The sequence below is a fragment of the Burkholderia sp. BCC1993 genome, from assembly GCF_905339865.1.
Classification (GTDB): domain Bacteria; phylum Pseudomonadota; class Gammaproteobacteria; order Burkholderiales; family Burkholderiaceae; genus Burkholderia.
Genome location: NZ_CAJPGZ010000004.1, coordinates 280303 through 335750 on the forward strand (window position 1 = coordinate 280303; position 55448 = coordinate 335750).

General features: G+C 66.7%; 54 protein-coding genes, 1 tRNA gene and 1 pseudogene (2 of these 56 only partly in view). 33 read left to right on the top strand and 23 right to left on the bottom strand.

Annotated elements, in window-relative coordinates; all coding sequences use genetic code 11:
• A protein-coding gene (gene icd, locus U4Y91_RS08365) for an NADP-dependent isocitrate dehydrogenase (RefSeq protein ID WP_044845581.1) crosses the window boundary here: on the top strand, positions 1–372 show its final stretch. 885 nt of this gene lie to the left of the window's left edge; only the last 372 of its 1257 coding nucleotides appear in the window; its start codon lies off the left edge, out of view; it ends in the stop codon at positions 370–372.
• A gap of 280 nt (positions 373–652) precedes the next feature.
• Positions 653–2881, top strand: a complete 2229-nt coding sequence (locus U4Y91_RS08370) for an NADP-dependent isocitrate dehydrogenase (RefSeq protein WP_321804687.1) — start codon at positions 653–655, stop codon at positions 2879–2881.
• Positions 2882–3010: 129 nt separating this feature from the next.
• On the opposite strand, the gene U4Y91_RS08375 is transcribed toward U4Y91_RS08370, so the two are convergent.
• Positions 3011–3235, bottom strand: coding sequence for a hypothetical protein (locus U4Y91_RS08375; protein WP_321804688.1), 225 nt, complete (start codon positions 3233–3235; stop codon positions 3011–3013).
• Between the two features lie 122 nt (positions 3236–3357).
• Between U4Y91_RS08375 and U4Y91_RS08380 the strand changes: the two genes are divergently transcribed.
• The gene (locus tag U4Y91_RS08380) at positions 3358–3597 is read left to right on the top strand and encodes a hypothetical protein (protein ID WP_321804689.1); all 240 of its coding nucleotides are present in this window, start codon (positions 3358–3360) and stop codon (positions 3595–3597) included.
• 329 nt (positions 3598–3926) lie between these two features.
• A complete protein-coding gene (locus U4Y91_RS08385) occupies positions 3927–5525 on the top strand; it encodes a multicopper oxidase family protein (protein WP_321804690.1) in 1599 nt (532 codons plus the stop codon).
• Positions 5526–5703: 178 nt separating this feature from the next.
• Here U4Y91_RS08385 and U4Y91_RS08390 read toward each other — a convergent pair whose 3' ends face one another.
• Entirely contained in the window at positions 5704–5907 is a 204-nt protein-coding gene (locus U4Y91_RS08390) for a cold-shock protein (protein ID WP_004196460.1), read from the bottom strand.
• 546 nt (positions 5908–6453) lie between these two features.
• On the opposite strand from U4Y91_RS08390, the gene clpS reads away from it, so the two are divergent.
• The 4 genes from clpS (at position 6454) to U4Y91_RS08410 (ending at position 11472) form a co-directional block, all read left to right on the top strand.
• The gene (gene clpS / locus U4Y91_RS08395; protein ID WP_321804691.1) at positions 6454–6768 is read left to right on the top strand and encodes an ATP-dependent Clp protease adapter ClpS; all 315 of its coding nucleotides are present in this window, start codon (positions 6454–6456) and stop codon (positions 6766–6768) included.
• Positions 6765–9065, top strand: coding sequence for an ATP-dependent Clp protease ATP-binding subunit ClpA (clpA, locus tag U4Y91_RS08400; RefSeq protein ID WP_321804692.1), 2301 nt, complete (start codon positions 6765–6767; stop codon positions 9063–9065). Before clpS ends, clpA begins: the two co-directional genes overlap by 4 nt.
• Positions 9066–9168: 103 nt before the next feature.
• Positions 9169–10548 carry an amino acid permease gene (locus U4Y91_RS08405; RefSeq protein ID WP_321804693.1) on the top strand — a complete coding sequence of 460 codons (1380 nt, stop codon included), beginning with the start codon at positions 9169–9171 and terminating at the stop codon, positions 10546–10548.
• 153 nt (positions 10549–10701) lie between these two features.
• A complete protein-coding gene (locus U4Y91_RS08410) occupies positions 10702–11472 on the top strand; it encodes a membrane protein (RefSeq protein WP_044845586.1) in 771 nt (256 codons plus the stop codon).
• Positions 11473–11535: 63 nt separating this feature from the next.
• On the opposite strand, the gene dut is transcribed toward U4Y91_RS08410, so the two are convergent.
• From dut to U4Y91_RS08435, 5 genes are all read right to left on the bottom strand, one after another.
• On the bottom strand, positions 11536–11982 hold the full coding sequence (gene dut / locus U4Y91_RS08415; protein ID WP_124486989.1) for a dUTP diphosphatase: 447 nt from the start codon (positions 11980–11982) through the stop codon (positions 11536–11538).
• A 55-nt stretch (positions 11983–12037) separates the two neighbouring features.
• Entirely contained in the window at positions 12038–13249 is a 1212-nt protein-coding gene (gene coaBC / locus U4Y91_RS08420; protein ID WP_321804694.1) for a bifunctional phosphopantothenoylcysteine decarboxylase/phosphopantothenate--cysteine ligase CoaBC, read from the bottom strand.
• 67 nt (positions 13250–13316) lie between these two features.
• Positions 13317–13817 carry a signal peptidase II gene (gene lspA / locus U4Y91_RS08425; RefSeq protein ID WP_321804695.1) on the bottom strand — a complete coding sequence of 167 codons (501 nt, stop codon included), beginning with the start codon at positions 13815–13817 and terminating at the stop codon, positions 13317–13319.
• Positions 13818–13819: 2 nt separating this feature from the next.
• Positions 13820–16657, bottom strand: coding sequence for an isoleucine--tRNA ligase (ileS, locus tag U4Y91_RS08430; RefSeq protein WP_321804696.1), 2838 nt, complete (start codon positions 16655–16657; stop codon positions 13820–13822).
• A 102-nt stretch (positions 16658–16759) separates the two neighbouring features.
• Complete coding sequence (locus U4Y91_RS08435; protein WP_321804697.1) at positions 16760–17752, bottom strand: bifunctional riboflavin kinase/FAD synthetase; 993 nt, start codon at positions 17750–17752, stop codon at positions 16760–16762.
• Positions 17753–17874: 122 nt separating this feature from the next.
• Between U4Y91_RS08435 and purN the strand changes: the two genes are divergently transcribed.
• The 6 genes from purN (at position 17875) to nadC (ending at position 24987) form a co-directional block, all read left to right on the top strand.
• The gene (purN, locus tag U4Y91_RS08440) at positions 17875–18537 is read left to right on the top strand and encodes a phosphoribosylglycinamide formyltransferase (protein WP_257773006.1); all 663 of its coding nucleotides are present in this window, start codon (positions 17875–17877) and stop codon (positions 18535–18537) included.
• Positions 18534–19799 (top strand): RsmB/NOP family class I SAM-dependent RNA methyltransferase, encoded by a 1266-nt coding sequence (locus U4Y91_RS08445; RefSeq protein WP_321804698.1) that lies wholly within the window; start codon positions 18534–18536, stop codon positions 19797–19799. The genes purN and U4Y91_RS08445 overlap by 4 nt, the downstream gene beginning before the upstream one ends.
• Before the next feature lie 18 nt (positions 19800–19817).
• Positions 19818–21200 carry a mechanosensitive ion channel family protein gene (locus U4Y91_RS08450; protein WP_321804699.1) on the top strand — a complete coding sequence of 461 codons (1383 nt, stop codon included), beginning with the start codon at positions 19818–19820 and terminating at the stop codon, positions 21198–21200.
• Positions 21201–21423: 223 nt separating this feature from the next.
• The gene (locus tag U4Y91_RS08455) at positions 21424–22620 is read left to right on the top strand and encodes an acyl-CoA desaturase (RefSeq protein ID WP_321804700.1); all 1197 of its coding nucleotides are present in this window, start codon (positions 21424–21426) and stop codon (positions 22618–22620) included.
• A gap of 352 nt (positions 22621–22972) precedes the next feature.
• The gene (gene nadA, locus U4Y91_RS08460) at positions 22973–24109 is read left to right on the top strand and encodes a quinolinate synthase NadA (RefSeq protein WP_044845643.1); all 1137 of its coding nucleotides are present in this window, start codon (positions 22973–22975) and stop codon (positions 24107–24109) included.
• Positions 24106–24987, top strand: a complete 882-nt coding sequence (gene nadC, locus U4Y91_RS08465) for a carboxylating nicotinate-nucleotide diphosphorylase (protein ID WP_321804701.1) — start codon at positions 24106–24108, stop codon at positions 24985–24987. The genes nadA and nadC overlap by 4 nt, the downstream gene beginning before the upstream one ends.
• A 92-nt stretch (positions 24988–25079) precedes the next feature.
• Here nadC and nadB read toward each other — a convergent pair whose 3' ends face one another.
• The 4 genes from nadB to radC form a co-directional block, all read right to left on the bottom strand.
• Positions 25080–26666: an L-aspartate oxidase gene (gene nadB, locus U4Y91_RS08470; RefSeq protein WP_044845597.1), complete on the bottom strand. Its 1587-nt coding sequence runs from the start codon at positions 26664–26666 to the stop codon at positions 25080–25082.
• Between the two features lie 170 nt (positions 26667–26836).
• A complete protein-coding gene (gene rpmG, locus U4Y91_RS08475) occupies positions 26837–27004 on the bottom strand; it encodes a 50S ribosomal protein L33 (RefSeq protein WP_006478046.1) in 168 nt (55 codons plus the stop codon).
• Between the two features lie 17 nt (positions 27005–27021).
• Positions 27022–27255, bottom strand: a complete 234-nt coding sequence (rpmB, locus tag U4Y91_RS08480) for a 50S ribosomal protein L28 (RefSeq protein ID WP_004186391.1) — start codon at positions 27253–27255, stop codon at positions 27022–27024.
• Between the two features lie 238 nt (positions 27256–27493).
• Positions 27494–28267: a RadC family protein gene (gene radC, locus U4Y91_RS08485; protein WP_321804702.1), complete on the bottom strand. Its 774-nt coding sequence runs from the start codon at positions 28265–28267 to the stop codon at positions 27494–27496.
• A gap of 135 nt (positions 28268–28402) precedes the next feature.
• Between radC and U4Y91_RS08490 the strand changes: the two genes are divergently transcribed.
• The 8 genes and pseudogenes from U4Y91_RS08490 to U4Y91_RS08525 all read left to right on the top strand — a co-directional run bounded on the left by U4Y91_RS08490 (position 28403) and on the right by U4Y91_RS08525 (position 35757).
• On the top strand, positions 28403–28858 hold the full coding sequence (locus tag U4Y91_RS08490) for a peptidylprolyl isomerase (RefSeq protein WP_321804788.1): 456 nt from the start codon (positions 28403–28405) through the stop codon (positions 28856–28858).
• A gap of 2 nt (positions 28859–28860) precedes the next feature.
• A complete protein-coding gene (gene ispH, locus U4Y91_RS08495) occupies positions 28861–29841 on the top strand; it encodes a 4-hydroxy-3-methylbut-2-enyl diphosphate reductase (protein WP_321804703.1) in 981 nt (326 codons plus the stop codon).
• A 271-nt stretch (positions 29842–30112) separates the two neighbouring features.
• Positions 30113–30948, top strand: a pseudogene (locus U4Y91_RS08500) (branched-chain amino acid ABC transporter).
• Between the two features lie 211 nt (positions 30949–31159).
• Positions 31160–32110 carry a branched-chain amino acid ABC transporter permease gene (locus U4Y91_RS08505; RefSeq protein WP_321804704.1) on the top strand — a complete coding sequence of 317 codons (951 nt, stop codon included), beginning with the start codon at positions 31160–31162 and terminating at the stop codon, positions 32108–32110.
• 19 nt (positions 32111–32129) lie between these two features.
• Complete coding sequence (locus tag U4Y91_RS08510) at positions 32130–33299, top strand: ABC transporter permease subunit (protein ID WP_321804705.1); 1170 nt, start codon at positions 32130–32132, stop codon at positions 33297–33299.
• Between the two features lie 23 nt (positions 33300–33322).
• Positions 33323–34099, top strand: coding sequence for an ABC transporter ATP-binding protein (locus U4Y91_RS08515; protein ID WP_044845603.1), 777 nt, complete (start codon positions 33323–33325; stop codon positions 34097–34099).
• Entirely contained in the window at positions 34099–34815 is a 717-nt protein-coding gene (locus U4Y91_RS08520) for an ABC transporter ATP-binding protein (RefSeq protein ID WP_321804706.1), read from the top strand. The genes U4Y91_RS08515 and U4Y91_RS08520 overlap by 1 nt, the downstream gene beginning before the upstream one ends.
• 270 nt (positions 34816–35085) lie before the next feature.
• Positions 35086–35757, top strand: coding sequence for a DUF2278 family protein (locus U4Y91_RS08525; protein ID WP_321804707.1), 672 nt, complete (start codon positions 35086–35088; stop codon positions 35755–35757).
• A 21-nt stretch (positions 35758–35778) separates the two neighbouring features.
• Here the strand turns inward: U4Y91_RS08525 and U4Y91_RS08530 are convergent, their stop codons facing one another.
• From U4Y91_RS08530 to U4Y91_RS08540, 3 genes are all read right to left on the bottom strand, one after another.
• Positions 35779–36234 (bottom strand): GNAT family acetyltransferase, encoded by a 456-nt coding sequence (locus tag U4Y91_RS08530; RefSeq protein ID WP_321804708.1) that lies wholly within the window; start codon positions 36232–36234, stop codon positions 35779–35781.
• Positions 36235–36247: 13 nt separating this feature from the next.
• Positions 36248–37432, bottom strand: a complete 1185-nt coding sequence (locus tag U4Y91_RS08535; protein ID WP_257772997.1) for an acetylornithine transaminase — start codon at positions 37430–37432, stop codon at positions 36248–36250.
• 295 nt (positions 37433–37727) lie between these two features.
• The gene (locus U4Y91_RS08540; RefSeq protein WP_257772996.1) at positions 37728–38759 is read right to left on the bottom strand and encodes a CDP-6-deoxy-delta-3,4-glucoseen reductase; all 1032 of its coding nucleotides are present in this window, start codon (positions 38757–38759) and stop codon (positions 37728–37730) included.
• Positions 38760–38865: 106 nt separating this feature from the next.
• Here U4Y91_RS08540 and U4Y91_RS08545 point away from each other — a divergent pair, with 106 nt between their 5' ends.
• Entirely contained in the window at positions 38866–39903 is a 1038-nt protein-coding gene (locus U4Y91_RS08545) for an NAD-dependent epimerase/dehydratase family protein (protein WP_321804789.1), read from the top strand.
• Here U4Y91_RS08545 and U4Y91_RS08550 read toward each other — a convergent pair.
• Positions 39886–40074, bottom strand: coding sequence for a hypothetical protein (locus U4Y91_RS08550; protein WP_044845610.1), 189 nt, complete (start codon positions 40072–40074; stop codon positions 39886–39888). The two genes, U4Y91_RS08545 and U4Y91_RS08550, sit on opposite strands and share 18 nt — an antisense overlap.
• A 105-nt stretch (positions 40075–40179) precedes the next feature.
• Complete coding sequence (locus tag U4Y91_RS08555; RefSeq protein WP_321804709.1) at positions 40180–40896, bottom strand: 16S rRNA pseudouridine(516) synthase; 717 nt, start codon at positions 40894–40896, stop codon at positions 40180–40182.
• A gap of 219 nt (positions 40897–41115) precedes the next feature.
• Between U4Y91_RS08555 and U4Y91_RS08560 the strand changes: the two genes are divergently transcribed.
• The 3 genes from U4Y91_RS08560 to U4Y91_RS08570 all read left to right on the top strand — a co-directional run bounded on the left by U4Y91_RS08560 (position 41116) and on the right by U4Y91_RS08570 (position 43701).
• The gene (locus U4Y91_RS08560; RefSeq protein WP_321804710.1) at positions 41116–41616 is read left to right on the top strand and encodes a DinB family protein; all 501 of its coding nucleotides are present in this window, start codon (positions 41116–41118) and stop codon (positions 41614–41616) included.
• A gap of 192 nt (positions 41617–41808) precedes the next feature.
• Complete coding sequence (locus U4Y91_RS08565; RefSeq protein ID WP_044845613.1) at positions 41809–42582, top strand: SDR family oxidoreductase; 774 nt, start codon at positions 41809–41811, stop codon at positions 42580–42582.
• 189 nt (positions 42583–42771) lie between these two features.
• Positions 42772–43701: a LysR family transcriptional regulator gene (locus tag U4Y91_RS08570; RefSeq protein ID WP_321804711.1), complete on the top strand. Its 930-nt coding sequence runs from the start codon at positions 42772–42774 to the stop codon at positions 43699–43701.
• A gap of 126 nt (positions 43702–43827) precedes the next feature.
• Here the strand turns inward: U4Y91_RS08570 and U4Y91_RS08575 are convergent, their stop codons facing one another.
• Positions 43828–44715, bottom strand: a complete 888-nt coding sequence (locus tag U4Y91_RS08575; protein ID WP_321804712.1) for a LysR family transcriptional regulator — start codon at positions 44713–44715, stop codon at positions 43828–43830.
• 105 nt (positions 44716–44820) lie between these two features.
• On the opposite strand from U4Y91_RS08575, the gene U4Y91_RS08580 reads away from it, so the two are divergent.
• Positions 44821–45711 (top strand): alpha/beta hydrolase, encoded by an 891-nt coding sequence (locus tag U4Y91_RS08580; protein ID WP_321804713.1) that lies wholly within the window; start codon positions 44821–44823, stop codon positions 45709–45711.
• Positions 45712–45742: 31 nt separating this feature from the next.
• On the opposite strand, the gene U4Y91_RS08585 is transcribed toward U4Y91_RS08580, so the two are convergent.
• Positions 45743–46642: an SDR family oxidoreductase gene (locus U4Y91_RS08585; protein WP_321804714.1), complete on the bottom strand. Its 900-nt coding sequence runs from the start codon at positions 46640–46642 to the stop codon at positions 45743–45745.
• A 43-nt stretch (positions 46643–46685) separates the two neighbouring features.
• Positions 46686–47423: an SDR family oxidoreductase gene (locus tag U4Y91_RS08590; protein ID WP_321804715.1), complete on the bottom strand. Its 738-nt coding sequence runs from the start codon at positions 47421–47423 to the stop codon at positions 46686–46688.
• Positions 47424–47542: 119 nt separating this feature from the next.
• Here U4Y91_RS08590 and U4Y91_RS08595 point away from each other — a divergent pair, with 119 nt between their 5' ends.
• Positions 47543–48445: a LysR family transcriptional regulator gene (locus U4Y91_RS08595; RefSeq protein ID WP_321804716.1), complete on the top strand. Its 903-nt coding sequence runs from the start codon at positions 47543–47545 to the stop codon at positions 48443–48445.
• Positions 48446–48473: 28 nt separating this feature from the next.
• Here U4Y91_RS08595 and U4Y91_RS08600 read toward each other — a convergent pair whose 3' ends face one another.
• From U4Y91_RS08600 to U4Y91_RS08615, 4 genes are all read right to left on the bottom strand, one after another.
• Positions 48474–48641: a hypothetical protein gene (locus tag U4Y91_RS08600; protein WP_321804717.1), complete on the bottom strand. Its 168-nt coding sequence runs from the start codon at positions 48639–48641 to the stop codon at positions 48474–48476.
• Between the two features lie 151 nt (positions 48642–48792).
• Positions 48793–48877 (bottom strand) — tRNA-Leu (locus U4Y91_RS08605).
• A gap of 105 nt (positions 48878–48982) precedes the next feature.
• Positions 48983–50140 (bottom strand): ABC transporter substrate-binding protein, encoded by a 1158-nt coding sequence (locus U4Y91_RS08610; protein WP_321804718.1) that lies wholly within the window; start codon positions 50138–50140, stop codon positions 48983–48985.
• 64 nt (positions 50141–50204) lie between these two features.
• Positions 50205–51146, bottom strand: a complete 942-nt coding sequence (locus U4Y91_RS08615; protein WP_321804719.1) for a CysB family HTH-type transcriptional regulator — start codon at positions 51144–51146, stop codon at positions 50205–50207.
• A gap of 217 nt (positions 51147–51363) precedes the next feature.
• On the opposite strand from U4Y91_RS08615, the gene U4Y91_RS08620 reads away from it, so the two are divergent.
• The 5 genes from U4Y91_RS08620 to U4Y91_RS08640 form a co-directional block, all read left to right on the top strand.
• Entirely contained in the window at positions 51364–53043 is a 1680-nt protein-coding gene (locus U4Y91_RS08620; protein ID WP_321804720.1) for a nitrite/sulfite reductase, read from the top strand.
• Between the two features lie 25 nt (positions 53044–53068).
• Positions 53069–53611, top strand: a complete 543-nt coding sequence (locus U4Y91_RS08625) for a DUF934 domain-containing protein (protein WP_321804721.1) — start codon at positions 53069–53071, stop codon at positions 53609–53611.
• The gene (locus U4Y91_RS08630; RefSeq protein WP_321804722.1) at positions 53608–54351 is read left to right on the top strand and encodes a phosphoadenylyl-sulfate reductase; all 744 of its coding nucleotides are present in this window, start codon (positions 53608–53610) and stop codon (positions 54349–54351) included. Before U4Y91_RS08625 ends, U4Y91_RS08630 begins: the two co-directional genes overlap by 4 nt.
• Before the next feature lie 75 nt (positions 54352–54426).
• Positions 54427–55389 (top strand): sulfate adenylyltransferase subunit CysD, encoded by a 963-nt coding sequence (cysD, locus tag U4Y91_RS08635; RefSeq protein WP_321804723.1) that lies wholly within the window; start codon positions 54427–54429, stop codon positions 55387–55389.
• A 22-nt stretch (positions 55390–55411) separates the two neighbouring features.
• On the top strand, positions 55412–55448 hold the 5' portion of the coding sequence (locus U4Y91_RS08640) for a sulfate adenylyltransferase subunit 1 (RefSeq protein WP_321804724.1). The gene runs 1280 nt beyond the window's last position; 37 of the gene's 1317 nt are visible here — the first part of the coding sequence; the start codon lies at positions 55412–55414; the stop codon falls past the right edge of the window.

Below are 55448 nucleotides of genomic sequence, written 5' to 3' on the forward strand. Positions count from 1 at the left end.
GCCGAGTACGACGTGATCGCGACGCTGAACCTGAACGGCGACTACATCTCCGACGCACTGGCCGCGCAGGTCGGCGGCATCGGTATCGCGCCGGGCGCGAACCTGTCGGATTCGGTCGCGATGTTCGAGGCGACCCACGGCACGGCGCCGAAGTACGCGGGCAAGGATTACGTGAACCCCGGTTCCGAGATCCTGTCGGCGGAAATGATGCTGCGCCACCTCGGCTGGACGGAAGCGGCCGACACGATCATCGCCGCGATGGAGAAGTCGATCCTGCAGAAGCGCGTCACGTACGACTTCGCGCGTCTGATGGAAGGCGCGACGCAGGTGTCGTGCTCCGGCTTCGGCGAAGTGCTGATCGAGAACATGTAAGTCCCCTTCCGGGGCAGGCCGGCGGAGCGCCGGCCGCCCCGGCGCCTACTGCCGGCGCCAGGGCGTTTCATGAACGGCAGGTTTGTTGGCAGGGCGGTCCGGCATGCGGGCCGCGGCGCCGCGATGCGGCCCGGGTGCCCTGCAAGGTAGAACATGACGGCCCTCGCCACACCACCGCCCGGCTAGCCGGCACACCCCTTTCGCGATCGACCCGGTCGCTCCCCGCCGGTTACCGCCGGCGCTCCTCAGTCCCAAATTTTCACGTAGCAACGCATCGACCATGTCCACTTCGCCCAAGATCATCTACACCCTCACCGACGAGGCGCCCGCGCTCGCGACCTATTCGCTGCTGCCGATCGTCAAGGCCTTCACGCGCTCGTCGGGCGTCGCCGTCGAAACGCGCGACATCTCGCTCGCCGGCCGCATCATCGCGGCATTCGCCGACGTCCTGCCGCCGGAGCAGAAGGGTTCCGACGATCTGGCCGAACTGGGCCAGCTCACGCTGAAGCCGGAAGCGAACATCATCAAGCTGCCGAACATCAGCGCATCGGTGCCGCAGCTCAAGGCCGCGATCGCCGAACTGCAGGCGCAGGGCTACAAGCTGCCGGCCTACCCGGAAGAGCCGTCGAGCGACGAAGAGAAGGCCGTCAAGGCCCGCTACGACAAGATCAAGGGCAGCGCGGTGAACCCGGTGCTGCGCGAAGGCAACTCCGACCGTCGCGCGCCGCTGTCGGTCAAGAACTATGCACGCAAGCACCCGCACAAGATGGGCGCATGGAAGGCCACGTCGAAGGCGCACGTCGCGCACATGACCGACGGCGACTTCTACGGCAGCGAGAAGTCGGCGCTGATCGCCGATGCCGGCAGCGTGAAGATCGAACTCACGACGGCCGACGGCGTGAAGAAGGTGCTGAAGGAAAAGACGGCCGTGAAGGCCGGTGAAGTCATCGACGCGTCGGTGATGAGCCGCAAGGCGCTGCGCAGCTTCATCGAAGCGCAGATCGCCGACGCGAAGGCGCAGGACGTGCTGTTCTCGGTGCACCTGAAGGCGACCATGATGAAGGTCTCGGACCCGATCCTGTTCGGACACTTCGTGTCGGTGTTCTACCGCGACGCGCTCGCGAAGCACGCGGACGTGCTGGCGCAGGCCGGCTTCAACCCGAACAACGGGATCGGCGACCTGTACGCCCGCCTGAAGGACCTGCCGGCCGACACGCGCGAAGCGATCGAAGCCGACGTCAAGGCCGAGTACGCGGTGCGTCCGCGCCTCGCGATGGTCAACTCGGACAAGGGCATCACGAACCTGCACGTGCCGAGCGACGTGATCGTCGACGCATCGATGCCGGCGATGATCCGCGAGTCGGGCTGCATGTGGGGCCCGGACGGTGAACTGTACGACGCGAAGGCCGTGATTCCGGACCGCTGCTACGCGGGCGTCTACCAGGCCGTGATCGAGGACTGCAAGCAGCACGGCGCATTCGACCCGGTCACGATGGGCAGCGTGCCGAACGTCGGCCTGATGGCGCAGGCGGCCGAGGAATACGGTTCGCACGACAAGACGTTCCTGATCCCGGCCGACGGCGTCGTGCGCGTCACCGATGAAGCCGGCAACGTGCTGCTCGAGCACGCGGTCGAGTCGGGCGACGTCTGGCGCATGTGCCAGACGAAGGACGCACCGGTGCAGGACTGGGTCAAGCTCGCGGTGAACCGCGCCCGCGCGACCGGCGCGCCGGCCGTGTTCTGGCTCGATCCGGCACGTGCGCACGACGCGCAGATCATCGCGAAGGTCGAACGCTACCTGAAGGATCACGATACGAACGGCCTCGACATCCGCATCATGACGCCGGAAGACGCGACGCGTTTCTCGCTCGAGCGCATCCGCGCGGGCAAGGACACGATCTCGGTCACGGGCAACGTGCTGCGCGACTACCTGACCGACCTGTTCCCGATCATGGAACTCGGCACCAGCGCGAAGATGCTGTCGATCGTGCCGCTGATGGCCGGCGGCGGGATGTTCGAAACGGGCGCGGGCGGCTCGGCACCGAAGCACGTGCAGCAGTTCGTCGAGGAAGGCTTCCTGCGCTGGGATTCGCTCGGCGAATTCCTCGCGCTGGCCGCGTCGCTCGAACACCTCGGCAACGCTTACCAGAACCCGAAGGCGCTCGTGCTCGCGAAGACGCTCGACCAGGCGACCGGCAAGTTCCTGGACGAGAACAAGTCGCCGGCGCGCAAGGTCGGCGGCCTCGACAACCGCGGCAGCCACTTCTACCTGTGCCTGTACTGGGCGCAGGCGCTGGCCGAGCAGACCGAGGACGCCGCGCTGAAGGCGCAGTTCGAAGGCGTCGCGAAGTCGCTGTCCGACAGCGAAGCGCGCATCCTGGAAGAACTGTCGGCCGCGCAGGGCAAGGCACAGGCGATCGGCGGCTACTACCGTCCGAGCGTCGAGCTGACGAGCCAGGCGATGCGCCCGAGCGCAACGCTGAACGGCATCGTCGACGCAGTCGCCTGACGCCGGCCGCGCCGCCGCGCGCGCCATGGCAACGGCAGCAGCCGACGCGGCGGGCCTGGCGGCTCGCCGTTCCGCCGACAATGAAAACGCCCCGGTCGCCCGGGGCGTTTTTCGTTGCAGGCGTGCCATTCAGACGTGAACGATTTCCCATTCGGCGATTTCGTGCGGCACTTCGAGCGTGGCCGTATCCAGTTCGGACGGCTGTTCGCAGTCGCCGCGGGAGATGTGGTCGGCTGCCACTTCCGGGCACGAGAACGCGCCGAGCGAGGCGTTGCCGAACGTCGCTTCCCAGCTGCCGTTTGCCGGCAGGATGTAGAACGACCCGAGCGCTGAACCAAAGCGAAATCCCTTCATTTCCGTTCTCCCTTTCTGATCACAAGCGATTCTGGTGTGCCGCCCGCCGGCGCGTCCGGCTGTGGCCCGACTGGCTGCTTGCGCCGGGTTCCGTATCGAACGTCGTGGCGAAGCGTCAGTGCATGGAACAAAGTCTACGTCCGCGAGCGCGCCCGATGGTGCGCGTAGAACGCTTTCTCGAAACAAAAATTCTCCTTTTAAAACAATTGGATATTTCGCATGTTTTGTATTGCGGAATGATTTTTGGCATCGCGAAACAGCGAATTTGTGCCGTGCACCACGAATTTTTACAAAGCAGAGACTTGTTCCACATCGTGAAAAATCGAGGGGTTCAAGCAAAGGGGCGCGCGGCGCGTCGATGACGGGATGCGTAGCGGGAGCAAATGCCCTCGATCGGGCGTGACCAGAGCGGGTGATGCAAGGCGTCAATCGGCCCGGCCGGCATGAGGGCAGCGGGGCGCCGCGGTGTCGTTCGATGAGCGAAAACGCGGCCCGCGCGGCGCGCGAATCGTCGGGCCGGCCGCGTCATGCGGCGTATCGACGCTCGCGCGGTGTCGCGGCGTTTCGACCGAGCGCTGCGGTTATGATGACGCGGGCATCGGATTGCGCGTCGCACGGGTGCTTCCCCGTGCCGGCACGCGCACAGGTCGCGACGGCCGCGCGACGCAGCACGAATAACGAGGAACGATTGATGATACGGAGAACCTTCCTGTCGCACGCTATCGGTGTCGCGGCCGCATCGCTGTTTGCGCGCGCCGCATGGGCGCAGCATGCCGGTCACGCGGGCATGGCCGGCATGGATCAGATGGACGACATGCCGGGCATGTCGGGAATGGCGGACCACGCGCAGCACGCGAAGCCGGCGCCGGCCGCGCTCGCCGCGGCCGATGCGCTGCCGGCCGGCACGCCGCTCGCGTCGCTGCGCACCCTGGCAAACGAAAGCCGCGAACCCGGCACGTTCCGCGCGACGCTGGTCGCGCAGCCGGTCGCGCGTCCGATGCTGCACGGTGCGCATCCGACGACGTTCTGGCAGTTCGGCGCGGGCACGCAAGGGCCTGTTGTCGGCCCGCTGATCGACGTGCGCGAGGGCGACACGGTCGAGATCCGGTTCGTGAACAAGCTGCCGCAACCGTCGACGATCCACTGGCACGGGCTGCCGGTGCCGCCCGACCAGGACGGCAATCCATCCGATCCGGTCGCGCCGGGCGCGTCGCATGTGTACCGCTTCACGCTGCCGAAGGGCAGCGCCGGCACCTACTGGTATCACCCCCATCCGCACATGATGACGGCCGAACAGGTATTCCGTGGGCTTGCGGGGCCCTTCATCGTGCGCGCCGCCGACGACCCGCTCGCCGGCTGGCCCGAGCGCAACCTGTTCGTGTCCGACCTGAAGCTCGCGCGCGACGGCACGATCCCGCCGAACGACATGATGGACTGGATGAACGGCCGCGAAGGCCAGTTCGTACTGGTCAACGGGGCGCGCCGGCCGCGGATCGATGTCGCGAGCGACGAGCGCTGGCGCGTGTGGAACGCATGCAGCGCGCGCTACCTGCGCGTCGCGTTCGACGACGGCCGCGCGTTCGAGCAGGTCGGCACCGACGGCGGGTTGTTCGACGCGCCGCGCCGCGTGACGTCGCTGCTGCTCGCGCCGGGCGAGCGTGCGGAACTGCTGGTGCGCGCCGGCGACCGCGCATCACGCGCGGTGCTGCAGGCGGCCGAATACGACCGCCGCAAGATGGCAATGTCGCACGACGGCGGCCACGGCAGCCTGCCGCCGGATCCGGCGCTGGCGCTCGCGGATGTCGCGTTCGCGCCTGCAGCGGCGCGCGCGCTGCCCGCGACGCTGCGCAGGGTGCCCGCGCTCGGCGAGCCGGTCGCGCACCAGACGATCGAGTTCGGCGAAGAGATGGACATGGACGCGATGATGAAGGGGCCGGCACACGGCCGGCCGGCGGGCATGCGCTTCATGATCAACGGTGCGACCTACGCGCCGCATCGCGCGACGCTGACCAGCCGCCGCGGCGACGTCGAGCGCTGGACCCTGCGCAACGCCACCGACATGGATCACCCGTTCCACCTGCATGGCACGCAATTCCAGGTGATCGAGCGCGCGTCGGACGGCACGCGCACGAGCGAACCGTTCCGCGCATGGCGCGATACCGTGAACGTGCGCAGCGGCGAGACCGTGACGCTACTCGTCACACAAGACATGCCCGGCGAGCGCATGTTTCATTGCCATATTCTCGAACACGAGGATCTCGGCATGATGGGCACGCTGAAGGTCGTGTAACGGATATCGAATATGTTTCACGCGCATGACGGCATTCGATCTGCGCGCGCAACAAGACAATACGTGTTCGATTATCGGGATTGAACGAAAAGGCCGGCCAATCGAATTAACGAGTGGCCGGCCTGAAAAAAAAGAAACCCGGCGCAATGCCGGGTTTCTTCGTCTGATATCCGGTGCCTTACGCGGCCTGGATGTTCGACGCTTGCTTGCCCTTCGGCCCTTGAACGACCTCGAAGCTCACCTTCTGGCCTTCCTTCAGGGTCTTGAAGCCCTGCATGTTGATGGCCGAGAAGTGCGCAAACAGATCTTCACCGCCCTCGTCGGGAGTGATGAAACCGAAGCCCTTCGCGTCGTTGAACCACTTAACGATACCAGTTGCCATTTCCTACTTCCCCTGTCACACAGTCGCTGCTACTTACCACGAGCACGCTCGAAAAGCTAAACGACCGGAAAATACAGCCGTTCCCCCCTCACAAGCTCACCTTCGGCCTCTTTCATTTCGCCAACCGGCGAGTTGAAAAAAGTGCCAGCTTGATTGTTGGCGCTCTTTATTTGAGTGTCAAGGGGAATTTTTAGACGTATCGAGGGACGTTGTAAAGAACCCATTTTCAGGGTTTTTCCGGCTTTGCTTTGCAGCATCCCGTCGAGCGCGCGGACTTGAAAAGACGCATAATCGGCTCATATACCAGGCTCGAGTGACACGCGATCGAGTCGTCCCGGCTTGTGGGATACTGGACGCGGATGCGACGTCCGGTGCAGTTTCCCCCTGACGGTTCGTGTTCCGCGCCACGCGTGAAAGCCGGCACCGCAGCCGGCTTTCGTATGGCGCGAAGACGATCGCGGGTCGTCGGGAACCAGGGAGGGCACCGGCCGGTCGGTCGGGTAACGGCAGGATTGCGGGCCTGTCCGAGTTGTTTAGAATGGGTGTATGGCGATTATCCCGGACAAGCAGGACAGCACCGTCCTGGAACGCAAGCAGCAGAAGCTCAAGCCGCCTTCGATGTACAAGGTGGTGCTGCTGAACGACGACTTCACGCCGATGGAGTTCGTCGTGTTGGTCGTACAGGAGTATTTCAAGAAGGATCGCGAGACGGCCACGCAGATCATGCTGAAGGTCCATCGCGAAGGGCGAGGGGTTTGTGGGGTCTATACGCGGGACATCGCGTCGACCAAGGTTGAGCAAGTCGTTACCCATGCGCGGCAGGCCGGGCATCCGCTGCAGTGCGTGATGGAGGAAGCATGATTGCCCAGGAATTGGAAGTCAGCCTGCACATGGCGTTCATGGAAGCACGCCAGGCGCGCCATGAGTTCATTACGGTCGAGCATCTGCTGCTGGCCCTGCTGGATAATCCGACGGCAGCCGAGGTGTTGCGCGCGTGTGCGGCCAACATCGAGGACTTGCGTCAGAACCTGCGCAATTTCATCCACGACAACACACCTACCGTCCCGGGCACCGACGATGTCGATACCCAGCCGACGCTCGGTTTCCAGCGCGTGATCCAGCGCGCGATCATGCACGTCCAGTCGACGTCGAACGGCAAGAAGGAAGTGACCGGCGCGAACGTGCTGGTCGCGATCTTCGGCGAGAAGGATTCGCACGCGGTCTACTACCTGCAGCAGCAGGGCGTCACGCGCCTGGACGTCGTGAACTTCATTTCGCACGGCATCGCGAAGACGAACGGCGGCGAAGCCGCGAAGTCGGCCGACGCGAACGCGGAAAGCGAGGACGCGAACGCGCAGAAGGAAACCCCGCTCGCGCAGTTCACGCAGAACCTGAACCAGATGGCGAAGGACGGCCGCATCGATCCGCTGATCGGGCGCGAGCCGGAGGTCGAGCGCGTCGTGCAGGTGCTGTGCCGCCGCCGCAAGAACAACCCGCTGCTCGTCGGCGAGGCCGGCGTCGGCAAGACCGCGATCGCGGAAGGGCTCGCCTATCGCATCACGCGCGGCGAAGTGCCGGACATCCTCGCGAACGCGCAGGTGTATTCGCTCGACATGGGCGCGCTGCTGGCGGGCACCAAGTATCGCGGCGACTTCGAGCAGCGTCTGAAGACGGTGCTGAAGGAGCTGAAGGAACGTCCGCACGCGATCCTGTTCATCGACGAAATCCACACGCTGATCGGCGCGGGCGCCGCATCGGGCGGCACGCTCGACGCGTCGAACCTGCTGAAGCCGGCGCTGTCGTCGGGCACGCTCAAGTGCATCGGCGCGACCACCTTCACCGAGTATCGTGGCATCTTCGAGAAGGACGCGGCGCTGTCGCGGCGCTTCCAGAAGGTCGACGTGACGGAGCCGACCGTCGAGCAGACGGTCGCGATCCTGCGCGGGCTGAAGTCGCGCTTCGAGGAGCATCACGGCGTCAAGTATTCGTCGGGCGCACTGTCGGCCGCGGCCGAACTGTCGGCGCGCTTCATCACCGACCGTCACCTGCCGGACAAGGCGATCGACGTGATCGACGAAGCGGGTGCCGCGCAGCGCATCCTGCCGAAGTCGAAGCAGAAGAAGACGATCGGCAAGAGCGAGATCGAGGAAATCATCTCGAAGATCGCGCGCGTGCCGGCGCAGAGCGTGTCGCAGGACGATCGCAGCAAGCTGCAGACGCTCGATCGCGACCTGAAGAGCGTCGTGTTCGGCCAGGATCCGGCGATCGACGCGCTCGCCGCGTCGATCAAGATGGCGCGCGCGGGCCTCGGCAAGATGGACAAGCCGATCGGCGCGTTCCTGTTCTCCGGCCCGACCGGCGTCGGCAAGACCGAAGTGGCGCGCCAGCTCGCGTTCACGCTCGGCATCGAGCTGATCCGCTTCGACATGTCGGAATACATGGAGCGTCACGCGGTGAGCCGGCTGATCGGCGCGCCGCCGGGCTACGTCGGGTTCGACCAGGGCGGCTTGCTGACCGAAGCCGTCACGAAGAAGCCGCACTGCGTGCTGCTGCTCGACGAGATCGAGAAGGCGCATCCGGACATCTTCAACGTGCTGCTGCAGGTGATGGACCACGGCACGCTGACGGACAACAACGGCCGCAAGGCGGATTTCCGCAACGTCATCATCATCATGACGACGAACGCGGGCGCCGAGTCGATGCAGAAGGCGACGATCGGCTTCACGACGCGCCGCGAAACGGGCGACGAGATGACCGACATCAAGCGCCTGTTCACGCCGGAGTTCCGCAACCGCCTGGATTCGATCATCAGCTTCCGCTCGCTCGATGAGGAAATCATCATGCGCGTGGTCGACAAGTTCCTGATCCAGCTCGAGGAGCAGCTGCACGAGAAGAAGGTCGACGCGCTCTTCACCGACGCGTTGCGCAAGCATCTCGCGAAGCACGGCTTCGACCCGCTGATGGGCGCGCGGCCGATGCAGCGGCTGATCCAGGACACGATTCGTCGCGCGCTGGCCGACGAACTGCTGTTCGGCAAGCTCGTCAATGGCGGCCATGTGACGGTCGACGTGGACGAAAACGACAAGGTGCAGCTGTCGTTCGACAAGCTGGCGAATCCGCCGCACAAGCCGAACGAAGAGGCGGTCGAAGTCGAGTAAGCGATAATTCGTGGTTCATGCGAACGGCGCGGGAAGTTCTCCGCGCCGTTTCGTTTTATCTGGCGCCGGTGGCGCGATGGTGGTGCAGGGGAGTGGTAACGCAGTGACACAACAACAACGATCGTTCGACAACATCGTCGCGCGCGAACAAGGCTTGCGCCATGCGCTGACGTCCGGGCAGATGGCGATGATCGCGATCGGCGGCGCGATCGGCACGGGGCTGTTCCTCGGCAGCGGGTTCGCGATCGGGCTCGCGGGCCCGAGCGTGCTGGTTTCGTACGCGATCGGTGCGCTGATCGCGCTGCTGCTGATGGGCGCGCTCGCGGAAATGACGGTCGCGCATCCGACGGCCGGCTCGTTCGGCGCGTATGCCGAGCACTACGTCGGCCCGCTCGCGGGCTTTCTCGTGCGCTATGCGTACTGGTTCGCGGTGGTGTTCGCGATCGGCACCGAGATCAGCGCGATCGCCGTCTTCATGAAGTACTGGTTTCCGGCCGTGCCCGGCTGGTATTGGGTGATCGGCTTCTCCGCGCTGCTGATCGCGGTGAACCTGGCGAGCGTCACGCTGTACGGCTCGGTCGAATACGCATTCTCGCTGCTGAAGATCGCGGCGATCGTCGTGTTCATCGTGCTCGGCGCGTATCTCGTGTGGTCGGCGCCGGCCGCCTCGGGCATCGGCTTCGCGAACTACACCGCGCACGACGGCTTCATGCCGAAAGGGCCGTGGGGCACCTGGGTCGCGGTGATCGTCGCGATCTTCAGCTACATGAGCATCGAGGCGGTCGCGATCGCGGCCGGCGAGGCGCGCGATCCGCAGCACGCGGTCACGCGCGCGTTCCGCTCGACGGTGTTCCGGCTCGTGCTGTTCTACCTGCTGACGCTGTCGCTGATGCTCGCGATCGTGCCCTGGACACAGGCCGGCACCGACGAAAGCCCGTTCGTGAAGGTGATGGCCGCGACGCACGTGCCGTATGCGGCCGGCGTGATCAACTTCGTGCTGCTGATCGCGGCGCTGTCGGCGATGAACAGCCAGCTCTACGTGACGACGCGGATGATGTTCAGCCTGTCGCGCGCACGGCTCGCGCCGGCCGTGTTCGGCCGGCTCGGCAGCAACGGCGTGCCGCGCGCGGCGCTGTGGATCTCGACCAGCGGCGTCGCGGTCGCGGCCGTGCTGGTCGCGCTGTCGCCCGACACCGCGTTCACCGTGATGATGGCGATCGCGATGTTCGGCGCGCTGTTCACGTGGATGATGATCTTCGTCACGCATCTGCGCTTTCGCGCGCGGTACAGCGGCCCGGCGCTCGCATTCCGGATGTGGGGACACCCGTTCGGCAGCCTGCTCGGTGCCGGGCTCGTCGGCGCGATCCTGCTGACGACCGCGTTCACGCGCGAATTCCGGATGACGATGGTGGTCGGCGTCGTGTTCGTCGTGCTGCTGACGCTCGCATACGCGCTGCACTATCGGCACCAGCACGCGCGCTGACGCGTGCGTTCCCGCCGCGGGGCTGCAGCCCGCGCGGCGTCGCAACACCCGCCGCCGCTAAGGTTCCGTTAAGCCGGCAGCGATTACATTCGAACCTGTCCGCGATCCGGGCCGGCGCACGCCAGCCCGTCGCCATCTGTAAAAGGGGTTCGAATGAACAAACTTCCCGAAATCACGCTCGCGTTCTGGATCATGAAGATCTGCGCAACGACGCTCGGCGAAACCGGCGGCGACCTGCTCTCGATGACGCTGAACGTCGGCTATGCGGTGAGCTCGATCCTGCTGTTCGGTTTCTTTCTCGTGACGCTGGGCGCGCAGCTCAGGACGACGCAGTATCGCCCGGCGATCTACTGGGCCGTGATCGTCGCGACGAGCACGGCGGGCACGACGATGTCCGATTTCATGGACCGCACGCTCGGCCTCGGCTACGCGGCCGGCTCGTCGATTCTCGTCGCGATCCTGCTGGCAATCTTCACGGTGTGGCGCCTGAGCGGCGAATCGCTGTCGGTCGACCTGATCCGCACGCGCAAGGTCGAGCTGCTGTACTGGATCGCGATCCTGTTCTCGAACACGCTCGGCACCGCGCTCGGCGATTTCCTCGCGGACAGCTCGGGCCTCGGCTTCGGCGGCGGCGCGCTGCTGATCGGCGGGCTGCTCGCGGCGATCGTGCTCGCGCACTATTTCACGCGCATTTCCGGCGTGCTGCTGTTCTGGGCCGCGTTCGTGCTCACGCGTCCGTTCGGGGCGACGGTCGGCGACCTGCTGACGAAACCGGTCGCCAAGGGCGGACTCGCGCTCGGCACGGTCGGCTCGTCGGCGGTGCTGCTCGGCGTGCTGGTCGCGCTGGTGATCTACGCGAGCATCGCGCAGGCGCGGCGCCGCGAACTCGTGCCCGCGCGGATCGCGCAGACGGCCGAGCGGTGAGCGCAGTCACACTGAATCGGAAAAAGGAAAGGGGCCCGAGGCCCCTTTTTTGCGTGGTGCCGTTCAGTGACGGCCGGTGCTGCCGAAGCCGCCTTCGCCGCGATCGCTTTGCGCGAAGTCGTCGACGATGTTGAATTGCGCCTGCACGACCGGCACGATCACGAGCTGCGCGAGCCGCTCGAACGGGTTCAGCACGAACTCGGTCTGGCCGCGGTTCCACGTCGACACCATCAGCTGGCCCTGGTAGTCGGAATCGATCAGGCCGACGAGGTTGCCGAGCACGATCCCGTGCTTGTGGCCAAGGCCCGAGCGCGGCAGGATCAGCGCTGCGTAGCCGGGGTCTTCGAGGTGGATCGCGAGGCCCGTCGGAACCAGCGTCGTTTCGCCCGGCTGCAGCGTGACGGGCGCGTCGAGGCACGCGCGCAGGTCGAGGCCCGCGCTGCCGGTGGTGGCGTAGGCGGGCAGGTAGTCGCGCATGCGCGCGTCGAGAATCTTCAGGTCGAGTTTCATGCGGTCGTCGAATCGGTCGGGAAGGGCGCGGCGGCGCGGGCCGCCGCGCGGGTGATCAGATCAGGCGGTTGTCCGGCAGGCGCTTCGCGATTTCCGCGACGAGCACATGCGCGAGTTCGTCCTTCGGCGCGCGCGGCAGGCGCGTGAGGCCGGCTGCCTCGAACAGCACGACTTCGTTGTCGTCGCGGCCGAACGTCAGCGGGCCGAGATTGCCGACCAGGAGCGGCACGTTCTTGCGCTTGCGTTTCTCGTCGCCGTGCACGTCGAGGTCGCCGCTTTCGGCCGCGAAGCCGACGCAATACGGCGGATCGGGCAGCGCGGCGACCGATGCGAGGATGTCGGGGTTCTCGACGAACGCGAGCGCCGGCATCTTGCGGTCGGCCGTCTTCTTCATCTTGTGCTCGGCCGGCTGATCGACGCGCCAGTCGGCGACCGCGGCCACCGCGATGAAGATGTCGGCGTCGGCGACCGCCTGCATCACCGCGTCGTACATCTGCTGCGCGGTCTGCACGTCCTGGCGGTACACGCCCCACGGCGTGTCGAGCGCGACCGGCCCCGCGACGAGATGCACGTCGGCGCCGGCCTGCTGCGCGGCGCGCGCGAGCGCGAAGCCCATCTTGCCGCTCGAGCGGTTCGTGAGGCCGCGCACCGGATCGAGCGGCTCGAACGTCGGGCCGGCCGTGATCAGCACGCTGCGGTGCGCGAGCACCTTCGGCGCGAAGTGCGAGACGATCGCCTCAAAGATCGCCTCGGGTTCGAGCATGCGGCCGTCGCCGACTTCGCCGCACGCCTGCGCGCCCGAATCGGGGCCGAGCACCGACACGCCGTCGGCGCGCAGTTGCGCGGCATTGCGTTGGGTGGCCGGGTTCTGCCACATCTGGCGGTTCATCGCGGGCACGACGAGCAGCGGACAGTCGCGCGCGACGCACAGCGTCGACAGCAGGTCGTCCGCGAACCCGTGCGCGAGCTTCGCGAGGAAGTCCGTCGACGCGGGCGCGATCACGATCGCGTCGGCTTCGCGCGACAGGTCGATGTGCGCCATGTTGTTGCCGATGCGCGCGTCCCACTGGCTCATGTAGACGGGGCGGCCGGACAGCGCCTGCATCGTGACGGGCGTGATGAACTGGGCGGCGGCTTCGGTCATCGCGACCTGCACGGTCGCGCCGGCCTTCACGAGCAGCCGCGTGAGCTCGGCGATCTTGTAGCAGGCGATGCCGCCCGTCAGGCCGAGAACGAGGTGTTTTCCTGCGAGTTCTGCGTGTGCCAACTCAGGCCTCCAAGGGTCAAACGGAACGGCCGGCGCGAAGCCGGCCGTCGACGCCGAGTATGCGCGCTCAGCGCGAGCCGCGCACGCGACGCAGTTCGTCGTAGATCAGCAGCACCGCGCCGACCGTGATCGCGGAATCGGCGAGGTTGAACGCCGGGAAGTGCCAGGCGCCGAGGTGGAAATCGAGAAAGTCGATCACGTGGCCGTAGATCAGCCGGTCGATCACGTTGCCGAGCGCGCCGCCGAGGATCAGCGCGAGCGACACGCTGAACAGCCGCTGGTGGCCGTGGCGCTTCAGCAGGAAGCAGATCACGAGCGTCGCGCCGACGCCGAGCGCGGTGAACGCCCAGCGCTGCCAGCCACCGGCGGTCGACAGGAAGCCGAACGCGGCGCCGCGGTTGTACACCAGCACGAGGTTGAAGAACGACGTCAGCTCGTGCTGCGCGCCGTACGCGAACGTTTTCAGGATCGCGATCTTCGACAGCTGGTCGAACAGGATCACGATCAGCGAAATGCCGAGCCAGGGCGCGAGCGCGCCGCTGGCCGGTTTCGACAGGGTTTTCGCCATATTTACGCAGCGCTCCGGATTTCGCCGTTTTCAAACAGGTTCGAGAAGCAGCGGCCGCACAGCGTCGGATGATCGGCGTGCGCGCCGACGTCCTCGCGGTAGTGCCAGCAGCGTTCGCACTTCTGGTACTTCGACGCGGCCACGTCGACGCTTTCCTGCGCTTCGTCGTCGACCTTCACGACCGTCGCCGCCGACGTGATCAGCACGAACTTGAGATCGTCGCCGAGGCTCGTCAGTGCGTCGTAGCGCGCGCCGCTCGCATGCACGGCCACTTCGGCCTGCAGCGACGAGCCGATGCGGTTCGCGGTGCGCGCTTCCTCGAGCGCCTTCGTCACGTTGCCGCGCACATCGCGCAGCAGTGCCCACTTCTCGATCAGCGCGGTCGAGCCGGCGACTTCCGGATACGCATAGTAGGTTTCCGTGAAGATCGTGTCGCTGGCCGGCTGGAACACCTTCCACGCTTCTTCCGCCGTGAACGACAGGAACGGCGCGAGCACGCGCAGCAGGCCGTGCGTCAGGTGGTACAGCGCGGTCTGTGCGGAGCGGCGGGCGCGCGAATCGGCCGCGCTCGTGTACAGGCGGTCCTTCAGCACGTCGAGGTAGAAGCCGCCGAGATCTTCCGAGCAGTACGTCTGCAGCTTCGCGACGACCGGGTGGAATTCGTACTTCTCGTAGTGGCCGAGCAGTTCCGTCTGCAGCTGCTGCGAGAACGCGACCGCATAACGATCGATCTCGAGCCATTCCTCCACCGGCACTGCATGCTGCGCGAAGTCGAAGTCCGACAGGTTCGCGAGCAGGAAGCGCAGCGTGTTGCGGATGCGGCGATAGCCTTCGGTCACGCGCTTCAGGATTTCCTCGGAGATCGCGAGTTCGCCCGAATAGTCGGTCGACGCGATCCACAGGCGGATGATTTCCGCGCCGAGACGGTTCGCGACTTCATGCGGGTCGACGCCGTTGCCGAGTGACTTGCTCATCTTGCGGCCTTCGCCGTCGACCGTAAAGCCGTGCGTGAGCAGGCTCTTGTACGGCGCGCGGCCGTCGATCATCGATGCGGTCAGCAGCGACGAATGGAACCAGCCGCGGTGCTGGTCCGAGCCTTCGAGGTACAGGTCGGCCGGGAACTGCAGCTGATCCTTGTGCGAGCCGCGCAGCACGTGCCAGTGCGTCGTGCCCGAGTCGAACCACACGTCGAGCGTGTCGCGGTTCTTTTCGTACAGGTTCGCGTCGTCGCCGATCAGCTCGCGCGGATCGAGCGTCTGCCACGCCTCGATGCCCGACTGCTCGACGCGCTTCGCGACTTCCTCGAGCAGCTCGAGCGTGCGCGGGTGCAGCTCGCCGGTTTCCTTGTGCACGAAGAACGCCATCGGCACGCCCCACTGGCGCTGGCGCGACAGCGTCCAGTCGGGCCGGTTCGCGATCATGCTGAACAGGCGCTGCTTGCCCCACGACGGGTAGAACGCGGTCGCCTCGACACCTTCGAGCGCGGTTTCGCGCAGCGTCTTGCCGTCGTCGTTCGGCGTCACGTCCATGCCGGCGAACCACTGCGACGTCGCGCGGTAGATGATCGGCGTCTTGTGGCGCCAGCAGTGCATGTAGCTGTGCGTGTACTTCTCGCTGCGCAGCAGCGAGCCGGCCGCGTTCAGCGCCTCGACGATCTTCGGGTTCGCGTCCCAGATCGACAGGCCGCCGAACAGCGGCAGCGATTCGATGTAGCGGCCGTCGCCCATCACCGGGTTGATGAAGTCCGAATCGGTCATCCCGTGTGCCTTGCACGACTGGAAGTCCTCGATGCCGTAGGCGGGCGACGAGTGCACGACGCCGGTACCGGTGTCGGTCGTCACGTAGTCGCCGAGGTAGGCGGGCGCGGTGCGCTTGTAGCCGGGGTGGGCCGATGCGAGCGGGTGGTGGAAGCGCAGGTTCGCGAGCTTCACGCCGGGCGTGGTCGCGACGACGCGGCCGGTCAGCTTGAAGTCGGCCATGCAGGCTTCGACGCGTTCTTCCGCGATGATCAGCAGCCCGCGCTCGGTGTCGACCAGCGCGTAGACGATTTCCGGATGGAGGTTCAGCGCCTGGTTGGCGGGGATCGTCCACGGCGTGGTGGTCCAGATCACGATGCCGCCCTCGGCGCGCGGCAGTGCCGGCAGGCCGAACGCCTGCGCGGTCTTTTCCGGTTCCGCGAACGCGAACATCACGTCGATCGTCGGGTCGGTGCGGTCCTTGTACTCGACTTCCGCCTCGGCGAGTGCCGAGCCGCAGTCGAAGCACCAGTTCACCGGCTTCAGCCCGCGATACACGTAGCCCTTCTCGATGATCTTGCCGAGCGCGCGGATCTCTTCCGCCTCGTTGACGAAGTTCATCGTCTTGTACGGGTTCGCCCAGTCGCCGAGCACGCCGAGACGCTTGAAGCCGACCTTCTGCTTCTCGATCTGCTCGGTCGCGTACGCGCGCGCCTTGCTCATCACTTCGGCCGCCGGCAGCGACTTGCCGAACTGCTTCTCGATCTGGATCTCGATCGGCATCCCGTGGCAATCCCAGCCCGGCACGTACGGCGCGTCGAAGCCGGCCATGTTGCGCGACTTGACGACGATGTCCTTCAGGATCTTGTTGACCGCGTGACCGAGGTGGATGTCGCCGTTCGCATACGGCGGGCCGTCGTGCAGGATGAACTTCGGCCGGCCCTGGCTGGCCGCGCGGATCTTCTCGTAGATGCCGCGCTCTTCCCATTCCTTGACCCACTGCGGCTCGCGCTTGGGCAGGTCGCCGCGCATCGGGAACGGCGTGTCGAGCAGGTTGACCGGATACTTGGCCTGCGGTTTCGAATCGGCTTTCTTGTTGCTCATGATGGGATCGCTATCTAAATCGGGGGACGCTCGTGCGTCGTGAATCGGGGATGCGCGCGGGTCGGCGGCGCGAGGGTGCGGCGCGGGGCGCCGCCGGCCGGATCAGCTAATTCGGTCGGTCGCCGAGGTCGAGAAGCCGGTCGCGCGGCTGCCCGGCGCACGGTCGCGCTCGACGAAGTACGCACGCGCATTCGCGACGTCCAGCGCGATCGCGCGCGACAGCGCCTCGAGATCGTCGAACTTCGCCTCGTCACGCAGCTTCTTCAGGAATTCGACGCGGATCAGCTTGCCGTACGCGTCGCCGTGCCAGTCGAGCAGGTGGACTTCGAGCAGCACGCGGCCGGAATCGTCGACGGTCGGGCGCAGCCCGAGGCTCGCGACGCCCGGCAGCGGGGCGGGGCCCAGGCCGTGCACCTGCACGACGAAGATGCCCGCGAGCGCCGGCCGCTTGTGCGCGATCGGCAGGTTCAGGGTCGGGAAGCCGAGGTCGCGGCCGAGCTTCAGCCCGTGCGCGACGTGGCCGCTGATCGCATAGCCGTGGCCGAGCGCCTGCGCGGCGGCGTCGAGATCGCCCGCCGCGAGCGCGGTGCGCACGCCCGAGCTGGAGATGCGCGTGCCGTCGCTGCCGGCGACCGTGCCCATCTGCTCGACCTCGAAGCCGTGCTGCTCGCCGGCCGCCTTCAGCGTGTCGAAGGTGCCCGCGCGCTTCGCGCCGTAGCAGAAATCGTCGCCGACCATCATCCAGCGCGTGTGCAGCCCGTTCACCAGCGTGCGCTCGACGAACGCCTGCGGCGACTGGCTTGCGAACGTATGGTTGAAGTGCTCGACGACGACACGGTCGACCCCGTGGTCGCGCAGCGCTTCCAGCTTGTCGCGCAGCATCGCGATGCGCGGCGGCGCGCCGGCCGGGTTGAAGAATTCCCGCGGGTGCGGCTCGAAGGTCATCACGCACACGGGCAGGCCGCGCGCGTCCGCTGCCGCGCGCACGCGCGCGAGCAGGGCCTGGTGGCCGCGATGGACACCGTCGAAGTTGCCGATCGTCAGCGCGCACGGCGCGCGGCTCTCGGCGTTGGGCAGGCCGCGGAAGACTTTCACGATAGCGGATGCAGCGTCGGGGAATGGGCGGTGGGATGCCGCAAAGCAGAAGATTATAAACGTTCGGGCGGCCCGGCGGCCGAGAAGGGGGGAAACGCGGGGGCGAATGGTAAAATTCGCGGATGAAAAAACTCGTGATCCTGATTTCCGGTCGCGGCAGCAACATGGAGGCCATCGTCCGCGCGTGCGCGCAGGAACGCTGGCCGGCCGAGGTCGCCGCCGTGATCGCCAACCGGCCCGACGCGGCCGGCCTGGCTTTTGCCGCGTCGCACGGGGTGGCGACCGCGGTGGTCGACCATCGTTCGTTCGACGGCCGCGACAGCTTCGACGCGGCGCTCGCCGCCGAGATCGACCGCTTCGCGCCCGATCTCGTCGTGCTTGCCGGCTTCATGCGCATCCTCACGCCCGATTTCGTCAGACGATACGAAGGCCGGCTGCTGAACATCCACCCGTCGCTGCTGCCGAGCTTCAAGGGCATCCACACGCACCAGCAGGCGCTGGATGCCGGCGTCGCGCTGCATGGCGCGAGCGTGCATTTCGTGATTCCCGAACTCGACAGCGGCGCGATCGTCGCGCAGGGCGCAGTGCCCGTGCGCGCGGGCGACGACGCGGCCGCGCTCGCGCGGCGCGTGCTGGCGGTCGAGCACGTGCTGTATCCGCGTGCGGTCCGCTGGTTCGTCGAGGGGCGCCTGCGCCTCGAGAACGGCAGGGCAGTGGTCGCGCCGGAAGAGGCGCGCTGGATTTTCGCGGATCAACCGCATACCGAAACGAGCGAGGGCGTATGAAGCTGCACGGATTCCTGATTGGCCAGACCGAGACCTTGCTGGCCGAGGTGCTGAAGTTCACCGGCCCCGCCGACGCGACGACGAGCCGGTTCTTCCGCGCGCACCCGAAGCTCGGCCACGCCGAGCGCGGCGTGATCGCCGAGGCGGTGTTCGCGGTGCTGCGCCGGAAGATGGAGTTCTCGCACCTCGCCGAGAGCGGCACGGGCAGCCCCGCGCGGCGCCTGACGCTGCTCGGCCTGATGCAGACGCTCGGCCGCAATGCGCTGAAGCCGTTCGTGTCCGACACCGAGGCCGCGTGGCTCGAGCACGTGTCGAAGATCGATCCGGCGAGCCTGCCGGTGCGCGTGCGCACCAACCTGCCCGACTGGATCTACCAGGCGCTGTCCGCCCGTTTCGACGCGGAGGAACTCGCGCAGCTCGCCGCCGCGCTGAACTACCCGGCACCGCTCGACCTGCGCGCCAACGCGCAGAAGGCGACGCGCGACCAGGTGATCGACGCGCTGCGTGCGAACGGCATCGACGCGGGCGAGACGCCGTTCGCGCCGCAAGGCGTGCGCGTCGTCGGCAAGCCGGCGCTCACGCGTCTGAAGCTGTTCGAGGAAGGCCAGATCGAGGTGCAGGACGAAGGCAGCCAGCTGCTGTGCTCGCTGGTCGCGCCGCGCCGCGGCGAGATGGTCGTCGATTTCTGCGCGGGCGCCGGCGGCAAGACGCTCGCGCTCGGCGCGATGATGCGCTCGACCGGGCGCCTCTATGCGTTCGACGTGTCGGAAAAGCGCCTCACGAAGCTGAAGCCGCGCCTCGCGCGCAGCGGGCTGTCGAACGTGAACCCGGTGCTGATCGACAGCGAGCACGACGCGAAGATCAAGCGGCTCGCGGGCAAGATCGACCGCGTGCTGGTCGATGCGCCGTGCAGCGGCCTCGGCACGCTGCGCCGCAACCCCGACCTCAAGTGGCGCCAGACGCGCACGTCGATCGAGGAGCTCACGCCGAAGCAGGCGTCGATTCTCGCGAGCGCCGCGCGTCTCGTGAAGAAGGGCGGCCGGCTCGTGTACGCGACCTGCAGCGTGCTCCACGCGGAGAACGAAGCGATCGTCGAGCAGTTCCTCGCCGACCATCCGGACTTCGTGCTGGTGCCCGCACAGAAGGTGCTGGCCGACCAGCGCATCGAGCTCGAGACCGGCGACTACCTGTCGCTGTGGCCGCACCGCCATGCGACCGACGGTTTCTTCGCCGCGGTGCTCGAACGGCGCGCCGCGCAGTAACGGCAGGGCGCACGGACGATGGAGAATCTGCAGAGCCGCCTGCTGTCGCACCGGCTGGCATCGGTGATCCGGGATTTCCACCAGCCGGTCATGATCTGGCAGGCGGCGATCCTCGTCGGCGCGCTGTGCTTCGCGTGGGTTGCAGCGCGCTTCGTCCATGGGCGCATCGATGCGCACCGCCGGGCGGCCGGGCGCGCGCCCGGTGCGGGTGCGCAAAGCCTGAAGCGCGCGTTGTTTCCGCTGTTCGGCGGCGTCTTCGTGGGGATCTCGCAGCTCGCGTTCGATCCGTTCATGTCGACGTCGCTGCTGGCGCTCGCGCTCGTGCCGCTGTTCGGCATCGGGCTGATCTACGTGCTGTTCTTCTTTGCGCGGCGCGTATTCGCGCGCGACGGGCACACGCATGCGTGGCTATCGATCGTCGAGAAGATCGTGTCGACCGTCGTGTGGGCCGCGATGGTGCTGACCGTGCTCGGGATCCAGCGCGACGTGCTCGGCTGGCTCGACAGCGTGCAGTTCCGTGTCGCGAATGCGCACCTCACGCTGCTGTCGGTGATCTCGGGCGCGCTGTGGGTGTGCGTGACGCTGATGGTCGCGATGTGGCTCGGCTCGGTGCTCGAGGAGCGCCTCGCGCGCGCCACCACGCTCGACGCGAACCTGAAGGTCGTGATGTCGCGGGTCGGCCGCGCGCTGCTCGTGTTCGCAGCGATCCTGATCGGGCTGTCGCTCGTCGGCATCGACGTGACGGTGCTCGGCGTGTTCGGCGGCGCGGTCGGTGTCGGCCTCGGCTTCGGGCTGCAGAAGATCGCCAGCAACTACGTGTCGGGCTTCATCATCCTGCTCGACCGTTCGCTGCGGCTCGGCGACGCGATCAGCGTCGGCGGGCTCCAGGGCGTCGTCACGCAGATCCGCACGCGCTATACGGTCGTGCGCGGCCTCGACGGCAACGAGACGCTGATCCCGAACGAGAAACTGATCACCGACGTCGTGCAGAACCAGTCGTCGTACCTGACGCGCGGCTACGCGAAGGTCGCCGTGCAGATTGCTTATACCAGCGACGTCGAGCAGGCGCTCGTGGTGCTCGCGGAAGCCGCGAAGGGCGTGCCGCGCGTGCTCGCGGAGCCGGCGCCCACGCCGTACCTGGTCGGCTTCGGCGCGGACGGGATCGATCTGGAGCTCGGCTTCTGGATCGAGGATTCGGCGAAAGGCACGTCGGGCGTGCGTTCGAGCGTGAACCGCAACATCTGGCGGCTCTTTGGCGAGCACGGGATCTCGATTCCGTTCCCGCAGCGCGAAGTGCGCGTGGTCGGTTTGCCGGAGGGGTTTGCCGCGACGGGCGTGGTCGCCGAGGACGTGCCCGTGGCCGATGGCCGGTCGGTGGACGGGCGGGCGTCGGCCGCGTAGATGCGGCGCGCCGGCGCGAATCGGGCGGGGCCCGCGGCCAGAACCGGATCGCGTGGCTTTTCCGGTCCGTCGATGGACTGTTCGTGTTGCGTCAAGACAAGAGAATATTCATTTTTTACAAAGACTTGGAACGGTTGAAGTAAAATTCCGGTCTACACGCGGTATGCTTTCATTTTTCTGACGTCGGCCTGCGCCGGCATCGCTCTCACCACAGGTAACTGCCTTGTTGAATTCCCTGCTCGATTTTCTTTCCCACGGGCTCCTGCGCTTTTCGTGGTGGCAGGTCGCGCTGTTCGCGCTGGCCGTCACGCACGTGACGATCATCGGCGTGACGGTCTACCTGCACCGCTGCCAGGCGCACCGCGCGCTGGAGCTGCATCCGATCGCGAGCCATTTCTTCCGCCTGTGGCTGTGGATGACGACCGGCATGCTGACGGGTCAGTGGGCCGCGATTCACCGCAAGCACCATGCGAAGTGCGAGACCGAGGAAGATCCGCACAGCCCGCAGACGCGCGGCATCTGGAAGGTGTTCCTCGAAGGCGCCGAGCTGTATCGCGCGGAAGCGAAGAACGAAGAGACGATGCGCAAGTTCGGCCACGGCACGCCGAACGACTGGCTCGAACGCAATCTGTACTCGAAGTATCCGATTCTCGGCATCAGCATGATGATGGTGATCGACGTCGCGCTGTTCGGCGTGATCGGTCTGACCGTGTGGGCCGTGCAGATGGTCTGGATTCCGTTCTGGGCCGCGGGTGTCGTGAACGGTTTCGGTCACTTCTGGGGCTACCGCAACTTCAACTCGGCTGACGCGAGCACGAACCTGTTCCCGTGGGGCATCGTGATCGGTGGCGAAGAGCTGCACAACAACCACCACACGTTCGCGACGTCGGCGAAGCTGTCGAACAAGTGGTACGAGTTCGACATCGGCTGGATGTACATCCGCATCATGTCGGCATTCGGTCTCGCGAAGGTGAAGAAGGTTGCACCGACGCCGCGCCTGAACAAGCCGAAGACGGTGCTCGACCAGGAAACGCTGCAGGCCGTGCTGTCGAACCGCTACGAAGTGATGGCGCGCTACGGCAAGGCCGTGAAGCGTGCCTATCGCCAGGAGCTCGCGCACCTGAAGGAACTCGGTTCGAGCGAGAAGTACCAGCTGATGCGCGGCGCGCGCAAGTGGTTCCACAAGGACGCCGACGGCCTCGACGAGCCGCAGAAGAAGCTGCTGCCCGAGATCTTCGCGAACAGCCAGAAGCTGCATACGTACTTCCAGCTGCGCCAGGATCTGGCCGCGATCTGGGATCGTTCGACCGCGTCGCGCGAACAGCTGCTCGCGCAATTGCAGGATTGGTGCCATCGCGCGGAACAAAGCGGCATCAAGGCGCTGCAGGAATTCGCGACGCGCCTGCGTCGCTACGCCTGATTCGAAATCGATTAGAATCTCAGGACGTCACAAACCCCGCGTTGGCGGGGTTTTTTCATTTGGGCGGCCGGTTTTCGAAGGGCGACCGGAAGCGCTGGAATTCGTATGAGGCTTGGGGCAGCGCTGACGTGGCACCCCGGGGCGAGCGTAGGGATGGGCTGGAGCAAGCGCTGAAGCGCTAACCGGGTCGACCGCGAAGCATGGGGCTGGAGCAAGCGCTGAAGCGCCAACTCGGGCCGACCGCGAAGCATGGGGCCAGAGCAAGCGCTAAAGCACTAACTCTGGCCGACCGCGAAGCATGGGACCAGAGTAAGTGCTAAAGCACTAACTCTGGTCGACAGGAGATATGGAGATGCAATCGACGATCAAACCCGTCGAGTACGACCGGCCGGTCTCGGCAGGAACCGTCTGTGGCGTCGGGCAAGCGTGGGCCAAAGTGCCCGAGGCGCCGTCCGCCGAAGAACGCGCCGCACTGAAGGCGCGCATCAAGGCGCTGCTCGCACGTGAAAAGGCCGTGCTCGTCGCTCACTACTACGTGGATGCCGAGCTGCAGGAACTGGCGGACGAAACCGGCGGCTGCGTCGCCGATTCGCTCGAAATGGCCCGTTTCGGCCGCGACCACGACGCGCAGACGCTCGTCGTCGCCGGCGTGCGTTTCATGGGCGAAACCGCGAAGATCCTGAGCCCCGGCAAACGCGTACTGATGCCCGATCTCGACGCGACCTGCTCGCTCGATCTCGGTTGCCCGGTCGACGAATTCTCCGCGTTCTGCGATGCGCATCCCGACCGCACCGTCGTCGTCTACGCGAACACCAGCGCCGCCGTGAAGGCCCGCGCGGACTGGATGGTCACGTCGTCGATCGGCCTCGAAATCGTCGCGGACCTGCACGCGCGGGGCGAGAAGATCATCTGGGCACCTGATCGCCATCTCGGCAGCTACATCCAGAAGAAAACCGGCGCGGACATGCTGCTGTGGCAGGGTTCGTGCCTCGTCCACGACGAATTCAAGGGCATCGAGCTCGACCTGCTGCGTGCCGAATATCCGGACGCGAAGGTGCTCGTGCATCCGGAGTCGCCGGAAAACGTCGTCGCGCAGGCGGATGTCGTCGGCTCGACGACGCAGCTGATCGATGCCGCCGTGAAGCTCGACGCGACGCACTTCATCGTCGCGACCGACCTCGGCATCCTGCACAAGATGCAGCTCGCGGCGCCCGGCAAGACCTTCATCGCCGCGCCGACGGCCGGCAACAGCGCGACCTGCAAGAGCTGCGCGCATTGCCCGTGGATGGCGATGAACGGCCTCGCGAACCTCGCCGATGTGCTCGAGCGCGGTCACAACGAGATCTTCGTCGATCCCGCGATCGGCGCGCGCGCGCGTCTCCCGATCGACCGGATGCTCGATTTCGCAGCGGCGCACAAGAAGCGCGTGCAAGCGAGCGGCGATCTGCAGCGCGATCAGCAACTGTTCGCGAACGTGGGGGCTGCATGACCGGTGCAGTCTCTCCGCTGTTCGAAGCCGTCCGCGCACAATACGGCGCGGCGTTCGACGAAGCGATCGCGCGCAACGTCGCCGATGCGATCGCCGAAGACGTCGGCACCGGCGACCAGACCGGGCGGCTCGTGCCGGCCGGCGAGCGGCGCCGTGCGCGCATCATCGTGCGCGAGGAGGCCGTGTTGTGCGGCGTGCCGTGGTTCGGGGCCGTCATCGCGCGAATCGATCCGTCGATCGTCGTGCAGTGGCACTATCGCGAAGGCGACCGGATGACGCCGGATTCGACCGTCTGCGAACTCGAAGGGCCGGCGCGCGCACTGTTGACGGCCGAGCGCAACGGACTGAACTTCCTGCAGCTGCTGTCGGGCGTCGCGAGCGCGACGCGTCGTTACGTCGATCGCGTCGAAGGCACGCGCACGAAGATCCTCGATACGCGCAAGACGCTGCCAGGCCTGCGGCTCGCGCAGAAGTACGCAGTGCGGGTCGGCGGCGGCGAGAACCAGCGTCTTGCGCTGTACGACGGCATCCTGATCAAGGAAAACCACATCGCGGCTGCCGGCGGTGTCGGCGAAGCGCTCGATGCGGCGTTCGCGCTCGAGTCAGGCGTGCCGGTGCAGGTCGAAGTCGAGACGCTCGCGCAGCTCGACACGGCGCTCGCGCATGGCGCGCAGTCGGTGCTGCTCGACAACTTCACGCTCGACATGATGCGCGAGGCAGTGCGCATCGCGTCCGGCAAGGCCGTGCTCGAAGTGTCGGGCGGCGTCAATTTCGATACGGTGCGCACGTTCGCGGAGACGGGCGTCGACCGCATCTCGATCGGCGCGCTGACGAAGGACGTGCGCGCGACCGACTACTCGATGCGGATCGTCGACTGACCGCACGACATACCGTCTGACGAAAAAAGCCGCTGGCGCGCATGACGCCAGCGGCTTTTTTTGTGCGGCTGCAGCCGGGAAGGGCGTACCGGTCAGCGGCGCGAGCGGGGCGTGAGCACGCTCGGCAGCGCCTTCGGCAGCGTGTGCGGCCAGTCGCGGCTGTAGTGCAGCCCGCGGCTTTCGCGGCGCGAGTACGCGCTCTTCACGATCAGCGTCGCGACGTCGACGAGATTGCGCAGTTCGAGCAGGTCGCGCGTCACGCGGAAGTTCGCGTAGTACTCGTGGATTTCGTCGCGCAGCAGCGACAACCGGTGCTTCGCGCGTTCGAGACGCTTGTCGGTGCGCACGATGCCGACATAGTTCCACATCAGCCGGCGCAGTTCGTCCCAGTTGTGCGCGACGACCACTTCCTCGTCCGCATCCGACACGCGGCTTTCGTCCCATGCGGGCAGCTTGGCCGGCGTTGCAGCGTCGAAGCCGGCCGCTTCGATCGCCTCGGCCGCCGCGCGGCCGATCACGAGGCATTCGAGCAGCGAATTGCTCGCGAGCCGGTTCGCGCCGTGCAGCCCCGTATACGACGTCTCGCCGACCGCATACAGGCCCGCGAGATCGGTGCGCCCCGCGAGGTCGGTGACGACGCCGCCGCACGTGTAGTGCGCGGCCGGCACGACCGGAATCGGCTGCTTCGCGATGTCGATGCCGAATTCGAGGCAGCGCGCATGGATCGTCGGGAAGTGTTCGCGCAGGAACGCTTCCGGCTGGTGGCTGATGTCGAGATACACGCAGTCGATCCCGCGCTTCTTGATCTCGAAGTCGATCGCGCGCGCGACGATGTCGCGCGGCGCGAGTTCCGCGCGCGGATCGTGTGCGGGCATGAAGCGCGTGCCGTCTGGCAGCTTGAGCAGGCCGCCTTCGCCGCGCACGGCTTCCGAAATCAGGAACGACTTCGCATACGGATGGAACAGGCAGGTCGGGTGGAACTGGATGAATTCCATGTTCGACACGCGGCAGCCCGCGCGCCACGCCATCGCGATGCCGTCGCCGGTCGCGGTGTCGGGGTTCGTCGTGTACAGGTAGACCTTGCCGGCGCCGCCGGTCGCGAGCACCGTGTGCGGCGCCTCGATCGTGATCGTGCGGTCGTTGTCGACGTCGAGCGCATACAGCCCGTGACAGCGGCGGCCGGGCAGCCCGAGCCGGTCCGACGTGATCAGGTCGATCGCATGGTGGTTTTCGAAGAACGTGATGTTCGGATGCTGGCGCGCGCGGTCGGACAGCGTCGCGAGCACCGCATGGCCGGTCGCGTCGGCCGCGTGGATGATCCGGCGGTGGCTGTGGCCGCCTTCGCGCGTCAGGTGGAAACCGAGTTCGGCCGCATCGTCCTTCGTGAACGGCACGCCCTGCGAGATCAGCCATTCGATCGCTTCGCGGCCGTGCTCGACGATGTAGCGCGTCGCGCCTTCGTCGCACAGCCCGCCGCCGGCGACCAGCGTGTCGTCGACGTGGTTCTCGATGCTGTCCGCCGAATCGAGGACGGCCGCGATGCCGCCTTGCGCGTTATCGCTTGCCCCCTCCATCATCGAACGTTTCGCGATCAGCGCGACACGTCGCGTGCTGGCCAGGTTGAGTGCGACCGACAGCCCTGCCAGGCCGCTGCCGACGATCGCCACGTCGAATTTCATGCTGCATCTCCGTCGTTACGCTTTAGATCTTGTGCGTTCCGTCGACCTTGGCCGCGGAAAGGGGAGAGCATACCGCGTCGGGCCCGAGCGTGCGCGCGAAACCGCGCAAAACAAAAAGCCCCGCATGTGCGGGGCTTTTCGGTCGCCGTCAGGCTGGCAGAAACCGGAGATTACTTGATCTTGGTTTCTTTGTATTCCACATGCTTGCGGACAACGGGATCGAACTTCTTGATCGCCATCTTTTCCGGCATGTTGCGCTTGTTCTTCGTGGTCGTGTAGAAATGACCCGTACCAGCGGTCGACTCAAGCTTGATCTTGTCGCGTGCGCCTTTTGCCATGATTGTGCTCCTTGGGCTTAGGCTTCGCCGCGTGCGCGCAGGTCAGCGAGCACGGAATCGATGCCGTTCTTGTCGATCAGGCGCAGGCCGGCGTTCGAGACGCGCAGGCGCACCCAGCGGTTTTCGCTCTCAACCCAGAACCGGCGGTTTTGCAGGTTCGGGAGGAAGCGGCGCTTCGTCTTGTTGTTGGCGTGGGAAACGTTGTTGCCGCTCATCGGCGCTTTCCCAGTTACTTGGCATACGCGTGCCATGAGAGCACTCCTAATACGCTAAATTCGGGGTTCGATCGCCGATGAAGGTTCCATCGTACCGCCACGTGATCCATGGCTGCACTCAGAACGCCGAAGCCTGTACAGACAAGGCCCTTCGATGGCTAGAACTGGTTGGAAAAAAGACAGACGACGATTCTAGCAGAAAAAGTTCAGAAAAATCAAACCCAATTTCGCATCGTCGTTGCGGCGGCCCCGGGGCGGGTCGCCGGGCCACAGTCTACAGCCAACCGGCGCGCGCGAACGAAAATGTATCGCTGGTGCCGACGACGACGTGATCGAGCAGCCGCACGTCGACGAGTTCGAGCGCGTCTTTCAGCGCGCGCGTCAGGCGGCGGTCCTCCGCGCTCGGCTGGACCGCGCCCGACGGATGATTGTGCGCGACGATCAGCGCCGCAGCGTTCTGCTGCAGCGCGCGGCGCACGACCTCGCGCGGATAGACGGCCATGCGCGTCAGCGAGCCGCGCGTGATTTCCTCCATGTCGATCAGGCCGTTGCGGGCGTCGAGGTACACCGCAATGAATACTTCGTGCGGGCGCGAGCCGATCTTCAGTCGCAGGCAATCCTCGACGGCGCCGGGCGAATCGATCTGCAGGCGCGCTTGCGCCTTTTCCTCCAGCATGCGCCGCGCGATCTCGGTGACCGCGACGAGCCGTGCGGAGCGCGCGGGACCGATGCCGGGGTGCATCTCGAAGTCGCCGGTGGTCGCCTCGAGCAGACCGCGCAACGTGCCGAACTGCCTGACCAGCGCGCGGGCGGTGACGAACACATCGTGCCCGGGCTTGCCCGTGCCGAGCAGCAGCGCGATCAGCTCGTCGTCGGTCAGTGCGGCGGGCCCGCGCTCCAGCAGCCGTTCGCGCGGCCGCTCGGGGCGCCAGTCGGCCGGGCGGCGCTTGCGCAGGTGGATCGGGACGACGCGGCCCGGCGGAGCGGCCGGTGTGTCGGCGGTGTCGCGGCATTCGGTCGGCGCGACGGCGAGAGAGGATGACGGCATGATCGAAACTCCATTGGCGGAGGCCGTGTGCGCGACGTCGTCGCACTTTCAGCCTTGCGCGCTCAGGTGACTTACAATATTGGCTTTGCGCCGGGCCTTTCGGCCAGTTCGGGCGCCGACGAACACGAGTCATTCATGAGCATCATCGATCTATCCGAAGTGAAGCCCGGTTCCCACGTGACGCTGCATTACCGGCTGGCACTGGCCGAGGGCGCCGACATCGTCAACACCTTCTCCGACAAGCCCGCCACGCTGCTGCTCGGCGCCGGGCAACTGGCGCCCTCGCTGGAACAGATTCTGCTCGGGCTCAGGGTCGGTGACCATTCGACTTTTCAGCTAACGCCCGAGCAGGGGTTCGGTCCCCGCAATCCCGACATGCTCCAGCGCGTGACGCTGTCGACGCTGCGCGAGAACGGGATGGTCGGCGACGATTTCACGCCCGGCGAACTGATCGAATTCAACGCGCCGGACGGCGGCCGCTATGCAGGGGTGCTCAAGGAAGTCAGCGAAACCTCGGCGCTGTTCGACTTCAATCATCCGCTCGCGGGCCAAGCGCTCACGTTCGAAGTGAAAATCATCGGAATCCTGTAATCATGAGCACCACCGATACGCTGTCCGGGCAGACCGTCGCCGCCGATGCCGAAATCCTGCTGGCCCAGCCGCGCGGCTTCTGCGCAGGGGTCGATCGCGCAATCGAGATCGTCGAGCGCGCGATCGCGATGCACGGTGCGCCGATCTACGTCCGTCACGAGATCGTCCACAACAAGTACGTGGTCGAGGATCTGAAGAAGAAAGGCGCGATCTTCGTCGAGGAACTCGAGGAAGTGCCGGCCGGCAACACCGTGATCTTCAGCGCGCACGGTGTGTCGAAGGCCGTGCGCGACGAGGCGGACGTGCGCGGATTGCGCATTTACGACGCCACCTGTCCGCTCGTCACGAAGGTGCACGTCGAAGTGGCGAAGATGCGCCAGGACGGCGTCGACATCGTGATGATCGGCCACAAGGGCCACCCGGAAGTCGAAGGCACGATGGGGCAGGTCGAGCGCGGCATGCATCTCGTCGAAAGCGTCGAGGACGTGCAGAAGCTCGCACTCGCCGATCCCGAGCGCATCGCGCTCGTCACGCAGACGACGCTGTCCGTCGACGATGCGGCCGAGATCATCGCCGCGCTGAAGGCGAAGTATCCGAAGATCCGCGAGCCGAAGAAGCAGGACATCTGCTACGCGACGCAGAACCGCCAGGATGCGGTGAAATTCATGGCGCCGCAGTGCGACGTCGTGATCGTCGTCGGTAGCCCGAACAGCTCGAATTCGAGCCGCCTGCGCGAAGTGGCGGAGAAGCGCGGCGTGGCCGCATACATGGTCGATGCACCCGACCAGATCGATCCGGCCTGGGTCGCAGGCAAGCGCCGGATCGGCGTGACGGCCGGCGCATCGGCGCCGGAAGTGCTCGCCCAGGCCGTGATCGCGCGGCTGCGCGAGCTCGGCGTGCGCAATGTGCGTGCGCTTGACGGCATCGAGGAAAACGTGTCGTTTCCGCTGCCGCGTGGGCTCAACCTGCCGCCCGCCGCCTGATTGCCGCATCGCACCCTGCGGTACCCCGAAGCGCGCCTCCCGGCGCGCTTTTTTTTGCGTCGCGATAATGCGATCGCAACCATTATTCACATTAATAGTGCAACCCGGTTGCTACGCCATTGCTTAGCCGTCTCTCAAAATTGGTTGCAATGCAGGAAAACCCCATCGAATCAGGATTATTGGCGTCCTATAAATGGAGTTACAATGCGCCCGTTTTCAGGCCGGAATGGCTTTGGAATCGGGTTTTGGCAAGGCGCGGGAGACCTACTCGATGCATGTGAAGTTGGCTGACGCCATGTCCGTCGCCGCACCGGTTGCAATGCTTGCCGGCTGTAGCAAAAAGAGCGACGACGAGGCGGGCAGGGAGACTGCGGCACCCGCAGTACCGGCGGCCAGCGACATGCGCGCTGCCGGAACCGGTCGTGCGGCGCGGTCGGTGTGCCGCATTGCGCAATCGGACAGTGACAAGGACAACGGGGCACGTTTGGCGATCGAGGAATTCAACGCGCAGGGCCCGAAGATCGGCATGCATTCGGCACGGCGGGCAGCACGCGCCGGCGGCGCTGCCATCGACCGGGCGACGGGCAAACTGATTGCCCGACAACGAGCCGCCGGCCGTGATGCGGCAGCAGCAGGGCGCGCCGCACGGCGGGCGCCCGGGTTTCGGGGCAACGCAGGCGACGTGCAGATGTCACTGATTCCCTTTCATTTCGATTCGACGAAGCAGCGTGTCGCCGTGACCCATCGCGTCGCGGCGGGCGGTCTGCTTCGTTTCACGGATTCCGACACAGTCCTGACGAAAGTCGGGCGCCACCTTCGCGATGCCGGTTCGGGCGCCGCGCGGGCGGCGGCGGACGGCCCGCTTGCACCGCAGGCGACGGCGTCCGGCATCGGAGCGCAAACCCTTGGCGACAACGGCATGTGCGCCGTCAAGGTGGTCGAGCCCGCGGGCGACGCGGTGCGGAACCTGATCTGCCCGGACGCGGGGTTCGCCCCGGCCCGGACGGAAAAAGGCATGGTGTTCGGGCAACCGGACACCGTTGCGGCACGCTGCCCTACGACTTCAAGGAGGCCAAGTACACCGTCCTCGATGTCGTGACGATTTAGCGACGGGACTCATGATGGCACCGGAACAGTGCGGTGCCGTTTCTGTATCCGCTCCGGCGGCAGGTCCGGCTGTACAGGCCGGGCGGCGCGCGCCGGGACGATCCACCCTTACCGGTATCGACTAGTACCCGCAGTGTCGCCGAGAAGGCGCGATTCCTCGCTTACCCGCGGGGCGCAACGTCCTCCGGCAGCATGGGCCAAGGAGCTTTAAATGGATATTTTCGTCCAGCAGATCCTCAACGGGCTGGTGCTCGGCAGTGTGTACGCCATCATCGCGTTGGGCTACACGATGGTGTACGGCATTCTCGGCATCATCAACTTCGCGCACGGTGACGTGCTGATGGTCGGCGCGATGGTCGCCCTGTCGGCCATCACCGTGCTGCAGAACCACTTTCCCGGACTCGGCAACGTCGCGACGCTGACGATCGGCCTTGGCATTGCCGCAATCGTCTGCGCGTGCGTGGGCTACACGATCGAGCGGGTCGCATACCGGCCGCTGCGCCGCGCACCGCGTCTCGCGCCGCTGATCACCGCGATCGGCGTGTCGATCCTGCTGCAGACGGCCGCGATGATCATCTGGTCGCGCAACCCGCTGCCGTTCCCGCAATTGCTGCCGACCGACCCGATCAACGTGATCAAGGCGACCGACACGACGCCCGGCGCCGTGATCTCGGTCACCGAAATCGTGATCATCGCGGTGGCGTTCATCGTGATGGCAGGCCTCTTGCTGCTCGTGCACAAGACCAAGCTTGGCCGCGCGATGCGCGCGATCGCCGAAAGCCCGAACACCGCGAGCCTGATGGGCGTGAACCCGAACTTCGTGATCTCCGCGACGTTCATGATCGGTTCCGCGCTCGCCGCGCTGGCCGGCGTGATGATCGCGTCCGAATACGGCAACGTGCACTTCTACATGGGCTTCATCCCCGGCATGAAGGCGTTCACCGCGGCGGTGCTCGGCGGGATCGGCAACCTCGGCGGCGCGATGGTCGGCGGCGTGGTGCTCGGCCTGATCGAGCAGCTCGGCGCGGGCTACATCGGCAACCTCACGGGTGGCGTGTTCGGCAGTAACTACCAGGACGTGTTCGCATTCATCGTGCTGATCATCGTGCTGGTGTTCCGTCCGTCGGGCCTGCTGGGCGAACGTGTCGCGGACCGCGCGTAACGGAAGGGGAGCAAACAACATGACATCCATTCAACCGATCGAATCCTCGACGTCGCTCGTCGAAGAACGCAACACGACGAAGACCGTCGTCATCGGCATCCTGACCGCGGCCTTCGTGATCGCGGCGCCGATCATCATCGGCTCGGCAGGCGGCAACTACTGGGTCCGCGTGCTCGACTTCGCGATGCTGTACGTGATGCTCGCGCTGGGTCTCAACGTGGTGGTCGGCTTCGCCGGCCTGCTCGACCTCGGCTACATCGCGTTCTACGCGGTGGGCGCGTACACGGCGGCACTGCTGAGCTCGCCGCACCTGAGCTCGCAGTTCGAGTGGATCGCGGCCCTCGCGCCCGGCGGGTTGCACATCCCGTTCCTGATCATCGTGCCGATCGCGATGGCGCTGGCGGCGACCTTCGGGATCCTGCTCGGCGCGCCGACGCTGCGCCTGCGCGGCGACTACCTGGCGATCGTGACGCTCGGCTTCGGTGAAATCGTCCGGATCTTCATGAACAACCTCGACCGTCCGGTGAACATCACCAACGGCCCGAAGGGGATCACGGGCATCGATCCGGTGCACGTCGGCGGCTTCAACCTGTCGCAGACGCACTCGCTGTTCGGCCTCCAGCTGCCGTCGGTCTACATGTACTACTACCTGTTCGTGCTGTGCTCGCTGCTGGTGATCTGGACGTGTACGCGCCTGCAGCATTCGCGCATCGGCCGCGCATGGGCGGCAATCCGCGAGGACGAGATCGCGGCGAAGGCGATGGGCATCAACACCCGTAACGTGAAGCTGCTCGCGTTCGCGATGGGCGCATCGTTCGGCGGCCTGTCGGGCGCGATGTTCGGTTCGTTCCAGGGCTTCGTGTCGCCGGAATCGTTCACGTTCTGGGAATCGATCGTGGTGCTGGCGTGCGTGGTGCTCGGCGGCATGGGCCATATCCCCGGCGTGATCCTGGGCGCGGTGCTGCTCGCGATCTTCCCGGAATTCCTGCGCTCGACGATGAGCCCGCTGCAGCATGCGCTGTTCGGCCATGACATCGTCGATACGGAAGTGATCCGTCAGGCGCTGTACGGCCTCGCGATGGTGATCATCATGCTGTACCGCTCGGAAGGCCTGTGGCCGGCGCCGAAGCATGAGGACAAGATCGCGAAACTGGCGAAGCGCGCCGGCAAGAAGCCGGTGCGCGCTTAACCGACGGACAAGGGGATACACACATGAGCGACAAGCAAATCCGACTGTCCGTCTCGGGCGTGAACAAACGCTTCGGCGGGCTGCAGGCACTGTCCGACGTCGGCCTGCAGATCAAGGAAGGCGAGATCTACGGGCTGATCGGCCCGAACGGCGCCGGCAAGACCACGTTCTTCAACGTGATCACGGGTCTTTACACGCCGGACTCCGGCGAGTTCAAGCTGGACGGCACGGAATACAAGCCGACCGCGGTGCATCAAGTCGCGAAGACGGGCATCGCGCGCACGTTCCAGAACATTCGCCTGTTCGGCGGGATGACGGCACTGGAGAACGTGATGGTGGGCCGCCACGTGCGGACCAAGCACGGCCTGCTGGGCGCGGTGTTCCAGACGCCGGCCGAGCGCCAGGAAGAGCGCGAGATCAAGGAACGCGCGATCGAGCTGCTCGAGTACGTCGGCGTGCTGCAGTACGCGGACTACACGTCGCGCAACCTGTCGTACGGCCACCAGCGCCGGCTGGAAATCGCGCGCGCGCTGGCGACCGACCCGAAGCTGCTCGCGCTCGATGAGCCGGCGGCCGGGATGAACGCGACCGAGAAGGTCGAACTCACGCGCCTGCTCGACAAGATCCGCTCGGACGGCCGCACGATTCTGCTGATCGAGCACGACGTGAAGCTCGTGATGGGATTGTGCAACCGGATGACGGTGCTCGATTACGGCAAGGTGATCGCCGAGGGTCTGCCGCAGGACGTGCAGAAGAATCCGAAGGTGATTGAGGCATATCTCGGCGCAGGGGTGCACTGATGGCAGCGGCAATGTTGAAAATCAAGGGCTTGCAGGTCAACTACGGCGGCATCCAGGCCGTCAAGGGCGTTGACATGGAAGTCCGCCAGGGCGAGCTGGTGACGCTGATCGGCGCGAACGGCGCGGGCAAGACCACGACGATGAAGGCGATCACGGGCCTGAAGCCGTACTCGGCGGGCGACATCGAGTACGACGGCAAGTCGATCAAGGGCGTGCCGTCGCACGAGCTGCTCAAGCGCGGGCTCGCGATGGTGCCGGAAGGTCGCGGGATCTTCGCGCGGATGTCGATCATCGAGAACATGCAGATGGGCGCGTACCTGCGCAACGACAACGAGCAGATCAAGAAGGACGTCGACCGGATGTTCGGCTTCTTCCCGCGGCTGAAGGAGCGTGCGACGCAGCTCGCGGGCACGCTGTCGGGCGGCGAGCAGCAGATGCTGGCGATGTCGCGCGCGATCCTGTCGAAGCCGAAGCTGCTGCTGCTCGACGAGCCGTCGATGGGTCTGTCGCCGATCATGGTCGAGAAGATCTTCGAAGTGGTGCGCACGATCTCGAGCGAGGGCATCACGGTGCTGCTCGTCGAACAGAACGCGCGCCTCGCGCTGCAGGCGGCCGACCGTGGCTACGTGATGGACTCGGGCACGGTCACGATGGAAGGCGACGCGAAGCAGATGCTCGACGATCCGAAGGTGCGGGCTGCGTATCTGGGTGAGTGAATGAGCGGGCCCGGTGCGGCGCGACGGCGGATGCCGGCGTGCCGCCCAAGGGCTTTCGAAAGGCTGTCACGGGATACCGTGACAGCTTTTTTTTCGTGCGGTGCGCCCGGCGGCGAACTGCGCGCGCGGATGCGACTCCATTCATTCGACAGTGACGCCGACCATGCGGCGCGGGACGCGATAGCGCGAAGGCCGTCCGCTACCGGCCGTCCGCCAACCGTCACGCAGGCTGCGTAGCATGGTCGGTCCATCGGGACACGGAGAGCACGCATGAGTCTGGACTACGGTTTCGTGAAGGCGAAGGTGACGTCGGTGGCGCGGCTGAAGGGCTCGCCGCACGGCAGCGAGATCCAGTATCACATCCACCTGACGCTCGCGTTGCCGGCCGGCGACTGGGACGTCGCGATCAATGTCGGCACCAACGACGCGGACGACCTGCTGAACTACAAGCTCGTCTACGATTTCCATCATCCGGTCACGGCGACGCTCGCGGCCGCGGCCGAGGGCTATACCGATCTCACCGGGCAAACCGCGCTGCCGGCGCTCGACTATCTGCGCAGCGATATCCTGAACGAGACGGGCGCATGGCGTGCCAGCGCGGTGATGGACGGCACCGAGAACGCGGAGCCGATCCCGTCGCTGCTGCGGCTCGTCAATGCCGCGCAGTCGCAGGGGCTCGACGTCGTCGTGTTCGGCCGCACGTATACGGAAGGCAACGGCATCCACGACACGCACATGAACCAGGGTTCGACAGGCGCGAACTACCTGCATCGCGCGGGCAACGACCACAACGATCACAACGACGTGTGGCAGGACGGCGCGTTGATCGTGCGCGTGAGCGAGTCGCAGTGGGCCGCGTATTTCGCGGCGTTCGAGCAGCAGGCCGTGCCGACCGACGCGCTCGGCAATCCGCTGCCGGACGCGGGGCCGATCACGCGCTGAACGTGGCGACTGCCGGCGGCGTCACGCGGCCGGCAGCGTCTTGCCGAACGAGATGCGTTCCTCGACGCGATAGCCGAGCGCCGCATAGAAGCGGCACGCATCGTCGTTGCCGGGCAGCACCTGCAGGTTGATCTTCAGGCAGCCGCGCGCGGCGAGCGCGCGTTCCGCATGCGCGATCAGCCCGCGGCCGATGCCGAGCCGCCGCGCGTCGTTCGACACGCCGAACGAGTAGAGCCAGCCGCGATGTCCGTCGAAACCCGCCATCAGCGTGCCGACCACCCGCGCGCCGCACGTCGCGACGAAGAACAGCTCCGGCTGCGTCGCGAGCTTGAGTTCGATCGATCGCAGCGGATCACGGTGCGGCGGCGCGCCGGCTTCGTCGTACTGCGGGAACGCGTCGCGCCAGACGGCGAGCACGGCATCGGTGTCGGCGCGTTCGAACGGGCGGATCGCGACAGCATCGGCGGCGGCATCCATCGCGGCGGTTTCCTTAGAGCGTGTCGAGGATCGACCGCAGCATCGCCATCATCTGGTCGATTTCCTCGGTCGTGACGTTCAGCGCGGGCATGAAGCGCAGCAGGTTCGGGCGTGCCGCGTTCAGCAGCAGGCCGTCGGGCTGCATGTCGCGCGCCTTCTCGACGATCTGCGGGCCGATGTCCTTGCCGAGCAGCAGCGCGCGCAGCAGGCCTTCACCGCGTTCGCCCTCGAAGCCGCGCTCCTCCGACAGTTCGAGCAGCCTGCGCTTCAGGTATTCGCTGCGCGCACGCACGCCTTCGAGGAAGCCGGGCGCGACGAGCTGCGAGATCACCGAGTAGCCGACCGCCGTCATCAGCGGGTTGCCGTTGTACGTGCCGCCCTGGTCGCCGGCCTCGAACACCGCGACCTCGGCTTTCGACAGCAGCGCGCCGAGCGGTGCGCCACCGCCGATGCCCTTCGCGAGCGTCATGACGTCCGGCTCGATACCGGACAGCTCGTACGCGAACAGCGTGCCCGCGCGGCCGCAGCCGCTCTGCACCTCGTCGACGATCAGCAGCAGGTTGTGCTGCTTCGTCAGCGCGCGCAGCGCCTGCATGAATTCACGCGTCGCCGGGATCACGCCGCCTTCGCCCTGGATCGGCTCGAGCATCACCGCGACGGTCTTGTCGGTGATCAGCTTCTCGACGGAGTTGATGTCGTTCAGCTCGGCCTTCGGGAAACCCGGCACCTGCGGTGCGTAGATCGTGTCCCAGCCCGGCTTGCCGCTGGCCGACATCGTCGCGAGCGTGCGGCCGTGGAAGCTGTGGTCGAACGTGATGATCTCGTACGCGCCGTTCTTGAACTTGCGGCCCCATTTGCGCGCGAGCTTGATCGCGCCTTCGTTCGCTTCCGCGCCGCTGTTCGTGAAGAACACCTTGTCGAACACGCTGTGCTGCGTGAGCAGGCCCGCGAGCTTCGCCATCGGTTCGTTGTAGAACGCGGGCGACGGGTTCAGCAGCTTCTCGGCCTGCGTCTTCAGCGCTTCGACGATGCCGTCGTTGCAGTGGCCGAGGCTGTTGACGGCCCAGCCCTGAATGAAGTCCAGATAGCGCTTGCCCGTGTGATCGTAGAGCCACGAACCCTTGCCGTGCGTAAACACGATGTCGGGGCGGTTCGTGATGTACATCAGCGAGTCGATCGGGTAATCGTTCAGGGGCATGGCAGCAGACTCCAGCGGACGTTGAAAGGAAAACGGGCAATAAAAAAGCCACGGAAGGCCGTGGCTGGTGGGTCGAACAGCTTGTGCGTAACCGGTGAAGCGGAGGAGAGGGTTACGCGCGAGTCCGTGACGAGCCGGCGGCATCCGGGCGGAGCGGCGAGCGGCGACGTCGAAGTGCGGACAGGAAGCGGTTCATGTGCGCAAGCATAAGGCATCCCGCGCCCCACTGTAAACCGCCGCGATGCCACGGATGTGACACGGCGGCGCGCAGCGGGCGCGCGGGCGCGCCCGGTGCTCAGACCGGATGCGCGAGATCGGCGGCGCTCGTGAACGAGTCCGCGTAGAACTCGTCGGCCGGCAGCGCGTGGTGCTGCGTGAAGTCGCGCTGTGCGGATTCGACCATCACCGGCGCGCCGCATGCGTACACCTGGTGGCCCGACAGATCGGGCAGGTCCTCGATCACCGCGCGATGGACGAAGCCGGTGCGGCCGGTCCACTGGTCGGCGTCGTCCGGCTCGGACAGCACCGGCACGTACTTGAAGTTCGGGATCTCGCGCGCCCATTGCTCGGCGAGCTCGCCGAGATAGATGTCCTTCTTGCGGCGTGCGCCCCAGTAGAGCGTCATCGGGCGCGTGATGCCCGAATGCCGGACGTGCTCGACGATCGCCTTGATCGGCGCGAAGCCGGTGCCCGATGCGAGCAGCACGATCGGCTTGTCGGAGTCCTCGCGCAGGAAGAACGTGCCGAGCGGGCCTTCGAAGCGCAGGATGTCGCGCTCCTTCATCGCGCCGAACACGTGGTCGGTGAACTTGCCGCCCGGCATGTGGCGGATGTGCAGCTCGATCGGGCCTTCCTCGTGCGGCGCGTTCGCCATCGAGTAGCTGCGGCGCGAGCCGTCCTTCAGGATGAATTCGACGTACTGGCCCGCGAGGTATTGCAGGCGCTCGTTGGCCGGCAGCTGCAGCTTCACGACCATCACGTCGTCGGCGCGGCGCTCGAGCGCGGCGATCCGGCACGGCAGCTTCTTCACCTGCACGCCGTCGACGCCGGCGATTTCACGCACGTCGATCTCGAGGTCGCATTGCGCCTTCGAGCAGCACAGCAGCGCGAGGCCGCGCGTGCGCTCGTCGTTGGACAGTGCCGATGCGGCGTGCGGGCCCTGTTCGATCTGGCCCGACACGATCTGGCCCTTGCAGGAGCCGCACGCGCCGTTCTTGCACCCGTACGGCAGATGGACGTTCTGGCGCAGCGCCGCCGCCAGCACGGTTTCGTCCGACTCGACCTGGAACTGCCGGCCGCTTTGCTTGAGAGTAACGTTGAATGCCATAGAACCAAATAGAACAAAATGTGGGGACCGTGCATCTCACGCACGGCAGCTACAATGCAAACCCGTTGCGCGCCGCGCAACGGTGGCTACTGATTTCGCAACCAACATGATCGCGACTCGAATCCTGCGCCGGCCGCGCGCCCTGATCGTCGGCTGCGGCGACGTCGGCCTGCGCTGCGTCGCGCAATGGCGCGACACGCGCCCCGACTTGCGCATCGTCGCGCTGACGAGCCATCCGGGCCGCCGCGACGAACTGCGCGCGGCAGGCGCGACGCCGCTCGTCGGCGACCTCGATCGCCGGGCGACGCTCGGACGTATCGCGGGCCTCGCCCGCACGATCCTGCATCTCGCGCCGCCGCAATCCGACGGCCGCGACGATCGCCGCACCCGTGCGCTGATCGCCGCATTGTCCGTGCCTGCACGGCGGCCCTCCGCACCGGCGGTGTCGTCGGTCGGCCGGCTCCGCACGCTGCGCGCCGCGACCCGACAGGCCGGCATGCCGGCGCGGGCAGCGCGTATTGTACCCGACGCCCTTCGCGCGCCGACGCTCGTCTACGCCAGCACGACGGGCGTATACGGCGATTGCGGCGGGGCGCGAATCGACGAAACGCAGCCGCTGCGCCCCGCGAATCCGCGCGCGTTCCGGCGCGTCTCGGCCGAGCGTCAGCTGCGGGCGGCGACGGTGCGCGGCGTGCTGTCCGCGCGCATCGTGCGCATTCCCGGCATCTACGCGGCGAACCGGCTGCCGCTCGCGCGGCTCGAGCGCGGCACGCCGGCACTCGACGCGGCCGACGACGTCTACACGAACCACATCCACGCGGACGATCTCGCGGCGATCCTGCGTCGCGCGGCCGTGCGCGGCAAGCCGGCGCGCGCCGTGCACGCGTCGGACGACAGCGAACTGCGGATGGGAGAGTATTTCGACCGGGTCGCGCAGGTGTTCGGCCTGCCGCCGCCGCCGCGCATCAGTCGCGCCGAGGCCGAGCATCGGCTCGAGCCGGCGCTCCTGTCGTTCATGCGCGAGTCGCGGCGCCTGTCCAATGCGCGGCTCAAGGCCGAATTGTGCGTGACGTTGCGCTATCCGACCGTAGACGAATTCCTTCAAACGCTCGCGCCGCGCGGCGCGTCAGGTCAGCGCCGGTAACGCCTCGATCAGCAGGAAGCACAACAGCGCGCCGATCAGCGCGCCGATCAGGTTCGGATGATATTTGTGCTTCATGTGCATCATGGCCAGCAGCGCGCCGATCACGATGGCGCCCACGACCGCGAACGCGATCGTCACGTACGACAGTTCGAAAGAATGGTTGAAGTTCATGATGTCTCCCCTGCATCGCTGCTCGTACAGCTTGTGATTTCAGTATAGCGGGGGATCGTGCGGCCGCGACGCGGCCGGACAGCGAACGATCGTGCGGATTTTCCCTTACAGGGTTTTGACGGGATTGCGCAGGGCTGAAAGGTCGCCTTCCCCGAGCCAGCGCCACGCGCCCGGCGCCAGGTCGTCCGGCAGCGCGAACCCGCCGATGCTTTCGCGGTGCAGCGCCTCGACGCGGTTGCTGGCGGCCGCGACCATGCGTTTCACCTGATGATATTTGCCTTCGAGGACGGTCAGCGCGAGCGCGTGCGTATCGCGCGCGTCGGCGGCGACCGCCGCGATCGGCTTCGGCTCGCCGTGGAGCTGCACGCCGGCGCGCAGCGCGTCCAGCTGGGCGTCGTCGAGCGGGTGGCGCACGGTCGCGACGTAGGTTTTCGGCACCTTGCGCTTCGGCGACGTGTACGCATGCACGAACTGGCCGTCGTCGGACAGCAGCAGCAGGCCCGTCGTGTCCTGGTCGAGGCGGCCGACGCATTGCACGCCGCGTGCGACGAGCGGCGCCGGCAGCAGGCTGAACACGCTCGCGTGGTGCTGCGGCTCGCGCGAACACTCGTAGCCGGCCGGCTTGTTGAGCGCGAGATACGCGCGGTCGTGGAACGGCCACGCGGTGTCGTCGACCGTGAACACGAGGCCGTCGGTGTCGAACGACGCGTCGGGGTCGGTCGCGCTCGCGCCCGCGACGGTGACGCGGCCCGTTTCGATCAGGCCGCGGCACTGGCGGCGCGAGCCGAAGCCCTGCGTGTAGAGAATGCTTTCGAGATCCATAGCGCGCGCATTCTATCAAGCCACGCGCCGGCACCGGCACGAACCCGCCCGCGCTGGTAAGCTGCCGGAGCGCCGCGCGCGACGCGCCGCACGATCCTTCTTCACGGAAAGTGGAGGTCGCATGCAAGGGGCGTAGGGCTTCAGCGTGAAGTCGCGCCACGACGGCGGCAGGCCCGTACCCGGGCTGCAGCCGTCTCCATCCGACACGGAGTTTGCCGCATGAATCCGACGACGCTCGATGCACTCGCCGATTTCCCCCGTCAGCTCGAAGCCCATTTCGCCGCCGTTCCGGACGGCTACGCGCGCTGGACGCCCGACGACTGGAGCGGGATCCCGAGCGAGCATTTCTCGCCGCTCGGGCAGCTCTGCCACGTGCGCGACATCGAAATCGACGGCTATCACGTGCGGCTGCGGCGGATGCTCGACGAGGATCACCCGCTGCTCGTGTCGGTCGACGGCGATGCGCTCGCGATCGAGCGCCGCTACGACGCCGCATACGCGTCCGACGTGCTCGCGGCGATTCGCGACGCGCGGCGCGAGACGCTCGACCTCGTGTCGCGCCTCACGCCCGGGCAGTATGCGCGCACCGGCGAGTTCGAAGGCTACGGCGCGCTGACCGTGCGCGGTCTCGTCCATTACCTGTGCAGCCACGACCAGCAGCATCTGGCCGGCATGCAGTGGCTGCTCGGCAAGATCGACGCGGCGCTGTACGCGCGCTGAACCGCGCGGCCCGGCGGCCGTGCATCGTGTCGCGTCGAGCGGATTTCGTCGCAGTCGTCGGTGGGGCAGCCCGCTATTCCGGATGCCTGATTGGATCGTTTTTCTGGATAATCCATCCAGCCGTGCCCGGCTGACCGGCACGTCGCGCGTGCCTACACTCCTAGCTTCATTCAACGCAAAAAGGAGTCAACCGTGGCTACTCACACGCTCGCAGACAAGGTCGTCCTGATCGCAGGCGGCGCCAAGAATCTCGGCGGGCTGATCGCCCGGGACCTGGCCGGCCACGGCGCGAAGGCGGTGGCGATTCACTACAACAGCGCGGCATCGCAGGCGCAGGCCGAAGAGACGGCCGCCGCGGTGCGCGCGGCCGGCGCGGAAGCCGCGACGTTCCAGGCCGACCTGACGACGGCCGCCGCGGTCGAGAAGCTGTTCGGCGACGCGAAGCAGCGCTTCGGCAAGATCGACATCGCGATCAACACCGTCGGCAAGGTGCTGAAGAAGCCGTTCACCGAAATCACCGAGGCCGAATACGACGAGATGTTCGCGGTGAACAGCAAGTCGGCGTTCTTCTTCATCAAGGAAGCGGGGCGGCACCTCGAGGATCACGGCAAGCTCGTCACGCTCGTGACGTCGCTGCTCGGCGCCTTCACGCCGTTCTATGCGGCCTACGAAGGATCGAAGGCGCCGGTCGAGCACTTCACGCGCGCGGCGTCGAAGGAGTACGGCGCGCGCGGCATCTCGGTGACGGCGGTCGGGCCGGGCCCGATGGATACGCCGTTCTTCTACCCGGCCGAAGGCGCCGACGCGGTCGCGTATCACAAGACGGCCGCCGCGCTGTCGCCGTTCAGCAAGACGGGCCTCACCGACATCGAGGACGTCGTGCCGTTCATCCGTCATCTCGTGACCGACGGCTGGTGGATCACCGGCCAGACGATCCTGATCAACGGCGGCTATACGACCAAGTAACCGACCCGGTAACGGGCCGTGCCGGCGGTCGTCGTGTGCGCGGCGACCCGCAATGGACCGTTTGCATGGACAATGGACGGGCGCGCGGACACAACGCCGCGCGCTCGTTTCATCTGTGCCGCCGGGATCGGCCGCGACGCGCGGCGCTTGCCGGTTACAGTCGTCCGAACCCACGTTCTCCGCCTGCCGATGGACAAGCTGGATCAGGTCAGAATCTTCCTTCAGGTTGCCGAGATGGGCAGCTTCATCAAGGCCGCGCATGCACTCGACGTGCCGCGCGCGACCGTGTCTGCCGCCGTCCAGCAGCTCGAGACCGCGCTCGGCACGCGCCTGTTGCACCGTACGACGCGGCAGGTCCAGCTGACTGCCGACGGCGCGCTGCTGCTGGAGCGTGGCCGGCGCCTGCTCGCGGAAGCCGACGAGCTCGACCGGCTGTTCCGGCGTCGCGATCGCGACGTGATCGGGCGGCTGAACGTCGATGCGCCGAGCCGGATCGCGCGCCGCGTGATCGCACCCGCGCTGCCGTCGCTGTTTCACCGCTACCCGAAGCTGCAACTGTCGCTCGGCTCGACCGACCGCTCGATCGATCTCGTGCAGGAGGGTGTCGACTGCGCGATCCGGGTCGGGCGGCTCGCGGACAGCAGCCTCGTCGTGCGGCCGCTCGGGCAGTTCGCGCTGATCAACTGCGCGAGCCCCGACTACCTGCGCGAATGCGGCGTGCCCGAGCATCCCGATGCGCTTGCGCACGGGCACTGGGCGATCGGCTATGCGTCGCCGACGAGCGGCCGCGAGCTCGGATGGGAATACTGCGCGGACGGCGGGCGGCATACGCTGACGCTGCCCAGCCGCGTGATCGTCAACAACGCTGAAACCTATATCGCGAGCTGCATCGCCGGCATGGGGCTGATCCAGATTCCGCGCTTCGACGTCGTGCATCTGCTCGACAGCGGGGCGCTGGTCGAGGTGATGCCCGGCCATCGGGCCGCGCCGATGGACGTGTCGGCGGTCTATCCGCATCGGCGGCACCGGTCGAGGCGGCTCAATGCGTTCGTCGAGTGGTTCGGCGAGCTGATGGCGGATGCCTTGAACGACGCGGGCGCGGCCGGCAGCGGCGACTGAAAGCGGCGTCGTGGCCGCACCCCGGGCCGTCCGCCATTCGCCGGCCCGTGACGCCGATCGATCGGCGTCGGTGCGACGCGGCATGCGCGGTACGTCCGGCACGTGCGGCCATCGCGTCGCGCGCACTCAGGCGGCGAACTGGCGCGTGCCCCCGGTCGTCCGCACCGCGTCGATCAGCGCGGCGCAGGCGCCGTCGGGCTTCGACGCGAATGCGTAAAAGCGCGCGGCCGGCAACGCCGGCAGCCCGTCATTCTCCCCGCAGGCGCGCAGGCCGTCGCGCAACTGGCTGCGCGCGAGCGCCGTGACCGCGAAGCCGGCGAGGGCGGCCGATACGCAGCCGGCCATGCTGGCGCTTTCGAACAGCACGCGAAACGGCCGCAGCGCGGCGGCGAGCGAGGACACCGCGGCTTCCCGGTACACGCACGGCTCCGGAAACAGCGCGAGCGGCACATCGCCTTCGGCGTCGATTGCCATATCCGACGCGAACGCCCATACCAGTGGTTCTTCCCACAGCAGTTCGCCCGGCGCGTCGACCTGCCGGCATTGCTTGCCGAACACGACGTCGAGCCGGCCCAGCGTCTGCTCGCGCAGCAGCGCTGCGGTGACCCCGACCTTCAGTTCGATCGACGTGCGCGGATGACTGTCGCGAAACGTGCGCAGCACCTGCGGCAGCCACGCGCCCGCGAAATCCTCCGATGCGCCGACGCGCAGCCGGCCATGCGCCGGCGCGCCGCGCAGCCTCGCGCGCACTTCGCGCTCCAGGTCGACGATGTTGCGCGCGTACGCGTACAGCGTGTCGCCGGCCGGCGTGAGCGCGATGCGGCGCGTCGTGCGCGCGAGCAGCACCGTGCCGGCCGCCTGCTCGAGCCGCTTGATGTGGCCGCTGACCGCGGACGGCGTCAGCGCGAGGCGCTCCGCCGCCGGCGCGAAGCCGCGGCTGTCGACGACTTCGAGGAAGGTGCGCAACAGCGCGATGTCGAGCGCGGTCGACGCAGGATCGGTCAGCGGTTCCATCGGTTGATTCACCACGATATTTGAAGAATGAATCATGATACGCCGCGAATCGTGATGAGAGGCGGGTCTACCATCGGGCATTCAGGCTGACCAACCGGAGTGCACATGACCGCTTACCGCTATGCGACGACCGCGTCGCTCGAACTCGCCTATCTCGAATGGAACCCGCGCGGCGAACGCGTGGCCGTGCTGCTGCACGGCTGGCCGGACAGCCCGGTCGGCTGGGAGGCCGTGGCTCGAACGCTGGCCGCGCGCGGCTACCGCGTGCTCGCGCCTGCGCTGCGCGGCTTCGCGCCGACCCGCTTTCGCGATTCCGCGACGCCGCGCAGCGGCCGGCTCGCGGCGCTTGGCCGCGACCTGCTCGAATTCATCGACGCGCTCGGCATCGAGCGGCCCGTGCTGGTCGGGCACGACTGGGGTGCGCGCGCGGTTGCGAACGCCTGCGGGTTGCGCGACGGCGCGGCCTCGCATCTGGTGATGCTGTCGGTGGGATACGGCACGAACGACCCGGCCCAGCCGTTGTCGCTGCCGCAGGCGCGCAACTACTGGTACCACTGGTTCCTGGCGACGCCGCGCGGCGAGCAGGCGCTGCGCGACGATCGCCGGGCGTTCGCGCGTCTGATGTGGGATACGTGGTCGCCGGCCGGCTGGTACGAGGCACGCGACTTCGACGCGGCCGCGACGGCCTTCGACGGGCCGGACTGGATCGACGTGGTGCTGCACTCGTACCGTTATCGCTGGGGGTTCGTCGACGGCGGTGCCGCGTATGCGGAAGACGACGCGCAACTGACGCCCGCGCCGGTGCTGTCGGTGCCGACGCTCGTGTTGCACGGCGGCGCGGATACCTGCACCGCGCCGGAGACCTCCGCGGCGCGCGAGCGGTTCTTCACTGGCCGCTACGAGCGCACCGTGCTCGACGGCGTCGGACACTTTTTGCAGCGTGAGGCGCCGGCGGTCGTTGCTGACGCGATTCTGCGGTTCTGCGAGCGCGGTTGACGCGCCGGCCGGCGCGGCGCGAAAACGGCGCTCAACCGCCGACCCGGGGCGCGAGCAGATCGGCGAGCCCGATGTTTCTGAACATTTCGCGGCGGATTCGATCGCCGATGCGGAACACTTCCTCTGCGCCGTCCTGCGACGGGTCGACGAATACGCGGTAGGGGCGCTTGCCGGCCTGCGCCGCGACGAGCTCGACAATCGCCGTCGCGACGGCGCCGGCGTCGGCGTCCGCCGGTTCAAGCGCGGCGAGGCCGCTCAACGCCTGATCGGCGACGCCCGCGTACGGCCCGCTGTCGTAGGCAGCTTGCACGGCGGTATCGGCCGGCTTGCCCGCATGGAGGAAGTGATTCGTGCCGCGGGTGAAAGCGCCCGGCACGACGATCGATGTTTCGATGCCCCAGCGGGCGAGTTCGGCGGCGTAGGACACCGCGAGCGAGTCCATCGCGGCTTTCGCGGCGAAGTAAGGGGCAAGGAACGGCGGGGGGCCGCCGCGCGCCGACGACGACGAAACCCACACGAGCAGACCGCGGCCCTGACGGCGCAGGTGCGGCAGCGCCGCGCGGTTGACGCGCTGGGTCGACACGACGTTGACGTCGTACAGCTGCGTGAGCTGCTCGGGCGTGAATGCTTCGGCCGGCCCGAACGCCATGTGGCCGGCGTTGTGAATGACGACGTCCAGACGATCGTTGTCGGCGATCACGCGGTCGATTGCTGCGCCGACCGATGCGTCGTCGCTGACGTCGAGTTCGAGGCTGCGCAGGTCGACGCCGTGTTCCTGCACATAGGCAGCGATGGCGGCGACGCGCGGCGCATTGCGCCCGGCGCTCTCGCGCATCGACGCGTAGACCGTGTGACCGGCGCGGGCGAGCGACTGGGCCGTCAGCAAGCCGAAGCCGCTGGACGCGCCGGTGACGAGGACAACTTGCTTCATGAGTGATCTCCTGGCGGAAAGTGAGGCGGCTGCGAGCGGTCCGTCAGCACATCCCGCCGTTGGCGCGGAGGATCTGGCCGTTGATCCACGCGCCGTCCGGGCCGGCGAGGAACGCGACGACGCGCGCGATGTCGTCGGGCTGGCCCAGCCGCTCGAGCGGGTTCAGCTTCGCGAGCCGATCGACCAGCTCGGGGCTCTTGCCCTGCAGGAACAGTTCGGTGGCGACCGGCCCCGGCGCGACGGCGTTCACGCGGACACCGCGCCCGCGCATTTCCTGCGCGAGCACCTGCGTGAGGCTTTCGACCGCCGCCTTGCTTGCCACGTACACGCCGTAAGTCGGCATGCGCATGCCGATCACGCTGGTCGACAGGTTGATGATGCGTCCGCCGTCGCGCACGCGCCTTGCCGCTTCGCGGCATACGTTGAACGCGCCTTTCAGGTTGATGGCGATCGTTTCGTCGAAGAGCGCATCGTCGCAGTCGGCGATCGACGCCAGCTTCATCACACCCGCGGAATTGACCACCACATCCAGGCCGCCGAATGCATCGTGGGCGGCGTCGAACAGCGCTGCCACGGCCGCCGGGGCGGCGACGTTCGCCTGCACGGCGACGGCATGACCACCGTCGGCGACGATCGCATCGACGACTTCGCGGGCCGGGCCGGCGCTGCCGGCATAGTTGACGACGACCCGGAAGCCGTCCCGCGCGAGTTGGCGGGCGATTTCCGCACCGATGCCGCGCGACGAACCCGTGACGAGGGCGACCTGTTCCGATGTGCTCATTTCCTGCTCCTGATGAGGGTTGAATGCCGTTCGATCCGGCGACAGGACTACTGTAGGCTTCTTCGATCGATAAAAATAATGAATAATGGTCAGTCAATGAATGACTGGAAGTATGTCTTATGGGGTTCGACAGCAGGCTGCTCAGCGGTATCGGCGTGCTCTCCGCGGTGATCGAGGCCGGCACCTTCGCGCGGGCAGGCGAGGCGATGGGACTGACTCAACCGGCAGTGAGCCGCGCCGTCGCCCGACTGGAAGAACGCGTCGGCATCCGCATCTTCAACCGGACCGCGCGTGCGATCACGTTGACCGACGAAGGGCGACGCTTTTACGAGGCGGTCGCGCCGCTGCTGGCCGGCATCGAGGAGGCGGCGCTCGACGCCGGCCAGTCGAAGGCGCGCGTGAGGGGGCGGCTGCGCGTGAACGTGGACGGCACGTTCGGCCACTACGTGCTCGCGCCGCGGATGGCGGAATTCCTCGACCGCTTTCCCGACCTGTCGGTCGAGATCAGCGCGCGGGATCGAATGGGCGACCTCGTCGCCGACGGATTCGATGTGGCAGTGCGCTTCGGCATCCCGGAGCCGTCGTCATATCGTGCGCGACTGCTGCTCGAGACGCGCGTGCTGACCTGCGCGTCGGCCGCGTACGTCGCGCGTCATGGCGAACCGCGACACCCGCGGGATCTCGCGGACGGTCACCGGTGCGTGCTGATTCGCGATCCGGTGACGGGGCGACCGTACGAATGGGAATTTCATCGCGGCAAGGAGGTCGTGCCGGTCGACGCCGCTGGCAGGCTGATGGTGAATGACACCGGCGGGTTGCTCGGCGCGTGCCTTGGCGGCGTCGGCATTGCGCAACTGCTGGAACTCTATGCCCGCGACGTCCTGGCCGAAGGGCGGTTGGTCCAGCTGCTGCCCGAATGGGCGGACGAGACGTTCCCGCTTTATGCGTATCACCATGCGTCGAACCTCGTTGCCGCGAAAGTGCGGGTGTTTCTGGATTTCGTCCGCGAGTTGATGGCCTGAGTGCGTCGGGCGGCGGGGCGCCATCGGTTCACTGGGTGCGGTGCGGAATGTTGTCCGGGAACGGGTAGGGCGCGTGCGGCCCTGGCCAGTCGGGCACGGGCGGCTCGCGCAGCAGGTCGCATCCGCCCAGCATGATCGACAACAGCGCGGCAAGCACGCAGCGGCCAATCCGGCATGAGATGACGCGCGTTGACATGGGGGCCTCCGTGCTTGCGTGTCCTGATGCTTGGACCGTCGGGGAAGGGCGTGCGTTGCGGTGTGTCTGGCGCGCGGCAACAACAAAAAACCCGCGAAGCGGCGAGCTTGCGCGGGTTTCGACAGACGCAGCGCATGACGCTGCGAAATACTGGTGCCCAGGGCCGGAATCGAACCGGCACGCCTTGCGGCGGGGGATTTTGAGTCCCCTGCGTCTACCAATTTCACCACCTGGGCTTTGATCCTGGCCGCGCATGCGATTCGTGCGGATTGTGCGCGGCGAAACGCGGATTATGGCGGAAAACGGGGCACCGGGCAAGCTGTCCGGCGACCGCCCGTGCGTTACTGGCTCAGATAGACGAATCGGCCCTGCTTCACGATCCCCATCACGCTCGCGCGCTGATCGAGCCCCACGTGATCCTTGTCGCTGGTATTGACGACACCGTTCGGCACGACGAGTTCGTGCGCGCGTTCGAGTTCGCGCCGCAGCGCCGCGCGGAAGCCCGGCGTGCCGGGCTGCGCGGCCTTGAGCGCGCGGCCGACCGCGTCGGCGAGGCGCGGGTACACGCCCGCCGCGTCGCCCGCGAACTGCGTGACCGTGCCGGCGCCGTATTTCGCTTCATACGCATCGACGAACGCGAGCGCGGCCTTGCGGGCCGGATGGTCGGCAGGCAGCGTGCGCGCGACGACCACCGGCTGGGTCGGGAACAGCGTCCCGTCGACGTCCTTGCCGCCGAGCTTGATGAATTCCGGCGTCGCGATCCCGTGCGTCTGGTAGATCGCGCCCTTGTAGCCGCGCTCGATCAGCGTGCGTTGCGGTAGCACGGCCGGCGTGCCCGAGCCGGCGATCAGGATCGCATCGGGCTTCGCGGCGATCAGCTTCAGCGCCTGGCCGGTGACGCTCGCGTCGGTGCGGTTGAAGCGTTCCGTCGCGATCACGCGGATCTTGCGGACTTCCGCGAAGCGCGTGAATTCGTTCAGCCAGCTGTCGCCATAGCTGTCCGCGAAGCCGATGAAGCCGACCGTCTTCACGCCGTGATTGGCCATGTAGCGCGTCATCACGTCGGCCATCGCGCGGTCGCTCTGCGCCATCTTGAATGCCCAGGTCCGCGCGCCTTCCTGCGGCTCGACGATCGCGCCGGAGCCGACCAGTGTGATCATCGGCGTCTGGGCGGCCGCCACCGCGTCGAGCGCCGCGAGCGCGGCCGGCGTGATGTTCGGCCCGACCACGACGTCGACGTGATCCTCGTCGACCAGCTTGCGGATGTTCCGCACGGCCGTGCCCGGGTCGGACGCGTCGTCGAGCACCGTCACCTGTACCGGCTGCCCGGCGATCGTCTTCGGCCACATCAGGATCGCGTTCTTGCTGGTGATGCCGATCGCGGCGGCCGGGCCGGTCGACGACAGGTCGACGCCGACCTTCAGGTCGGCATGCGCGGCCGCGCAGGCGAGCACGAGGGCGGCGCCGGCGGCGCGGCGCAACAGGGCGGGAAGCGTCATGCGGAAATCTCCGTCGGGCAATAAAAAGGGGCGCGATTTGCGCCCCTGTCGTTATACCTGTCCGTCAAAGCTCGTACGATTCGGATTCGCCCTTGAGCGCCTGCTCGATCAGCTTGCGGTTCAGCGTCGGCGACAGCAACTCGACGAGCGTATATACATAGCTGCGCAGATAGGCGCCCTGCTTGAGCGCGACACGCGTCACGTTGCTGCCGAACAGGTGGCCGACCGGAATCAGCCGCAGGTTGCGGTCGCGCTCCGGGTTGAATGCGATATCGGCCATGATCCCGACGCCGAGGCCGAGTTCGACGTAGGTCTTGATCACGTCGGCGTCGATCGCCTCGAGCACGATGTCCGGCGACAGCCCGCGCAGCGCGAACGCATGGTTGATCTTCTTGCGGCCCGCGAACGCGTCGTCGTACGTGATCAGCGGGTACTGCGCGAGATCGTCCAGCGTGACCGGCTTGCGTTCGAGCAGCGGATGGTCGACCGGCACCACGGCCGCGTGATGCCACTGGAAGCAGGGCAGCGACACGAGTTCCTTGTAGTCGGCGATCGCCTCGGTCGCGATCGCGAGATCGGCCTGATCGTGGATCACCATTTCGGCGACCTGCGTCGGGCTGCCCTGCAGGATCGACAGGTGCACCTTCGGGAAGCGCTTCTTGAATTCGGCGATCGCGGCCGGCAGCGAGTAGCGCGCCTGCGTGTGAGTGGCGGCGATCGTCAGGTTGCCCTGATCCTGCGCCGCGTAATCTTTTCCGACCCTTTTAAGGCTTTCAACTTCCTGCAGGATCCGCTCGACCGATGCGAGGATGATCCTGCCCGGCTCGGTGAGCGAGCGCACGCGCTTGCCGTGCCGCGTGAAGATCTCCACGCCGAGCTCGTCCTCGAGCTCGATGATCGCCTTCGACACCCCCGGTTGCGACGTGTAGAGCGCCTTGGCGGCCTCGGTGAGGTTGAAATTCTGCCGGACGGCCTCGCGCACGAAGCGAAATTGGTGCAGGTTCATTTATAACCCTTCCGCATATCAACAGAATTTTTTAGTCGTTTGAAATATAAGGCGAGTTTATTACGATTCACCGGAGTTTTTCAAATATGGATATCTGTTTTCGTCATTAGCAATCCAGCCGGGCCGCGGAAGGCCGGCGATGACGGCGGAACGGAGATTCGGGCGCGACGTGGCTAGGACGTCGCGCGGTCACCACGAAAACCCCTGGGGTCCCCGAATGTATCAGTACGACCAATACGACCAGACGATCGTCGACGAGCGTGTCGCGCAGTACCGCGATCAGGTGCGCCGCCGGCTGTCGGGCGAGTTGAGCGAAGAAGAATTCCGTCCGCTGCGCCTGCAGAACGGCCTGTACATGCAGCGCCACGCGTACATGCACCGCATCGCGATTCCGTACGGCAACCTGCGCAGCGAGCAGCTCCGCATGCTGGCGCGCATCGCCCGCGAACACGACCGCGGCTACGGCCACTTCTCGACCCGCTCGAACATCCAGTTCAACTGGATCCAGCTCGAGGAAACGCCCGAGATTCTCGCGAAGCTCGCGTCGGTGCAGATGCACGGCATCCAGACCTCGGGCAACTGCATCCGCAACATCACGGCGGACCAGTTCGCGGGCGTCGCCCAGGACGAGCAGATCGATCCGCGTCCGTGGTCGGAAATCCTGCGCCAGTGGTCGACGTTCCATCCCGAATTCGCGTGGCTGCCGCGCAAGTTCAAGATCGCGGTGTCGGGCTCGACGCACGACCGCGCGGCCGTGCAGATCCACGATCTCGGCGTGTACCTGAAGAAGAACGCGCAGGGCGAGGTGGTCGCGAGCATCCTCGCGGGCGGCGGCCTCGGCCGTACGCCGATCATCGGCGCGGTGATCAAGGAAGACCTGCCGTGGCAGCACCTGCTCACCTATTGCGAAGCCGTGCTGCGCGTGTACAACCGCTACGGCCGCCGCGACAACCTGTACAAGGCGCGTATCAAGATCCTCGTGAAGGCGCTGTCGCCCGCGAAGTTCGCGCAGCAGGTCGAGGAAGAGTGGCAGCACCTGAAGGACGGCCCGTCGACGCTCACGCAGGCGGAAGTCGACCGCGTGTCGCAGTACTTCCAGCCGCCCGTCTACGAGAAGCTGGCCGACACCGACGCGTCGTTCGAACAGCACCTGCTCGAGAACAAGGCGTTCGCGCGCTGGGTCGAGCGCAACGTCGCGCCGCACAAGGTGCCGGGCTATGCCGCCGTCACGCTGTCGCTGAAGGATCACCGCGTCGCCCCGGGCGACGCGACCGACGCGCAGATGGACCTGGTGGCCGACTGGGCCGACGCGTACTCGCTCGGCGAACTGCGCGTGTCGCACGAGCAGAACCTGATCCTCGCGAACGTGAAGAAGCGCGACCTGTTCGCGGTGTGGGAAAAGGCGAAGGCGGCCAGTTTCGCGACGCCGAACGTCGGCCTGCTGACCGACATCATCGCGTGCCCGGGCGGCGATTTCTGCTCGCTCGCGAACGCGAAGTCGATTCCGATCGCGCTCGCGATCCAGCAACGTTTCGACGATCTGGACTACGTGTACGACCTCGGCGACCTGTCGCTGAACATTTCCGGTTGCATGAACTCGTGCGGTCATCATCATGTGGGCAACATCGGCATCCTCGGCGTCGACAAGGACGGTGCCGAGTGGTACCAGGTGTCGCTCGGCGGCGAGCAGGGTACGGGCCGCAACGGTGCGCGCCTCGGCCGCGTGATCGGGCCGTCGTTCTCCGCGGAAGAAGTGCCGGACGTGATCGCGAAGCTGATCGACACGTTCGCCGAGGCACGCATCGACGGCGAGCGCTTCATCGACACGTACGACCGCATCGGCATTGCCCCGTTCAAGGAGCGCGTGTATGCGGCGCGCCAGGCAGTGAACGCGTAACCAACCGGGTAGAAGGAATTTGCAGATGGCTTCGATTATCAAGAACCGCGCAGTGATCGACGACGCATGGCAGGTCGTGCGCGCGGCGGAAGACGGTGCGCTGCCCGCGGTCGACGCATTGCCGGCCGGCAAGGTGCTGGTGCCGTTCACCCTGTGGCAGGCCGAGCGCGCGGCGCTCGTCGCCGCGAAGACGAAGGACGAACTCGGCGTGTGGCTCGCGCCGGACAGCGAGCCGGCCGATCTCGTGGCCGACTTCGGTGCGATCTCGCTGATCGCCGTCGATTTCCCGCGCTTCGCGGACGGCCGCGGCTACAGCATCGCGCGCCTGCTGCGCGAGCGCCACGGCTGGACCGGCGAGCTGCGCGCGATCGGCGACGTGCTGCGCGACCAGCTGCTGTACATGTCGCGTTGCGGCTTCGACGCGTTCGCGGTGCGGGCCGACAAGGACATCCACGATGCGCTGAACGCGTTCGGCGAATTCACGCAGCGTTACCAGGGCGCGTTCGACGAGCCGGCGCCGCTGTTCCGCCGCCGTGCCGCCACGCCCGACGCCAAGGTGAGCGCATGAGCGCCGCGACCGCACTGACGCCGGAACTCGCCGCGAAGGTCGAGCGCCTCGACGCGCTGCTCGCGCAGATCGGCGCGCGCCACGAGAAGGTGAAGTTCGCGAACAGCCTGGCCGCGGAAGACATGCTGCTCACGCACGCGATCCTGTCGAAGGGCGTGTCGATCGGCATCTTCTCGCTGAACACCGGCCGCCTGCACGCGGAAACGCTGGGCATGATCGACCGCGTGCGCGAGCGCTACGGCTACGAGATCGAGCAGTTTCACCCGCAGCAGGACGCGGTCGACCAGTACGTCGCCGAGCACGGCCTGAACGCGTTCTACGAAAGCGTCGAGCTGCGCAAGTCGTGCTGCCACATCCGCAAGGTCGAGCCGCTGAACCGCGCGCTGGCCGACGTCGGCGCGTGGGTCACGGGCCAGCGTCGCGAGCAGTCGGTCACGCGTGCTGAGCTGCACGAGGAAGAACAGGACGAAGCGCGCGGGATCGCGAAGTACAACCCGCTCGCCGACTGGACGGAAGCCGACGTGTGGGCGTACCTGAAGGCGTTCGACGTGCCGGTCAACCCGCTGCACGCGCGCGGCTATCCGAGCATCGGCTGCGAGCCGTGTACGCGTGCGATCCGCCCCGGCGAGGACAGCCGGGCGGGCCGCTGGTGGTGGGAGTCGCGCGACACGAAGGAATGCGGGCTGCACATCACGATCACGCCGATTCCCGCGAACGCCGAAGCCGGCGCCGCGCACTGAAAGCCGACAAGAAACCGAATATTGCGCCGCCCGCGACAGCGGGCGGCACGAACCCAGAAGAGAAGGACTGAAATCATGAGCACGACGCTCGAGCAATCCGCCTTTGCCCCGCCCACCGGTGCCGACGACCGCATGGGCCACCTCGACTGGCTCGAAGCCGAGTCGATCCACATCCTGCGCGAACTCGTTGCCGAATGCAGCAAGCCGGCGCTGTTGTTCTCGGGCGGCAAGGACTCGGTCGTCGTGCTGCACCTCGCGCTGAAGGCGTTCGGCCTCGGCGCGAACCGCAAGACGACGCTGCCGTTCCCGCTCGTGCACATCGACACGGGCCACAACTACGAGGAAGTGATCGACTTCCGCGACCGCCGCACGCAGGAGCTCGGCGCCGAGCTGGTGGTCGGCCACGTCGAGGATTCGATCAAGCGCGGCACGGTCGTGCTGCGCCGCGAAACCGATTCGCGCAACGCCGCACAGGCCGTCACGCTGCTCGAGACGATCGAACAGCACGGCTACACGGCGCTGATCGGCGGCGCGCGCCGCGACGAAGAGAAGGCGCGTGCGAAGGAGCGGATCTTCTCGTTCCGCGACGAATTCGGCCAGTGGGATCCGAAGGCGCAGCGCCCGGAACTGTGGAGCCTGTACAACGCCCGCCTGCACAACGGCGAGCACCTGCGCGTGTTCCCGATCTCGAACTGGACGGAACTCGACGTGTGGCAGTACATCGCGCGCGAGAACCTCGAACTGCCGTCGATCTACTACGCGCACGAGCGCGAGATCGTGCGCCGCAACGGCCTGCTCGTGCCGGTCACGCCGCTCACGCCGATGCGTGACGGCGAGACGAGCGAACTCGCGCAGGTGCGCTTCCGTACCGTTGGCGACATCAGCTGCACGTGCCCGGTCGAGAGCGACGCGGACGACGTCGAGAAGATCATCGCCGAGACGGCGGTGACCGAGATCACCGAACGCGGCGCGACCCGGATGGACGACCAGGCATCCGAAGCCGCGATGGAACAGCGCAAGAAGCAAGGTTATTTCTGAAGCACACGAGGACATTCACATCATGAGCATCATCGAGAACACCGAAGACCTCGGCGTGC

What these genes read in the sequence shown, in the direction of transcription:
- U4Y91_RS08370 (WP_321804687.1), top strand. Translation starts at nt 653, where the DNA reads ATGTCCACTTCGCCCAAGATCATCTACACCCTCACCGACGAGGCGCCC.
- U4Y91_RS08375 (WP_321804688.1), bottom strand. Translation starts at nt 3,235, where the DNA reads ATGAAGGGATTTCGCTTTGGTTCAGCGCTCGGGTCGTTCTACATCCTG.
- U4Y91_RS08380 (WP_321804689.1), top strand. Translation starts at nt 3,358, where the DNA reads ATGGAACAAAGTCTACGTCCGCGAGCGCGCCCGATGGTGCGCGTAGAA.
- U4Y91_RS08385 (WP_321804690.1), top strand. Translation starts at nt 3,927, where the DNA reads ATGATACGGAGAACCTTCCTGTCGCACGCTATCGGTGTCGCGGCCGCA.
- U4Y91_RS08390 (WP_004196460.1), bottom strand. Translation starts at nt 5,907, where the DNA reads ATGGCAACTGGTATCGTTAAGTGGTTCAACGACGCGAAGGGCTTCGGT.
- clpS (WP_321804691.1), top strand. Translation starts at nt 6,454, where the DNA reads ATGGCGATTATCCCGGACAAGCAGGACAGCACCGTCCTGGAACGCAAG.
- clpA (WP_321804692.1), top strand. Translation starts at nt 6,765, where the DNA reads ATGATTGCCCAGGAATTGGAAGTCAGCCTGCACATGGCGTTCATGGAA.
- U4Y91_RS08410 (WP_044845586.1), top strand. Translation starts at nt 10,702, where the DNA reads ATGAACAAACTTCCCGAAATCACGCTCGCGTTCTGGATCATGAAGATC.
- dut (WP_124486989.1), bottom strand. Translation starts at nt 11,982, where the DNA reads ATGAAACTCGACCTGAAGATTCTCGACGCGCGCATGCGCGACTACCTG.
- lspA (WP_321804695.1), bottom strand. Translation starts at nt 13,817, where the DNA reads ATGGCGAAAACCCTGTCGAAACCGGCCAGCGGCGCGCTCGCGCCCTGG.
- ileS (WP_321804696.1), bottom strand. Translation starts at nt 16,657, where the DNA reads ATGAGCAACAAGAAAGCCGATTCGAAACCGCAGGCCAAGTATCCGGTC.
- purN (WP_257773006.1), top strand. Translation starts at nt 17,875, where the DNA reads ATGAAAAAACTCGTGATCCTGATTTCCGGTCGCGGCAGCAACATGGAG.
- U4Y91_RS08445 (WP_321804698.1), top strand. Translation starts at nt 18,534, where the DNA reads ATGAAGCTGCACGGATTCCTGATTGGCCAGACCGAGACCTTGCTGGCC.
- U4Y91_RS08450 (WP_321804699.1), top strand. Translation starts at nt 19,818, where the DNA reads ATGGAGAATCTGCAGAGCCGCCTGCTGTCGCACCGGCTGGCATCGGTG.
- nadA (WP_044845643.1), top strand. Translation starts at nt 22,973, where the DNA reads ATGCAATCGACGATCAAACCCGTCGAGTACGACCGGCCGGTCTCGGCA.
- nadC (WP_321804701.1), top strand. Translation starts at nt 24,106, where the DNA reads ATGACCGGTGCAGTCTCTCCGCTGTTCGAAGCCGTCCGCGCACAATAC.
- nadB (WP_044845597.1), bottom strand. Translation starts at nt 26,666, where the DNA reads ATGAAATTCGACGTGGCGATCGTCGGCAGCGGCCTGGCAGGGCTGTCG.
- rpmG (WP_006478046.1), bottom strand. Translation starts at nt 27,004, where the DNA reads ATGGCAAAAGGCGCACGCGACAAGATCAAGCTTGAGTCGACCGCTGGT.
- rpmB (WP_004186391.1), bottom strand. Translation starts at nt 27,255, where the DNA reads ATGGCACGCGTATGCCAAGTAACTGGGAAAGCGCCGATGAGCGGCAAC.
- radC (WP_321804702.1), bottom strand. Translation starts at nt 28,267, where the DNA reads ATGCCGTCATCCTCTCTCGCCGTCGCGCCGACCGAATGCCGCGACACC.
- U4Y91_RS08490 (WP_321804788.1), top strand. Translation starts at nt 28,403, where the DNA reads ATGAGCATCATCGATCTATCCGAAGTGAAGCCCGGTTCCCACGTGACG.
- ispH (WP_321804703.1), top strand. Translation starts at nt 28,861, where the DNA reads ATGAGCACCACCGATACGCTGTCCGGGCAGACCGTCGCCGCCGATGCC.
- U4Y91_RS08505 (WP_321804704.1), top strand. Translation starts at nt 31,160, where the DNA reads ATGGATATTTTCGTCCAGCAGATCCTCAACGGGCTGGTGCTCGGCAGT.
- U4Y91_RS08510 (WP_321804705.1), top strand. Translation starts at nt 32,130, where the DNA reads ATGACATCCATTCAACCGATCGAATCCTCGACGTCGCTCGTCGAAGAA.
- U4Y91_RS08515 (WP_044845603.1), top strand. Translation starts at nt 33,323, where the DNA reads ATGAGCGACAAGCAAATCCGACTGTCCGTCTCGGGCGTGAACAAACGC.
- U4Y91_RS08520 (WP_321804706.1), top strand. Translation starts at nt 34,099, where the DNA reads ATGGCAGCGGCAATGTTGAAAATCAAGGGCTTGCAGGTCAACTACGGC.
- U4Y91_RS08525 (WP_321804707.1), top strand. Translation starts at nt 35,086, where the DNA reads ATGAGTCTGGACTACGGTTTCGTGAAGGCGAAGGTGACGTCGGTGGCG.
- U4Y91_RS08530 (WP_321804708.1), bottom strand. Translation starts at nt 36,234, where the DNA reads ATGGATGCCGCCGCCGATGCTGTCGCGATCCGCCCGTTCGAACGCGCC.
- U4Y91_RS08535 (WP_257772997.1), bottom strand. Translation starts at nt 37,432, where the DNA reads ATGCCCCTGAACGATTACCCGATCGACTCGCTGATGTACATCACGAAC.
- U4Y91_RS08540 (WP_257772996.1), bottom strand. Translation starts at nt 38,759, where the DNA reads ATGGCATTCAACGTTACTCTCAAGCAAAGCGGCCGGCAGTTCCAGGTC.
- U4Y91_RS08545 (WP_321804789.1), top strand. Translation starts at nt 38,866, where the DNA reads ATGATCGCGACTCGAATCCTGCGCCGGCCGCGCGCCCTGATCGTCGGC.
- U4Y91_RS08550 (WP_044845610.1), bottom strand. Translation starts at nt 40,074, where the DNA reads ATGAACTTCAACCATTCTTTCGAACTGTCGTACGTGACGATCGCGTTC.
- U4Y91_RS08555 (WP_321804709.1), bottom strand. Translation starts at nt 40,896, where the DNA reads ATGGATCTCGAAAGCATTCTCTACACGCAGGGCTTCGGCTCGCGCCGC.
- U4Y91_RS08560 (WP_321804710.1), top strand. Translation starts at nt 41,116, where the DNA reads ATGAATCCGACGACGCTCGATGCACTCGCCGATTTCCCCCGTCAGCTC.
- U4Y91_RS08570 (WP_321804711.1), top strand. Translation starts at nt 42,772, where the DNA reads ATGGACAAGCTGGATCAGGTCAGAATCTTCCTTCAGGTTGCCGAGATG.
- U4Y91_RS08575 (WP_321804712.1), bottom strand. Translation starts at nt 44,715, where the DNA reads ATGGAACCGCTGACCGATCCTGCGTCGACCGCGCTCGACATCGCGCTG.
- U4Y91_RS08580 (WP_321804713.1), top strand. Translation starts at nt 44,821, where the DNA reads ATGACCGCTTACCGCTATGCGACGACCGCGTCGCTCGAACTCGCCTAT.
- U4Y91_RS08585 (WP_321804714.1), bottom strand. Translation starts at nt 46,642, where the DNA reads ATGAAGCAAGTTGTCCTCGTCACCGGCGCGTCCAGCGGCTTCGGCTTG.
- U4Y91_RS08590 (WP_321804715.1), bottom strand. Translation starts at nt 47,423, where the DNA reads ATGAGCACATCGGAACAGGTCGCCCTCGTCACGGGTTCGTCGCGCGGC.
- U4Y91_RS08595 (WP_321804716.1), top strand. Translation starts at nt 47,543, where the DNA reads ATGGGGTTCGACAGCAGGCTGCTCAGCGGTATCGGCGTGCTCTCCGCG.
- U4Y91_RS08600 (WP_321804717.1), bottom strand. Translation starts at nt 48,641, where the DNA reads ATGTCAACGCGCGTCATCTCATGCCGGATTGGCCGCTGCGTGCTTGCC.
- U4Y91_RS08610 (WP_321804718.1), bottom strand. Translation starts at nt 50,140, where the DNA reads ATGACGCTTCCCGCCCTGTTGCGCCGCGCCGCCGGCGCCGCCCTCGTG.
- U4Y91_RS08615 (WP_321804719.1), bottom strand. Translation starts at nt 51,146, where the DNA reads ATGAACCTGCACCAATTTCGCTTCGTGCGCGAGGCCGTCCGGCAGAAT.
- U4Y91_RS08620 (WP_321804720.1), top strand. Translation starts at nt 51,364, where the DNA reads ATGTATCAGTACGACCAATACGACCAGACGATCGTCGACGAGCGTGTC.
- U4Y91_RS08625 (WP_321804721.1), top strand. Translation starts at nt 53,069, where the DNA reads ATGGCTTCGATTATCAAGAACCGCGCAGTGATCGACGACGCATGGCAG.
- U4Y91_RS08630 (WP_321804722.1), top strand. Translation starts at nt 53,608, where the DNA reads ATGAGCGCCGCGACCGCACTGACGCCGGAACTCGCCGCGAAGGTCGAG.
- cysD (WP_321804723.1), top strand. Translation starts at nt 54,427, where the DNA reads ATGAGCACGACGCTCGAGCAATCCGCCTTTGCCCCGCCCACCGGTGCC.